General features: G+C 44.4%; 36 protein-coding genes. 8 read left to right on the top strand and 28 right to left on the bottom strand.

All coding sequences use genetic code 11. The features are described from left to right. Positions 1–231: 231 nt before the first annotated feature. Positions 232–1,227 (top strand): hypothetical protein, encoded by a 996-nt coding sequence (locus tag JMW94_RS13105; RefSeq protein WP_201604704.1) that lies wholly within the window; start codon positions 232–234, stop codon positions 1,225–1,227. 79 nt (positions 1,228–1,306) lie between these two features. Here JMW94_RS13105 and ligA read toward each other — a convergent pair whose 3' ends face one another. The 3 genes from ligA to JMW94_RS13090 form a co-directional block, all read right to left on the bottom strand. Continuing rightward, positions 1,307–3,397, bottom strand: a complete 2,091-nt coding sequence (gene ligA / locus JMW94_RS13100) for an NAD-dependent DNA ligase LigA (RefSeq protein ID WP_201604703.1) — start codon at positions 3,395–3,397, stop codon at positions 1,307–1,309. A 293-nt stretch (positions 3,398–3,690) separates the two neighbouring features. Then, positions 3,691–4,719 (bottom strand): cell division protein ZipA C-terminal FtsZ-binding domain-containing protein, encoded by a 1,029-nt coding sequence (locus tag JMW94_RS13095; RefSeq protein ID WP_201604702.1) that lies wholly within the window; start codon positions 4,717–4,719, stop codon positions 3,691–3,693. A 214-nt stretch (positions 4,720–4,933) separates the two neighbouring features. Further along, positions 4,934–8,896, bottom strand: a complete 3,963-nt coding sequence (locus tag JMW94_RS13090) for an AAA family ATPase (protein ID WP_201604701.1) — start codon at positions 8,894–8,896, stop codon at positions 4,934–4,936. 139 nt (positions 8,897–9,035) lie between these two features. On the opposite strand from JMW94_RS13090, the gene JMW94_RS13085 reads away from it, so the two are divergent. Next, the gene (locus JMW94_RS13085) at positions 9,036–9,335 is read left to right on the top strand and encodes a DUF4298 domain-containing protein (protein ID WP_055123439.1); all 300 of its coding nucleotides are present in this window, start codon (positions 9,036–9,038) and stop codon (positions 9,333–9,335) included. On the opposite strand, the gene JMW94_RS13080 is transcribed toward JMW94_RS13085, so the two are convergent. Both JMW94_RS13080 and JMW94_RS13075 read right to left on the bottom strand, forming a co-directional pair. Continuing rightward, positions 9,336–10,277: an STM4504/CBY_0614 family protein gene (locus JMW94_RS13080; protein WP_201604700.1), complete on the bottom strand. Its 942-nt coding sequence runs from the start codon at positions 10,275–10,277 to the stop codon at positions 9,336–9,338. It lies immediately after the preceding gene. A 47-nt stretch (positions 10,278–10,324) separates the two neighbouring features. Next, complete coding sequence (locus JMW94_RS13075) at positions 10,325–11,128, bottom strand: sulfite exporter TauE/SafE family protein (protein WP_201604706.1); 804 nt, start codon at positions 11,126–11,128, stop codon at positions 10,325–10,327. A gap of 195 nt (positions 11,129–11,323) precedes the next feature. On the opposite strand from JMW94_RS13075, the gene JMW94_RS13070 reads away from it, so the two are divergent. Both JMW94_RS13070 and JMW94_RS13065 read left to right on the top strand, forming a co-directional pair. Continuing rightward, positions 11,324–12,283, top strand: coding sequence for a biotin--[acetyl-CoA-carboxylase] ligase (locus JMW94_RS13070; protein ID WP_201604699.1), 960 nt, complete (start codon positions 11,324–11,326; stop codon positions 12,281–12,283). A gap of 37 nt (positions 12,284–12,320) precedes the next feature. Further along, on the top strand, positions 12,321–13,049 hold the full coding sequence (locus tag JMW94_RS13065; protein ID WP_055123442.1) for a pantothenate kinase: 729 nt from the start codon (positions 12,321–12,323) through the stop codon (positions 13,047–13,049). An 83-nt stretch (positions 13,050–13,132) separates the two neighbouring features. Here the strand turns inward: JMW94_RS13065 and JMW94_RS13060 are convergent, their stop codons facing one another. The 13 genes from JMW94_RS13060 to JMW94_RS13000 all read right to left on the bottom strand — a co-directional run bounded on the left by JMW94_RS13060 (position 13,133) and on the right by JMW94_RS13000 (position 29,966). Further along, on the bottom strand, positions 13,133–13,600 hold the full coding sequence (locus JMW94_RS13060) for an energy transducer TonB (RefSeq protein ID WP_060490399.1): 468 nt from the start codon (positions 13,598–13,600) through the stop codon (positions 13,133–13,135). A gap of 169 nt (positions 13,601–13,769) precedes the next feature. Then, positions 13,770–14,957, bottom strand: a complete 1,188-nt coding sequence (locus JMW94_RS13055; protein WP_201604698.1) for an isovaleryl-CoA dehydrogenase — start codon at positions 14,955–14,957, stop codon at positions 13,770–13,772. Between the two features lie 72 nt (positions 14,958–15,029). After that, positions 15,030–15,965, bottom strand: a complete 936-nt coding sequence (locus JMW94_RS13050) for a hydroxymethylglutaryl-CoA lyase (protein WP_201604697.1) — start codon at positions 15,963–15,965, stop codon at positions 15,030–15,032. Between the two features lie 46 nt (positions 15,966–16,011). After that, on the bottom strand, positions 16,012–18,135 hold the full coding sequence (locus JMW94_RS13045) for an acetyl/propionyl/methylcrotonyl-CoA carboxylase subunit alpha (RefSeq protein WP_201604696.1): 2,124 nt from the start codon (positions 18,133–18,135) through the stop codon (positions 16,012–16,014). A 69-nt stretch (positions 18,136–18,204) separates the two neighbouring features. Beyond that, the gene (locus tag JMW94_RS13040) at positions 18,205–19,014 is read right to left on the bottom strand and encodes an enoyl-CoA hydratase/isomerase family protein (protein WP_201604695.1); all 810 of its coding nucleotides are present in this window, start codon (positions 19,012–19,014) and stop codon (positions 18,205–18,207) included. 165 nt (positions 19,015–19,179) lie between these two features. Further along, the gene (locus JMW94_RS13035) at positions 19,180–20,790 is read right to left on the bottom strand and encodes a carboxyl transferase domain-containing protein (RefSeq protein ID WP_201604694.1); all 1,611 of its coding nucleotides are present in this window, start codon (positions 20,788–20,790) and stop codon (positions 19,180–19,182) included. Between the two features lie 113 nt (positions 20,791–20,903). Next, positions 20,904–22,679, bottom strand: a complete 1,776-nt coding sequence (locus JMW94_RS13030; protein ID WP_201604693.1) for an AMP-binding protein — start codon at positions 22,677–22,679, stop codon at positions 20,904–20,906. Positions 22,680–22,956: 277 nt separating this feature from the next. Beyond that, positions 22,957–24,744 (bottom strand): AMP-binding protein, encoded by a 1,788-nt coding sequence (locus JMW94_RS13025; RefSeq protein WP_201604692.1) that lies wholly within the window; start codon positions 24,742–24,744, stop codon positions 22,957–22,959. Between the two features lie 379 nt (positions 24,745–25,123). Beyond that, the gene (locus JMW94_RS13020) at positions 25,124–26,344 is read right to left on the bottom strand and encodes an FAD-dependent oxidoreductase (protein ID WP_227685528.1); all 1,221 of its coding nucleotides are present in this window, start codon (positions 26,342–26,344) and stop codon (positions 25,124–25,126) included. Positions 26,345–26,554: 210 nt separating this feature from the next. Next, on the bottom strand, positions 26,555–27,286 hold the full coding sequence (locus JMW94_RS13015) for an amino acid ABC transporter ATP-binding protein (protein WP_201604705.1): 732 nt from the start codon (positions 27,284–27,286) through the stop codon (positions 26,555–26,557). Between the two features lie 182 nt (positions 27,287–27,468). Then, positions 27,469–28,140: an ABC transporter permease subunit gene (locus JMW94_RS13010; protein WP_060490392.1), complete on the bottom strand. Its 672-nt coding sequence runs from the start codon at positions 28,138–28,140 to the stop codon at positions 27,469–27,471. Then, positions 28,137–28,883: an amino acid ABC transporter permease gene (locus JMW94_RS13005; protein WP_055123453.1), complete on the bottom strand. Its 747-nt coding sequence runs from the start codon at positions 28,881–28,883 to the stop codon at positions 28,137–28,139. Before JMW94_RS13005 ends, JMW94_RS13010 begins: the two co-directional genes overlap by 4 nt. Positions 28,884–28,979: 96 nt before the next feature. Next, positions 28,980–29,966, bottom strand: a complete 987-nt coding sequence (locus JMW94_RS13000) for a glutamate/aspartate ABC transporter substrate-binding protein (RefSeq protein ID WP_201604690.1) — start codon at positions 29,964–29,966, stop codon at positions 28,980–28,982. A gap of 324 nt (positions 29,967–30,290) precedes the next feature. On the opposite strand from JMW94_RS13000, the gene JMW94_RS12995 reads away from it, so the two are divergent. Then, on the top strand, positions 30,291–31,271 hold the full coding sequence (locus JMW94_RS12995; protein WP_201604689.1) for an Hsp33 family molecular chaperone HslO: 981 nt from the start codon (positions 30,291–30,293) through the stop codon (positions 31,269–31,271). Positions 31,272–31,387: 116 nt separating this feature from the next. Here the strand turns inward: JMW94_RS12995 and JMW94_RS12990 are convergent, their stop codons facing one another. The 10 genes from JMW94_RS12990 to JMW94_RS12945 form a co-directional block, all read right to left on the bottom strand. Continuing rightward, positions 31,388–32,857 carry an esterase/lipase family protein gene (locus JMW94_RS12990; protein WP_109590925.1) on the bottom strand — a complete coding sequence of 490 codons (1,470 nt, stop codon included), beginning with the start codon at positions 32,855–32,857 and terminating at the stop codon, positions 31,388–31,390. A 228-nt stretch (positions 32,858–33,085) separates the two neighbouring features. Continuing rightward, a complete protein-coding gene (locus tag JMW94_RS12985) occupies positions 33,086–35,287 on the bottom strand; it encodes a PhoX family protein (protein WP_201604688.1) in 2,202 nt (733 codons plus the stop codon). Positions 35,288–35,536: 249 nt separating this feature from the next. Beyond that, positions 35,537–36,253: a fumarylacetoacetate hydrolase family protein gene (locus JMW94_RS12980; protein WP_201604687.1), complete on the bottom strand. Its 717-nt coding sequence runs from the start codon at positions 36,251–36,253 to the stop codon at positions 35,537–35,539. A gap of 200 nt (positions 36,254–36,453) precedes the next feature. Next, positions 36,454–37,179, bottom strand: coding sequence for an ABC transporter permease (locus JMW94_RS12975; RefSeq protein WP_201604686.1), 726 nt, complete (start codon positions 37,177–37,179; stop codon positions 36,454–36,456). 12 nt (positions 37,180–37,191) lie between these two features. Further along, positions 37,192–37,926: an ABC transporter permease gene (locus tag JMW94_RS12970; RefSeq protein WP_045453595.1), complete on the bottom strand. Its 735-nt coding sequence runs from the start codon at positions 37,924–37,926 to the stop codon at positions 37,192–37,194. Positions 37,927–38,556: 630 nt separating this feature from the next. Beyond that, positions 38,557–39,468, bottom strand: coding sequence for an ABC transporter substrate-binding protein (locus tag JMW94_RS12965; protein WP_201604685.1), 912 nt, complete (start codon positions 39,466–39,468; stop codon positions 38,557–38,559). A 102-nt stretch (positions 39,469–39,570) separates the two neighbouring features. Further along, positions 39,571–40,497 carry a transporter substrate-binding domain-containing protein gene (locus tag JMW94_RS12960; protein WP_201604684.1) on the bottom strand — a complete coding sequence of 309 codons (927 nt, stop codon included), beginning with the start codon at positions 40,495–40,497 and terminating at the stop codon, positions 39,571–39,573. Between the two features lie 32 nt (positions 40,498–40,529). After that, on the bottom strand, positions 40,530–41,330 hold the full coding sequence (locus JMW94_RS12955) for a transporter substrate-binding domain-containing protein (protein WP_173936682.1): 801 nt from the start codon (positions 41,328–41,330) through the stop codon (positions 40,530–40,532). Positions 41,331–41,641: 311 nt separating this feature from the next. Then, positions 41,642–42,439: an ABC transporter ATP-binding protein gene (locus JMW94_RS12950; RefSeq protein WP_045443533.1), complete on the bottom strand. Its 798-nt coding sequence runs from the start codon at positions 42,437–42,439 to the stop codon at positions 41,642–41,644. A 394-nt stretch (positions 42,440–42,833) separates the two neighbouring features. Then, a complete protein-coding gene (locus JMW94_RS12945; RefSeq protein ID WP_201604683.1) occupies positions 42,834–43,157 on the bottom strand; it encodes a hypothetical protein in 324 nt (107 codons plus the stop codon). 449 nt (positions 43,158–43,606) lie between these two features. Here JMW94_RS12945 and JMW94_RS12940 point away from each other — a divergent pair, with 449 nt between their 5' ends. The 3 genes from JMW94_RS12940 (at position 43,607) to JMW94_RS12930 (ending at position 46,230) form a co-directional block, all read left to right on the top strand. Next, entirely contained in the window at positions 43,607–44,908 is a 1,302-nt protein-coding gene (locus tag JMW94_RS12940) for a glutamate-5-semialdehyde dehydrogenase (RefSeq protein WP_201604682.1), read from the top strand. 181 nt (positions 44,909–45,089) lie between these two features. Further along, positions 45,090–45,860 carry a ribonuclease domain-containing protein gene (locus tag JMW94_RS15040; RefSeq protein ID WP_201604681.1) on the top strand — a complete coding sequence of 257 codons (771 nt, stop codon included), beginning with the start codon at positions 45,090–45,092 and terminating at the stop codon, positions 45,858–45,860. A gap of 1 nt (position 45,861) precedes the next feature. Next, positions 45,862–46,230 carry a barstar family protein gene (locus JMW94_RS12930; protein ID WP_201604680.1) on the top strand — a complete coding sequence of 123 codons (369 nt, stop codon included), beginning with the start codon at positions 45,862–45,864 and terminating at the stop codon, positions 46,228–46,230. The last annotated feature ends 191 nt before the right edge of the window (positions 46,231–46,421 follow it).

The following is a 46,421-nucleotide window of genomic DNA, read 5'->3' as shown; positions in this document are numbered from 1 at the left end:
ACTCATGTCTTTGTTTTGGACACTTTTGATCACTTGCGCTCGAAAGTCTGCTGAATAGGTCATGTATTCTTCTGCCGTGTCGCTTATTTTAAAAGTATTGTATCTTATTTATAAAAGACTGACTATAGTTTAAGCCTGGATCATCAGATTAAACTATTTATAAGTATGGCTTCTAGTAAGAAAAACAGCATAAGTATCACCGATATTAAACAAGTACTCAAGAATAAAAATATGGATATTGAAATTGATAATTCATATATAGATAAAATTAAAGGGCATCCCTTAATTTTATATAAGGATGAGAATTTTTATTTTCGATATGATGTTTTCGATATATACTTTAAATCTCTTTTAGTTTCAGAATTATTCAATACTAAAGATTTGCCTGAAATAGAAGAGAACATCTTTAGAATTATTAGTGGTTATTTAAAATTTGATACTAGCTTTGCTAAATCTATTGCAGAAAAAGTAGTGCTTGACGACGACTTAGTGATTTTTTGCTTAGATTTAATAGATAATATAAACAATGAAAGCTTAAATGATAAGAATTTATTTATTTCCGCAATAGTAACTCTTCTACTGACTCTTTTAGAGAAGGGCAATAACCAGTCCAATATTCATACTAGAACTGATATCATTGAAAAAATATTCGAAAGTAATGGATATATACAAGGCTTATGTCTAATTGATATTTTTGGAAACTCTTCTAGCAAGCCAACATTCGATTTCCGCGGTAAAATACTTAAAGACTGTATTTTTATTAATTATGAATATTTCTGGGAATGTACTTTTGATAACTCAACTAGATTTTATGATTCATATTTTAAAGATATTGACCCACGAGACGGCATATCTACGAATATTCCAGAAAAACTTTTTAGCACCAGTTGTGATTTAGTAGAAATCCAACATTTAATCAGTCAGACACGTGAAGATAAAAAAGATCAAAAACAAGATATTTCAACTGACTTAATAAAGGTATTTAAGCTTTTCTATGAACGGGGCAATTTTTACCCTAGAAAACAAGCACAAGTTAGAAAAAAACTATCCGCCGTTAATTTACTTTCTACTCTTATAGAGAAAGGTGTAGTAAAAAATTACAGAGATCCAAAAAAACCAACTATGAAACAATATAAAATAAGTGATGAATATCGAGACGTAATATATTTATTAGACCAAGATACTCCGTCCGTTAAATTTAATAGACTAGTTAAAGATTTGATGTGAAGTTAGCAGTTATTATATATAAACTTTAAAATTAGAGTGAGAGTATAGTAATTACATCACCAAACTCTCACTCTAACTACTATAAATATTCTATCAACGCCAAAAACTCATCCTCACCCACAATCTTAACCCCTAACTTTTCTGCCTTTGCCATTTTTGAGCCAGCCTTATCACCTGCCAGTAGTGCCGTGGTTTTTGCTGAGATGCTTCCTGATACTTTAGCACCGAGCGCCTGTAGTTTCGCTTTGGCCTCATCACGCGCCATGCTATCAAGTGCGCCCGTAATGACCCACGTTTGCCCATCGAGTGGTAGACCTTCTGACGCTACCTGTTCAACCTTATCCCAGTGCACGCCAGCTTCTCGTAATGCCGTGATAACTTCGATATTGTGTGGTGCGCGGAAGAATTTATAAGCGAGTTCAGCGGTGATCGCACCGACGTCAGGCGTTTGCAGTAGCTTATCGATATCAGCAGCCATCAAGCTATCGAGGTCGCCAAATTGCTGCGCCAAATTCTGCGCCGTCGTCTCACCGACACCGCGAATACCCAGCGCATAGATAAAGCGTGCGAGTGTGGTATGCTTACTGGCTTCGATAGCACTGAGAATTTTTTGTACCGATTTTTCGCCCAGTTTCTCAAGCGTAATCAGCTCGTCTTGATGATTGTGCAATTGATAGATATCAGCGACTGTCTTCACCAAGCCATGCTCAAAAAAGCTAATCAACCAACTTGCGCCTAAGCCATCGATATCCATCGCCCGACGCGAGACAAAGTGGATGAGCGCCTCAACCTGCTGTGCGGGACAAAACAACCCACCGGTACAACGCGCCAATGCTTCATCTTTGGGTAATACCACAGGCGAGTCGCATACTGGGCAAGTCGATGGTAATTTAACAGGCTCTAAACCTTCTGGACGCTGGTCTGTCCAAACGCGAGTCACTTTAGGAATCACATCTCCTGCACGGTGGACGCTGACCATATCGCCTGCGCGTACATCCAATCGCTGAATCTCACCAAAGTTATGCAAGGTGACATTGCTGACAGTGACGCCGCCGACTTTCACAGGTTCTAATTTGCCAACAGGCGTAATCGCGCCAGTGCGTCCGACTTGCCATTCGATAGCATGCAAGCGTGTCATGACGGTTTCGGCAGGAAATTTATAAGCAGTCGCCCAGCGTGGCTCACGTGATAAAAAGCCAAGCTGCTGCTGCAACGCCAAGCTATTGACCTTAATCACCATGCCATCAATCTCAAACGGCAGCTCGCCACGTGTTTCCTTCACTGACTCATAATAGGCTTGAGCCTCGCGTGGATTTTGTACCACCTCGACTGCACTGACGGTAAAACCGATGTCCTTTAGCCAAGCGAGCGCTGCTGATTGGGTTTTGATATGCTCAGATAACCCTTGATTGACTGAATAACAGTAAAATGCGAGTGGACGGCTGGCGGCAATGGCAGGGTCAAGCTGACGTAAACTTCCAGCAGCAGCATTGCGTGGATTGGCAAAAGTTTTGTCGCCATTTTCTTCAGCAAGGCGATTCAAACGCTCAAAGCCCGCTTTTGGCATCAGCACTTCACCGCGCACTTCTAATAACGGAATCTCACTTGCAGCAACGAGCCAAAGTGGCAAATTGCGAATGGTTTTGGCATTTTGGGTGATGTCCTCCCCCGTTTGTCCATCACCGCGTGTCACTGCTTGGACAAACTTACCATAAGCGTATTTGAGTGACACCGCCAAGCCATCAAGCTTTAGCTCCATCTCATATTCAGGGTTTTGCTGTGCATCGTTGAGGCGATCATTCACGCGGCGCATAAAGCCATGTAATTCATCATAATCAAAGACATTGCCAAGCGAGAGCATGGGAATATCATGAGTGACTTGGGTAAAAGCCGATAGCGGCATGTCGCCAACTTGGTTAATTGGGCTGTCTGGCTGTACCAAATCCGGATATTGTTCTTCAAGCGCCAATAAAGAGCGGCGCAACTGATCGTATTCGCTGTCTTCTAAAATGGGATTATCAAGCACATAATAGGCATAATTGTGCTGCTTAAGCGCATCGATAAACGTGCGCATCTGGGTAACGATAGCATCATCATTTTTTATAGGATTCGCAGTATTGATGTCTTTATTAATGTCTTTGGAAGTAAGTGGTGAGATAGGGTCAGTCATAGTCGGCGTCTTTTTCTTTACAATTCAAGATGCCGATATGATAACAAGTTTGTAGGATGCTCGGATATAGTCGTTCCTATATAAATTAGATACTGTGTCAGGCTCGCTCAGTCTACTATGTGTAGTACTTTCACTCACCTTCCTTGTATCTAAATTATCTTGAACCGACTCTAACATTTTGCAGAAACTAAAGCCCATTAAAAAAGGCAAATAACGTCAAGCGCTATTTACCTTTTTTAATACTGCTAATATGAATCAGCTTTTATTGATCAACCTGTATTCATACATTAAAACTAACCTTCATAATCGCGAACTTGGTTACGCAATTGCTGCTTGTATTCAGGGGTGATTGGTTCGTTCTCTTCATCGAGCATAATGGCATCCAAATCACTTGCCATCATGTAAGCAATACTCATCATACTATCGAAGCTACGCAGCGCTTGTGGATGCGGCAGCGATAAGAATACTACCACGCCATTATAAGTATTGGTCGCCACGCTATGCGGATCAAAAGGCGCGATACCACTATCGGTGATGCCCATCATGCTAAACCAGAGCATACCCGTACCGTCTTTTTGCTCATAGCGATGGAACATATTCATCGCGCCATAGCGCAGACCATACTTATCAATTAATGCCAATAAGTCACGACCACGGATAATTGCGGCTGGACGGTCGCGATATTGATGCGGCAAGATAGTGATATTAATATTGTCTTTGGCATTGATGAGTGGACCGTTTTGCGCTTCATCCACTGGCTCTGATAAATGCTGATCGAGTATCGGACTGTTATTATCGAAGCTTGGCTCGTCTGCGGTATCAATAGAGGGCATCAAGCTGTCAGTTGCGGACATCAAGCTTGAAAACGCATCCTGCTCTTGCTCGATATGCATCTGCTCAGCGGCTTCTGCAAACTCGCTATTGTCAGCACGCTGCTGCTCGGCTTGCCAGCGCACATAGTCAGCATCATCTATTGTGCCAGTATCGGCTTCAGTATCGCTGTCATTAACATCCGCATGCCCAGCTGTCAGCTGCGTATCAACATGGGTATGAGATTGGGTCAAAGGCTCGTCTTCGACTACCGCATTTAGATAACTGCGATCAGGGGCGATACTTGTTTCGCCAGCGGCTGTATCATCCAAGTCTGGCTGATCGACGATATTGCGTTCATGGCGCGGTATGATAGGAATACCGTTTTTATCATAATTGACCGCTACCGCTTCAGCATTGCTGCGGCGCTTAAAGCTACGAATGACCATAAATAGCCCTGCAAGCATGATAAATGCGGCAATGGCAATCAATATAAACTGAATAGCGGTCATAAGAGATACATCCTAATATATGACAAAAGGGAATACATAAGAGGGAATAAATGGCAATAGTCTAGCATGGCTAATGAATATCGTCACCATATAGTCATCGTTTACCGTGAGGCTGACACACTTGCGTGACGTTGTAATATTGTCACATCATTTCTAACTATACCACTGACAACTGCTACCAGTTATCAATTATTTTTGCCATTTAGCGCTGCTCTTATTCAGAAAGGTAACGTGACGCCTCATCGAGTGAGACGCTGACCAAGGTAGAAATGCCCGCGCTTGGCATGGTCACGCCTTTTAACTCATCGGCAATCTGCATCGTCAATTTATTATGGCTGATAAAGATAAACTGTAAATCGTCTGCTAATTCATGAATGAGACTGGTAAAGCGGACGATGTTCGCGTCATCAAGCGGCGCATCGACCTCATCCAGTACGCAAAATGGCGCGGGATGCTGCTTAAATATCGCAAAAATCAAACTCAATGCAGTAAGCGTCTTTTCACCACCTGAAAGTACAGCGAGGCGGCTATTACGTTTGCCTTTTGGCTGTGCCATCAAGGTTAGCCCTGCCCGCCACTGTTCTGATTTTGGCGCATTAACGGGCATATCATCCGTATTGAGCGTTAAACTGGCTTGCCCGCCACCAAACACTTTGGCAAATAAATTGGCAAGCTCAATATTGACGGCATCGAGCGTCTGCATAAATAGCGTCTTGGTGGTCTCATCAATCGAAGCAATAGCCTCCGTTAACGTCTGCATACTCGCAGCAATATCGGCGGTCTGCTGCGCGAGTGGTTGTAGGCGCTCATTAACCTCTGCCAACTCTGCCACGGCAGCGAGATTGACCGCGCCAATTTTACTTAGCTGCTGCTCAAGTTTGGTACGCTCTGACTCAAGTTCAGCAATTTTATCTGGGCGCACACGGCGATCATGCGCAATAAAATCTGCTAATAAGTTTGAAACGCTCATCACTTGTTGCTGATGCTGTGGGTGCTGCGCTATGTCTGATTGTGCTTTATATTTATGACTCACCTTATAATAAGCATCTAGCGCTTCTTGCGTATGGCTACTAGCATCCTCTAATTTTGCAGCGCTTAGTGCCAGCTCGGTCGAGTGATTGGCAAGCGCATTTTGCTGGGTTTGCAGTGTGTTTTGCAAGGTATCTAGCTCAACCTGCTGCTGATTGTATTCTTGCTTGAGCACCGTTAATGCAGTTTCTCGCCCTGTTAATACAGCCTGCTGCTCATCGCGCGCGTTCTGTGCTGTTTGTAGTAATGCTTGCAGTTCTGGCAATGTATTTTGCTGCTGCTCATGACGCGTCTTTAGATTTTGCTCGCTTTGTAGTGACTTATCAAATTGCGCACTTGCCCGAGTAAGACTGCTAGTGCTGTGTTCTAAACGCATCTCATTTTGTTGAATACGAAGTTGCAAGGCTTGCCAAGCGTCATCATCTGCTTGACGGGTACGACTTAGCTCACTGCGCTCCGCTTGTAATTGCTGAGTTGCCGCACGAGCATCGGCGATTTGTGGCGTTAGCGCTGCTATTTTGCTTTGGATATCTTGCTGCTCATGATTGAGCGATTGTTGTTCTTGCATCAGCTCCTGTTGCTCTTGCTCAAGGGCTGCTTTATCAGCATTGAGGCGTTGGCTGTCCGCTTGCAAACGTTCAGCGTTGGCGCGCTCGGTAGTGAGCTTTTGCTGATATTGATGCTTATCACGAGTTAATTGCTCAGCTTGTGCTCGGGTTTCTTCTAAGCTGACTATCAATGCATCATAGTCACGCTGGTCTTTTGTAATCGCTTTTTTCTGCGCTTCTATTTTGTTCTCAAACTCATCGAGCAAGTCTTCTAACGCTTGTAAACGGCTGCGCTGCTGTAAACGCTGAGTTAAAAATTGACTGTTGCTGTTATTGCTACCATTTTTTCCATCTTGCGCACCAGCAAATTTACTTAGATTAATCGTACCCTGGCGACTGATAAGCCAGCCGTCAGTCGTGAGTAAAATAGCTGACGATGGCAATGCTTTTAAAATCTCAGCAAGCGCTTCTAACGTTTGCTTATTATCTGTCTCAGGCTGTGCAATATATAAATAGCACTGCCGCCAAAGCGCTAAGTTCGGTGCGCTAATCAGCTGTGATAAAGGCAGTACTTTATCAATTAAGTTCTCTGGCAAGACACTGGTAAATGGCGTTGAATCTGTATCATTTGTCTGAGCAGGTAGCCACAAACTATGACCCGTTTCTATTTTGATTGATGGCTTGTCCACTGTATTGGTTTGCGCATTTTGATAAACAAATAAATCTTTTAACTCATGCTCAAGCACCTGCCATAAGCTATTCACTTTCTCAGAGTCATCGCTCACGTTATCAATATTTGGTTGATAAGTTTGGTTAGAAACCAGCACATGGCTATCTAGCCACAATGCCAACACACTATCAAGTAGCTCTGCATGCTGCTGACCTTTCGCGCTTAACTCAATCTGGTCACGCAAGGTGGTAATGGTCAATTGGCTATAGTCGCTAGCTATTTCATTTTCTAAATCACTTTTAACATCAGCAGTTTTTGCATTAGTAAGCTGTTGAGATTTTGCTTTCGGCTTAGGATTCAATATTTGATGCAGGGTATCGTACTCACCCGCCAATACGGCGTGGCGCTTCTCATTCTCGCTTAACTCGCGCTGCTGCGTGTGTAATTGCTGTTGTAAATCCTGCGCTTGCGGTTGTAGCTCAGACAGTCGCTCATCGACGCTGTCTTGTTGGCGTTCAATCTGCTGCAATTGTTTGTTTAGCTCAGCAACTTGCACCGCTAACCTCTGCTGCAAATGATTCGTATCAGAATTATTTTGCAAACCAGCACTTGCAACTGGTGATAGCGACTGCTGTAATTGCTGCCATAAATGCTGCCAATTTTGCTGACGGCGCTGCCATTTTTCATGGTTTTGCTGATAACGTTTTTGTGCTTGGTTATTAATGGCTTGCTGTTGTTCTAGCATGCGCGCATTATCTTGCAAGCGTGATAGCTGATTTTGCGCGTCATGGTAGGCGCGCTGTAATGGTTGCTCGTTGCGTTTATGCGCTTCACGTTTATTCGTTAATTCAATAAGCTTCGGACGCAATCCTTCTAGCACAGTCTGCTGCTCGGCTTGCTCAGCCTTTAGACGATTTATCTCATCGACTGCTTGCTGACTCTGCTGCTCTAAGCTCGTGAGTTGCTGCTCGATAGCGTTTAATTGTGATTTAGCATCACCTAATTGATGCTCTGCTTGTTGATAGCTTAATTGATGCTGATAATGGCTGCTTTGAGCATCGTCTTTGAGCCACTGCTCTTGATTGATATGAGCAGCAAGCTTATCTTGCTTGGCTTTTAGGTTGTCATAGTTGGCTTGTAAAGTTGATACTTCAGTGGCGCTGCGCTCATGCGCTATTTTTTGCTGCTGCTGAGTATGCTTGGCTTGATAGAGCTGTTGAATGGCAAGCTGCTGCTTGATATCAGCAAGCGCTAATGCCAGCTCCTCGTAGCGCTCAGCACTGGCGGCTTGCTTAGACAGACGCTTTTGTTGGCTGACCAGCTCGCTTTGCATATCATGCAGGCGTGCCAAATTATCTTTAGTTTTCCCGAGCTTCTTTTGCGTTTCTTCACGGCGTGCTTGATAGCGCGAGACCCCTGCCGCCTCTTCGATAAACTCACGCAGCTGCATCGGGCTAGACTCAACGATACGCCCAATCATGCCTTGCTCAATCACAGCATAGCTACGTGCGCCAAGTCCCGTACCCAAGAATACATCGACCACATCACGACGACGGCAACGCGTACCATTGATAAAGTAATCTGAGCGACCTTCCTTATTTACCTGACGACGAACGGACAGTTCTTGATACAGATTAAATTCATGGCGAATACCAGTCTGCTCATCTTGCGTATGCTCAAAGGTCAGCTCAACACTGGCGACACTTTTGGCGGATTTATCTTGCGTGCCAGCAAAGATGACATCACTCATCGCGCCGCCACGCAGCTGCTTGGCAGAGGTTTCACCCAGCACCCAACGAATGGCATCAATGACGTTAGATTTGCCACAGCCGTTCGGCCCGACAATGGCGGTGATACCATGACGAAAGGTAAAAGTCGTAGGATTGGCAAAGGATTTAAAGCCTGCCAGCTTGAGAGATTTTAGGCGCATGAAGGATCAGTAAATATGGCGAAAACAGGCGGCTATTCTACCTGAAATTGTGACGGATTTTTAGGGTTTGTGAAGGATGCTATAATAGGGCTGAAAATAATAATCATTCGTCTAAGTATCAAAAAATAAGAGTATAAAAATGCCTAACTATAATCCGCAAGAACTACAGCAAAAATACGAGCAATGGTGCAAACTGCATCGCCAGCAACTCGAAGCGCAGCAGCAGTTTTTGCAAGCTGAAGCATTGCAAAATGAGTTGAAAGATTATTATCTCAATCCGCAATGGATGACAGATCGTGAAACGGATCTGCCAATTGAACATTCAGGTGATGAATACTCTATCTTTAGTGAAGATGCGCTATGGAGTATGCTCAGCGACCATGATGAGCTAGCAAGAAAATGGATGCGTTTGGGGCTGGATGCGATTGATAGGAAATAATCATTTCAAGCTTTCATCTGCTTTGATTAAAAATACAATGGTAGAGGCTGTCATGTGTAGCACATACTGAATAAGGTGTTCAGGAACTTCTATGTCATCATTACCTTTACCATGACCACTCAATTTGTTTCGAGGTGTACCTATACTCGAAGTAAGTATATTGCTTAATGAATTAAATTGATCTGTCCAGAACTTTGGTATCAATTCATTAGCTAAGCAACAATCAATAAGCTTCTTTGAAGCTGCATTTTTATCACATACCCAACTTCTCTTGTGGATTATGATTTTCATGGTACTTTCAAAAGCTTTAAGACAATCTGTTAGTGCTGAATCGTAACGACCATGACGATAATGTTCGTGAGCCTTTAAAAATTCTTCTTGTGCACCTTTATATATTGGATTACTTAGTAACTGTAAAGCTGGCTTAACTGCTTCAGCATGAATAAACTCAGAATCGACTCTAATAATTTGACCATTCTCGTATTGATAACCTACGCCATGCTCACGAAAACGTTGGTTCAATTCATTGATAGATTCATCAACGTTTATAGAAACTTTATACCTATATTCTCTAGCGAAGCTTGAAATAGTTTGCATCATCAACTCTATAACACTTAGAGCTTGTTCAGTATTGTCTTCACTTAAAAAATAGTTAGAAATACTTTCAAAGTAGGTGATATAAATTTCATTATCGCTATCTTCTTCATTTAGTTTAAATACACCTATTTCTTTGCATAGACTCTTGTAGCATTTTTTCAAATGTTCACGATTTAAGCTGCTAGGATTCCAACCACCGCCTGAATAGTCCGCTTTTATTGTTTCATCCCATAAGTGAACCATTTGGACTTTTAATTTATCCGGCAATTCATCGTATTGATAAACATCAAGATATTCGTCCCGTAGCCTTTTCTGTCTTTTATGAAATAACTCAACAATAGCCATTTTAAACCCTCAATTTATTGATTAATAACTACTTTACTGAACCAAAACTAAATCACCCCAAGCCCACTTAACAACAGCTGCCCACCAGCAAATAGAAGTAGCACGCCAAAGGCACGCTTAAGCGTTAGCGCAGGCAACTGGTGCGCAAGCTTGGCACCGACTTTTGCCATCGCAAAGCTAGCGACGGAAATACATAAAAAACCCGTGATATGCACAAAACCTATCGTGCCCTCAGGCAGATTGACCACATCTTGCCCGAACCATGCAAACCCTGCTGCGCCTGCCAATGCAATCGGCAATCCACAAGCGGCAGACGTGCCGACCGACTGCTTCATCGGTAACCCTGCCCAATTCAAAAACGGCACAGTTAAGCTGCCACCGCCAATACCAAAAATAGACGACGCCATGCCAATCCCTGTACCCGCGCCGAACTGTACGCCAGTTGACGGTAGCGGTTTACCCAGCTGCTCTTTATTGGACAAAAACAGCATTTTTAAAGCAACCAATAACGCGCCGACACCGATGATGGCTTGCAATACTTTACCGTCAATCATATCGGCAATACCAGCACCGACCAAACTACCGATGACCAAGCCGAGTGCCATTTTGCGCCACACTTCCCAACGCACGCCGCCACGCTTATTGTGCGCAGTCATTGAGCTGATCGAGGTCACAACGATGGTCGCCAGTGACGTACCAATCGCCAAATGGGTCACCACTTCTGGCGAAAAATCATAAGCAGTAAAAATCCATACCAATGCTGGTACGATAATCATGCCGCCGCCAACGCCAAATAAACCGGCACTGACGCCCGCAAATGCCCCTGCAATCACAAACCACACATATAACATCATCGAATCAGCCTTTTATCACACTTATTTTTATAAAAATTCTTTAGTTTTATAATCACTTACCTATCGCATTTGCTAAATCATAATCCGACCTTTATGCTGTTTATTTGATACTGTCTAATCGTGACAATCTCATGACAATCGCCCAGTATAACAAAGATTATCCACGCTATATTAACCACATCGACGAAACTTATGCCGCCATTTTCCAATTTTTCTGACGACTCATTAGAGCTTCATCATTTACCACAGCTGAACCATCGCCACCTTGTCAGCAGTGCCTCTACCAATAGCGAGCTGATAACAGATGTACAACATGGGACGTTAAATGCTGCGCAGATGCATCTACTGACCGCTGAAACCCAAAGCGCTGGTCGTGGACAGCACGGGCGCTCATGGCAATCACCGCGCGGCAATGTCTATCTGTCGTTATATCATCCTGTTCATCTGCCGATTAGCGGTTTACTGTCGCTGATTATCGGCGTTGAACTGGCAAAAATGCCCGTTATTCAAATATTAAATGAGCAATTACGCGCGCAAGGATTGACGCCAATTGGGGTAAAATGGGCAAATGATTTGGGCTTTTATCAACTGCCATCTGACTCAGTGTCAAATGAGCCTAAACTGGCAGCACAGACCCTACCCTTTAATAAACTTGCGGGAATTTTGATAGAACCTGTTACCCAAACGGGCAAATTGGTCGGCGTGGTGATGGGCGTAGGACTTAATGTCCAAGCCACTCCCAAACTGACGGCGCAAACCTCTGAAGGCATGAGTTATCAGGCGATTAGCCTACAGGATATTTATGAGAGGCTAAAACCAGAGACAGATATTGTGAGCCTACCAAGCCTAAAAATACTTTACCAACAAATGAGTAAAGCCCTGCTAGCCGCGATGACACGCTTTGAGCATCTAGGATTAGAAAAGCCCACTGGTCAAAGCTATAATTTGGACAGCTTTTTAAAACAGTTTGAGTCGATGGATGCACTGGCAGGATTACGCTTGCACGTTACTCAAGAGCATAACGGTAAAACAGATAGCATCACAGGTTATGCTTGTGGTCTTGATACACATGGATGTTTGCAATTGCGTCAAGATAGCGGTAAGATTTCTGCGCTTTTTACCGGACGCATCGACGTTATTGATAAGGCTTAAATCAAAGACCCAATGGGCACGATATAAAGGGATTTTTATGCTCTGGTTAGATCTTGGCAACACCCGCCTAAAATACTGGCTCACCGATGATATCGGACAAATAGTCGCGCATGATGCCAAGCAACATTTGCAAGCGCCTGCCGAACTACTGATGGGTTTGACCGATCGCTTCGAGCGTTATGCGCCTGATTTCATTGGTATCTCATCGGTGCTGGGCGACGATTTGAATGTTAAAGTGTCAGAGACGTTAGGTCGTCTGAATATTCCGTTTGAGTTTGTCCATGTCGATGCCGCGCATGCTTTGATGAAGAGTGCTTATAATGACGAACAGCTCGGCTGTGATCGTTGGCTACAGATGCTGGGCGCCGTAGATAAGAAAAAACGTCAATGCGTGATTGGCTGTGGCACAGCAGTGACCATTGACTTGATTGATCATGCTGAGCATTTGGGCGGTTATATTTTCCCCAGTATTTATCTGCAACGTGAATCACTATTTTCAGGCACTAAGCAAATCACCATATCCAATGGCACCTTTGATAGTGTGGGTCAAGGCATGACCACACAAGATGCGGTACATCGCGGCATACTATTATCAATCGTCGGTGCCATCAATGAGATTAGCCATCGCCATCCCAACTTTGAAGTTATCATGACGGGTGGTGATGCATCTATTATCTCGCAGCACGTCAACCGTCCAGTACGCTTGCGTGATGATTTATTGTTGAACGGTCTGGCACGATATTTTGATCATACCAAGCAGTCGTAATACTCAATAAATGCTTTTACCTTGAAAATAAAAAAAGCAGTACGTGTGAGGCGTACTGCTTTTTTATTATTGTTTAAGCTTTATTAATACTCAAAGACTATTGGGATGGTGACATTACCTACTACTGTCTTACTATCTTTTCTAAATGGTTTAAAAAGAGAACGACGTAGTTCTTTTTCAAATCCACTATCAATTCTATCAGAGCCGCTACTCTTTAATACGGTAATATTGGCGACTTTGCCTTCTTGATTTACCCTTAATAAGAATTCCATTTGAACACGCTTCTTTTTGCAAGGTTCTTCCGGATCGCAATAACCCCCTAAAGCACGAATGTGGCGATTGTTAAAACTTGGCTGACGTAACCACTTCGCATCAGAAGTCGCAAACTGGATGACAGGTTGCGCTGGTGATAAGTCTGCTATTTCAGCATTTGCAATGTGTGCCGAAAATATACTCAGTACTAGCATCGCCTTTGTCAGCGCAGAAATGATAGTTAATCGAAGGCGTATTTTTAAGTGTCTTTTAAGCGCGGTAGTAGTAGTCGGCATCATAAGCAGTATCTGATAAATATGGTGGATAAAAAAGGCTAAGGGTCAGCTTTATTAATCGATTATTGTTAATCAAAAAATAAAACCGCATCTCAGAACAATTGTTTATTCTTTTCTAGCCGTTACCTCGCACAGCCCAAAGCCTTGTTGATCAATCTAACCTGTGTTAACGTTATTTAGTCTCATTAAACAGCTCACGACCGATAAGCATACGACGAATCTCACTAGTGCCCGCACCAATTTCATACAGCTTGGCATCGCGCCAGTAGCGACCAAGTGGATACTCATTGGTATAGCCGTTACCGCCAAATATTTGAATGCCCTCGCCTGCCATCCAAGTGGCTTTTTCGGCACACCATAAAATCACACTAGCACAATCTTTACGTACTTCGCGACTATGACCAGCACCGCGCGCGTCCAACATATCGAGATTTTTCCCAACGGTATATAAAAAGCTGCGACCTGCTTGCAATATCGTATACATGTCTGCGACTTTACCTTGGATAAGCTGGAACTCACCGATGGCTTGACCAAACTGCTTACGATCATGAATATAAGGCACGACATTGTCCATCACCGCTTGCATGATACCGATAGGACCCGCAGCCAATACGGCACGCTCATAATCTAGGCCGCTCATCAATACCTTAACGCCTTCATTGAGACCCCCCAAGATATTTTCGCTTGGTACGGTCACATTGTTAAAGGTCATCTCACCCGTATGGCTACCACGCATGCCAAGTTTATCCAGCTTTTGTGCCGTGCCAAAACCTTCCATGCCTTTTTCAACGATAAAGGCCGTCATGCCTTTCGCGCCTAGCTCTGGATTGGTCTTGGCATAGACCACCATCACATCCGCATCAGGGCCATTGGTGATCCACATTTTGCTACCGTTTAGCACATAACTTCCATCTTTTTCTTCAGCTTTGAGTTTCATACTGACGACGTCTGAGCCAGCGCCTGTCTCACTCATTGCCAATGCACCGATGAACTCACCGCTGACCAGCTTTGGCAAATACTTTTGTTTTTGTGCCTCAGAGCCATTGCGTTTGATTTGGTTGATACATAGGTTTGAGTGCGCACCATAGCTTAGCGCGACCGATGCCGAAGCGCGGCTAATCTCTTCCATCGCGACCATGTGTGCGACGTAGCCCATGTTAGAGCCGCCGTACTCTTCAGGTACGGTAATACCATGTAGACCGATGTCACCCATCTTTTGCCATAGATCCATTGGGAATTCATCGCTGCTATCAATCTCGGCAGCACGTGGGGCGATTTCATTGGTTGCAAACTGCTGTACCATATCGCGTAATGCATCAATATCTTCGCCAAGTTGAAAACTCAATCCAGGTAAACTCATAACTATTCCTTGTGTTTTGATATTCTGATATTTTTAACGTTTAAGTTCTAATTTGTTTTTTAAAGCCAAAATTTAAGACTGGCGTTTATTGATGATGGCACGTGCCACGTTTGAGCCATTTGGACGCTTTAAGAACGCACTGATACGCTCGCCTGCCACGACCAATTTATCCAAATTAATACCTGTGCTGATACCCATGCCGTGTAGCATATATACCACATCTTCAGTCGCGACATTACCTGTTGCGCCTTTAGCATAAGGGCAACCGCCAAGACCAGCGACGGAAGTATCAAACTCACTGACACCCATTTGCAGTGCGGCTAGCGTATTGCTCAATGCTTGACCATAAGTGTCATGAAAATGACCTGATAGCATAGAGATATCAGCATATTCTAATGCGGCTTGTAACGCTCGTTGTACCTTGAGCGGTGTACCAACACCAATCGTATCGGCAATGCCAATCTGCTCAGCACCAATCTCTATCAGACGCTTGGTCACATACGCTACTTGGCTAGGGTCAATCTCGCCTTCATAAGGACAACCAACCGTACAAGAAATCACACCCCGTACTTTGATGCCCTGTGCCTTTGCAGCCGCTGCTACTGGTGCAAAACGCTCAATGCTCTCATCGATACTACAATTGATATTTTTTTGACTAAAAGTCTCACTGGCTGAGCCAAAAATAACGATTTCATCAGGACGGTGCAAAATGGCATTTTCAAAGCCACGCATGTTGGGTACTAGGACTGAGTAGCAAATGTCCGCATGCCGTGTCGGCGCTAGCGCATCAAGTAGTGCGCTGTTATCGCCCATTTGTGGCACCCACTTTGGCGAGACAAAGCTAGTAACTTCCAGCTTTTTGACACCTGCTGCAATCAAATCGTTGATAAGCGTTTGCTTAACATCGGTCGGTACCGTCATTGATTCGTTTTGTAGTCCATCACGAGGACTGACATCAACGATTCTGACATGGCTTGGATATGTATGGTCTGGATACGAATGGCTCATGCTTGTCGTCCTTTTTATTACTTACCTGTTATTGAGGCTATGTCAGCTATTCGCTCTCAGGATTTTCGCCAGTATCAATGCGTAATAATTCGTCACCATCAGCGACCAAATCACCTGCTGCAAATAGCAATTCTGCCACCACACCATCCGTCGGCGCAGTAATGGTATGCTCAATTTTCATGGCTTCGATGACTGCTAATGGCTCGCCTTTTTTCACAGTATCGCCAACCGCCACTTTAAAGGCAACTACTTGACCTGGCATCGGTGATTTTAAACTACCGACCGCTGCGGACTCTTCACCCACATGTGCCATAATATCAACAAGCGTAATCTCATCACGTCCACTATCAGTGAACACATAGACCATCTCGTTATTCAACCAGCTTTGAGCATTGATACGGGCACCATCCAACCATAACGTATGATTATTTTCGTCACTGCTAACATAGCTCACTTGACCTTCATAAACTGTTTCGGTCTGAGCAGCTACGTTAATATTGCTATTATCCTGCGTGTTAGCGATTTCTTTTTCAATAACGAGCGTAAAGCTACTGAGGTTCTCAACGCCTTTTTTACTATCAGAAAAACTTGCATTGTGCCAGTTGCTCATGCGGGCAGTATAAGTACTCTCATCATAAACCAAGCTAAATGAGCGAGTATAATCGCTATAAGCACGGAAACCCGTTGGCTTACTAAACGGATCTGAGCCCTGCGTGGTCGCTTCACTCGCAAGCTGCTGAGTAATGGCAGTCACAACCAGCGTCGATAAGGCTAAAGGCTGCTGATTAAAAATCGCATCACGCTCGTGCTCAATCAATGCCGTATCGAGATTGGCTTTGCTAAAAGATTCTGTATTTAAAATATAGCGTAAAAATGCAGCATTATTCGGTAAACCTACGATACGTGTTTGAGCAAGTGCTCGATCGAGCTTGGCTAAGGCTTGCTCTCGCGTTGGCGCATGAACGATGAGCTTGGCAATCATAGAGTCATAAAATGGGCTAATTACATCACCTTCGCGCACGCCATCATCGATACGCACGCCGGTACCATTTTTATCAATTATAAAGGTGCTGTGTTCAGGTTTTTGATACGTAAACAACGTACCGGTCGCGGGCAAGAAGCTATTGTCAGGGTTTTCGGCACAGATACGCGCCTCAATAGCATGACCGTTGATAGTCAGATCGTCTTGGGTTTTTGGTAATGGTTCGCCTGCCGCGACCAACAGCTGCCACTCAACCAAATCGACACCGGTAATCGCTTCACTGACTGGATGCTCAACCTGCAACCGCGTATTCATCTCCATGAAATAAAAATTCATAGCGTCTTCACGCTGCTCAACGATGAATTCGACTGTGCCTGCGCCGACATAATCGACTGCACGAGCCGCTTCGATAGCCGCTGTCCCCATTGCCTCACGCATCGCAATATCAACACCCGGTGCAGGCGCTTCTTCTAATACTTTTTGATGACGGCGCTGTACGGAACAATCACGCTCAAATAAATGCACATAGTTGCCATGTGTATCACCAAATACTTGGATTTCGATATGGCGCGGTTTTAATGCGTATTTTTCAACCAACACTTTATCATCACCAAAACTGGTAATGGCTTCACGGCGACATGAGTCTAACAGGTCAATAAAGTCGCTGCTTTTTTCAACGATACGCATGCCTTTACCGCCGCCACCTGCACTGGCTTTAATCAATACTGGATAGCCAATATTATCTGCTTGCTGCTGCAAAAATTCTGCATCTTGATTGTCACCATGATAGCCGGGTATCAGTGGCACACCAGCTATCTCCATCAACCGTTTGGATTCAGACTTACCACCCATGGCGCGGATAGCGTCGGCTGAAGGTCCAATAAATACCAGTCCTGCATCCTGACAGGCTTGCGCAAAATCAGCATTTTCGCTCAAAAAACCATAACCCGGATGAATCGCTTGTGCACCAGTTTCAAGCGCTATCGCGATAATCGCATCACCTTTTAGATAGCTGTCTTTTGGTGCCGAACCGCCCAAATAGATCGCTTCATCACAGACAGCCACATGCTTGGCTTCACGATCCGCATCAGAGTAAACAGCGACGGTGCTAACACCCAGACGCTTGGCAGTCGCGGCTACTCGGCAGGCAATTTCACCACGGTTGGCAATTAGAATTTTAGAAAACATAACTATCCCTGTGTGTTATCGTTTTTATTTGAGGTCTTGTCTATTTACACATTTGTCTCTTGTGCATTATTAATCTGCCGTCAACCAATTGGGCTTACGTTTTTGCAAAAATGCTTGCACGCCCTCTTTACCTTGCTCTGATGAGCGGATATCAGCGATGCCTTTTACCGTATCAGCAATCAGCTCATCAGTGATGGGCGCACCAGCGACATCGTGTAATAGCTGCTTGCAAGTTTTGACTGCATCAGGGCTATTTTTGACGATTTTGCTACAGAATGCAGCTACTTCATCAGCCAGCCACTCTTCGCTAACCCGCTCATGGATAAAGCCAAGCTGCCGTGCCTTTTTGGCATCAAATACTTCAGCACTTAAGAAGTAGCGCTGTGATGCTCTAGCACCCAGTGCTCTGATGACATAAGGGCTGATAGTCGCAGGGGCTAAGCCCAAACGCACTTCACTTAGGCAGAAGTTAGCAATTTTGACAGCGATGGCCACATCGCAAACAGCCACTAAACCCATGCCACCTGCATAAACATCACCTTGAATAGCCGCAACTGTTGGCTTCGGACACTCGTAAATATTTTTAAGCATTTGCGCCAATTTATCAGCATCCGCTAGATTCTCTTCATAGCTATAATCCGCCATGGCACGCATCCAATTGAGGTCAGCGCCTGCACAAAACGCCTTGCCAGCTGCTGCTAGCACAATGACACGTACTTCATCATCAGCACCAAGCGTATTGAATGCATCGGTTAGCTCGGCTATCATTTCATCGTTAAAGGCATTACGTATTTCAGGGCGGTTTAATGTCACCGTAGCCACGTGCTGTTCAACATTAACCAGTAGGCTTTTATAATTTTTATCACTATCTTTTTGCATAACTTTCTCTATATTTTTTATGTAAATACTCAAACAAACTCTTGGTCAATCCATAATAATGTTAATACAAGGAAACCAAGTACAAAGACTAAGCGTAGATGTACCAATCATACTTTAAATAAGGTTAACGCCGTAGTCGCTTACTATGAGAAGACCTTAGAAGTCTTACATTCTAAAGACCCCAAATGTCGTCTCTTCAATCGGTGCATTATATGCAGCGCTTAGTCCTAAAGCCAATACATTACGGGTATCGGCAGGATCAATTACGCCGTCATCCCACATGCGTGCGGTAGCATAATACGGATGACCTTGCTCTTCGTACATTTCACGAATCGGTGCTTTAAATGCCGCTTCGTCCTCATCGCTCCACGCTTCACCTTTGCGATCAAAATTATCACGCTTGACCGTTGCCAGTACTGATGCAGCTTGCTCGCCGCCCATGACAGAGATACGGGCATTTGGCCACATCCATAAGAAACGCGGGCTATAAGCACGACCGCACATACCGTAGTTACCAGCTCCGAACGAGCCACCGACGATAACCGTGAACTTTGGCACTTTTGCATTGGCCACTGCCATTACCATTTTGGCGCCATGACGAGCGATCCCTTCGTTCTCGTATTTACGACCCACCATAAAGCCAGTAATGTTCTGCAGGAACACTAATGGAATTTTGCGCTTACAGCACAGCTCGATGAAGTGAGTACCTTTTTGCGCTGACTCACTGAACAAGATACCGTTATTGGCAATAATACCAACAGGCATCCCTTCGATATGAGCAAATCCACAGACCAGCGTCGTACCAAAGCGTGCTTTAAACTCATCAAAGGCACTGTCATCAACGATACGTGCAATGATTTCTCTGATATCAAATGGCTTGCGCTTGTCCGTTGGAATCACGCCGTACAATTCTTTAGCATCATAACGTGGCGGACGCGCTGTGATTTGATTAGGAATATTTTTCGCAGGGCGATTTAGGTGACTGACGATATTACGCGCAATCGATAACGCGTGCGTATCATTCTGCGCTAGATGATCGACCACGCCCGAAAGTCGGGTATGTACATCGCCGCCACCTAAATCTTCTGCCGTGACCTCTTCACCCGTCGCTGCTTTAACCAGTGGTGGACCACCTAAAAAGATAGTGCCTTGTTCTTTGACGATAATAGATTCATCGCTCATGGCAGGCACATAAGCACCGCCAGCCGTACAGCTGCCCATAACCACAGCAATCTGTGGAATACCTGCCGCACTCAGATTGGCTTGGTTAAAGAAGATACGGCCGAAATGTTCTTTATCCGGGAACACATCGTCTTGGTTCGGTAAATTGGCACCACCTGAATCAACCAGATACACACATGGCAGATGGTTTTCTTGCGCAATCTCTTGTGCTCGTAGATGCTTTTTGACCGTCATTGGGTAGTACGTGCCGCCTTTTACCGTGGCATCATTACAGACAATCATACACTCGATGCCATTGATACGGCCAATACCTGCAATCACGCCAGCCGCCGGAATCTCTTCGCCATACATATCATGCGCGGCCATCGGTGCCACTTCTAAAAATGGCGTACCCACATCCAGCAAACGCTCGACACGCTCACGAGGCAAGAGTTTGCCACGGGCTAAATGCTTGGCACGGGCACGCTCTGAACCACCTTGCACGACTTTACGTAAGTGACCATATAAGTCATCGACCACCGCTTGCATTGCGGCACTATTTTGCTGAAATTCAGCGGCGTTTGGACTCAGTTTACTGGTTATGATAGCGCTCATGATATCCCTTTTCTTTAATGCGTAAATGCAAGTGGCTTTTTTATTCTCTGCTTTATTTTAGCTTTTACTTATATATCTTATTCATAAAATAACAGATAAGAGTGGTTAAATTTCTATAAACCCAGCTCTTCTTTCATCTGCTCGATGATTTTATATTTCTGAATTTTTCCAGTAATAGTCATTGGATATTCGGTCACGAAACGATAATAAGTCGGCACTTTATAATGAGCGATATGCTCGCTACAGAACTGGCGAACTTCCTCTTCCGTCAAGCTATCTGCTTCTTTAGGAATAATCCACGCCGCGAGTACTTCACCATACTTTTTATCAGGAATACCGACGATTTGCACATCTCGAATCTTCGGATGACGATAGAGATAGTTTTCGATTTCGACAGGATAGATATTCTCTCCACCACGAATCACCATGTCTTTACTACGACCGACAATTTTGACATAACCATCTTCATCCATCGTTGCCAAATCACCCGTATGCATCCAACCATCTTGGATAGCCGCGCGGGTTTTGAAGCGACTTCCCCAATAGCCTTTCATCACTGAATAACCGCGTGTGAGTAGTTCGCCTGTCTCGCCCAATGCAACAGTCTCACCTGTTTCCGTATTGACGACTTTGACTTCAAGCGCAGGCTGCACTAAACCAACGGTCGATACTTGCTTATCAAGCGGCGTATGTTCATTGGTCTGACAAGATACGGGACTGGTCTCTGTCATGCCATACGCAATGGTGACTTCACTCATGTGCATCTTATCAATGACGCGGCGCATGACTTCAATCGGGCAACTAGAGCCTGCCATGATGCCAGTACGCAAAGTCGATAAATCGAAGTTTTTAAACTCCGGATGGTCAAGCTCAGCGATAAACATCGTTGGCACACCATGCAGACCCGTACACTTCTCTTCTTCCACCGCTTGTAATACCGTCAGTGGCTCAAAGCCATCGTTCGGATAGACAATACAACCGCCATGCGTGAGAATCGCTAAATTACCAAGCACCATACCAAAGCAATGGTAGAGTGGCACCGGAATACACAGTTTATCCTCTTCTGTGAGATTCATAGCCTCACCGATGAAGTAACCGTTGTTAAGAATATTACGATGGCTTAATGTTGCACCTTTTGGCGTACCAGTCGTGCCACTGGTGAACTGTACATTAATGGCATCCTTATTTTTGAGCTGGGCTTGACGCTCGGCAACACGAGGATCGTTGGCATCGCCTTCCGCCATCCATGCAGAGAACTTCTGCATAAAGCCAAAGGTTTCCTCAGATGCTGGCTCATCAATCCAAATGATACGTTCAATCGTCGGAATTTCGACCAAATCAAGCTGGGTATAGTCTTTGTGATAAATCTCAGGACACAGTTCACTGATGAGACTGGCGTAATCGCTGGTTTTAAAATGACGCATGAGCACAAGCGCCGAGCAGCCCAATTTATTCAAGGCATATTGCAGCTCAAAGGTACGATAGGCAGGGTTGATATTGACCAGAATGACACCGACTTTTGCCGTCGCTAATTGCATCAGCAGCCATTCAGCATTGTTATGCGACCAGATACCAATGCGATCACCGATTTCCAGCCCCATTTCAATCATACTACTGGCCAGCTGATTGACTTGCTGTTGGAGTTCTCGGTAGGTCCAGCGGATATTTTGATGGCGAGAAACCAAAGCTTCGCGCTCTGGATATTTGGATACAATCGCATCAAAAAAGTCACCGATAGTCGCTTCAATCAGCGGCACATCAGGACCTTTATCATAGCTCTGGGTAAGCGGTGCATTTGCTGAGCGTGCGCCCATATTAATACTAGGAATGCTATTTAGAATAGTATCAAAATCAATTTTAGTCGCATCAAAATCAGAAGCTTGCGTCATAACGAGTCCTTTCGTTTTACTTTTTATGGTGCTTATTAGTCGCCTATCACCGATTCATTCTTCCTTGAACAGGTATTAACTAGCGTTAGCTACTATACCGTCTTAAATCGAAGACTGTCAATAATAGTAATACAATATGTATCATTTAAAATGATAATATAAGATAAATTCATCAGTCATGATTAAGTGACGAATTTCTTGAATGACTTAAATCAAAAAATCCAGCCTTATCACACATAGAAAAAAGCTGGCTTTTCCAGTGATTAATAGTCTCAAATCACTCCAGACCCAACTCTTCTATCATTTGCTCAACGATTTTGAATTTCTGAATTTTACCAGTGATGGTCATTGGATATTCATCAACGAAACGAAAGTAGGTCGGCACTTTATAATGAGCGATATGGTCACAACAAAACTGCCTTACCTCTTCTTCGCTTAAGCTATTTGGCTCTTTTGTAATAATCCACGCCGCGAGTACCTCACCGTACTTTTTATCAGGAACTCCGACGATTTGTACATCGCGAATCTTCGGATGACGATAGAGATAGTTCTCAACTTCTACTGGATAGATATTTTCGCCGCCGCGAATGACCATGTCCTTGCTACGACCCACCACAGTGATGTAGCCATCTTCGTCCATTACCGCCAAATCACCCGTATGCATCCAGCCATCAGTAATCGCCGCGCGTGTTTTAAAGCGGCTGCCCCAATAGCCTTTCATCACCGCGTAGCCATAAGTGAGTAATTCGCCCGTCTCTCCAATCGGGACGACATCACCCGTTTCAGTGTCGACGATTTTGACCTCAAGCGCGGGCAGCACCATCCCTACGGTAGAGACCCTTTTTTCGAGTGGCGTCTGCGAGCTGGTTTGACAAGAAGCTGGACTGGTCTCGGTCATGCCATAAGCAATCGTCACCTCGCTCATGTGCATTTTATCCATGACGCGGCGCATGACTTCGATGGGACAACTAGAGCCGCCCATAATACCAGTACGTAAGCTGGTCAAGTCAAAACTGTCGAAGTCTGGATGATCCAGCTCTGCGATAAACATCGTCGGTACCCCAAGCAGAGCGGTACATTTTTCCTCTTCCACCGTTTGCAATACGGTGAGCGGATCAAAACCATCGTTGGGATACACCGCGCAGCCACCATGTGTTAATATCGCGAGATTACCGCCCACCATCCCAAAGCAGTGATAAAGTGGTAATGGAATGCATAGCCTATCTTCCTCTGTCAGCCTCATACCTTCGCCAAGGAAATAGCCATTATTCAAGATATTTCGATGCGTTAAAGTAGCGCCTTTTGGTGTACCCGTTGTCCCACTAGTAAACTGCACACTAATAGCATCGGTATTCTTAAGCTGGGCTTGGCGCGCAGCTAAACGAGGGTCGTTTGCATTACCCTCTGCCATCCAAGCGGAGAATTTCTGCATAAAATTGAAATTCTCATCGCTTTCTGAGTCATCAATCCAAATGATACGCTCAATCGTTGGAATCTCCACCAAGTCTAATTGCTGATAGTTCTTATGATAAATCTCAGGACAAAGCTCACGAATCATTTGTGTATAGTCGCTGCTTTTGAAATGACGCATCAATACCAATGCCGAACAGCCCAGCTTATTCAGTGCATATTGCAGCTCAAAGGTACGATAAGCAGGATTAATATTGACGAGGATAACGCCGACTTTCGCGGTTGCCAATTGCATCAGCAGCCATTCAGCATTATTGTGTGACCAGATACCGATGCGATCACCAATCTCAAGTCCCATTTCAATCATGGCACTCGCTAACTGATTAACTTTCTCTTGTAGTTCGCGATACGTCCAACGAGTATTTTGATGGCGAGAAACCAAAGCTTCACGCTCAGGATATTTATTGACAATGGCGTCAAAAAAATCACCGATTGTCACTTCAATCAGCGGCACATCAATACCTTTATCATGGCTTTTGGTGAGTGGCGCATTTGCTGAACGCACGCCTACATTAACTTTGGGGATATTATTGAGAATACTGTTATTAGGCGTGCTTTCATTAATAATGCTGTCAAAATCGGTAATCTGAGTCATCACGAGTCCTTTCGTTTTGCTGTTTAATGTTTGTTATCAGAGCGGTAATAGACTACAAAGGTAAATGTCATATTCTTCCTTGAATATTCTTTGTCACTATAGACTATAACTAAATCAAGCCCTAACCAATATAGCCTCTTAAATGAAAGCCTGTCAATAATATTGATACAGGACGTATCGATTATGATTGATATAAAAAGTTATATAGTCAAAGAAATCTAAACCAGCTACAAGGCAGCCGACCGCTGATTGTACATAATATAGTACCTCTAGGGAGGGTAACACCATAGCGGTTTACTAGTTCTCTGACTATAGATATAGAAAAGCCAGTGCTGCATAAAGATGACAACACTGGCTATGATTTATAATACTTTTACAATTATGTTTTAGGCACTACAGGCGATTTAATCGTTACCGTTGCGCTGACTTCATCACTATCATTTAGCAAGTCCATGACCAATTCTTCATCACTTTCTATCTTGACCTGCCAATTACCAGTCGCTTTTGGCACGCCTGTCACCATGACGGAGATTGCTTTGTTTTTTAGGCGAATCATGGGTGGCTTATGATCGTAGCCATTATGATCTAGACCCAATACATCATCGGCAATGGTAGCAGCCTGCGCACGCAACGGTGCGACGTAACGACACGGTACACCATCGATAGACATACAGTCACCAATCGCATAAATATTGGCTGTACTGGTACGCAAGGTCGGCGCATCAACCACGATCCCAGTGCGACGGTCAAAATCGACACCAGCTGCGGTAGGCAATTTGTCATCGACCGTCAGACCTGTACTGGCAATCACATGATCGACCATAAGCGGTTCAATTGGCTCAGCAGTACTACTGTCTGTCGCTGATGCTAGCGCCTCATAACTGATCTGCAGTTTTCCATCACTGATACGAGTAATAGCAGATACCTGATAACCTCCCAAAAAGTTAATCCCTTGCGAATTGACCGCTTGGGCGATACGAGAAGTTGCTTTTGGTGGTAGCATTTGTGATAGTGGTGCATCGTTTAAATCAATGAGTGTCACTTGATGACCCGCTTTTAATAAGTCTTCTGCAATCTCCGTCCCGACCATACCTGCACCAACGATAGCGACGTGCTGACTGCCAGTTGCTAGCTTTTCTTGCAACTGTCCAAAGCGCTCAATATGATTGACATGCCACACTAGTTCCTCTGGCAAGCTTTTTGGGAAGATAGGATGCGCACCCATCGCTAGTACCAGCTTATCATAGCCAATCGTGGCGTAATTGGTATAAACGGGATCTGAGCGCAGCGCAGAGATAAGCTGCAACTGTTGAGTGGTCGTATCAACATCCGTCACTTGCGTGTTGGCAAGTAGCTTAACATTTGTAGCTTCTGCGGCATCAATGCCCGTTGCTCTGACCAAATCTGCCGCACTTTTCTTTTGGCTAATCGCCATGGTCAGCATTGGCTTGTGATAACGATCGCCACTGTCGGCAGTAATTAAGGTAATCGGAATGTCTTTGTCTTTCGCACGAATGGCATCAATCACATGCCAGCCTGCCAAACCTGCACCAATAATGACGATACCGTTGTTTGATACTTCTGAGTTTTCAGCGCTCATATTAACTCCCATATAGATAAGCAATTATTTTAGTTGTTAGAATATTGACTGCTATTGTATCAGTAAACAGCCATGCACTCATCTACTCACTTATAGACCAATCATATCAACATCACTGTTAAATACATCAAGCTATCACGCACAAAAAAGCGCCTATAAATAGACGCTTAGTATTATCATAGAGCTATATAATAAGAGCTACATAAATGGTTAATGATTCAAAATCTTCGATAAGAAAAGTTGCGCGCGATCACTTTTTGCCCCTTCAAAAAACTCATCCTTACTACAGTTCTCGACAATATGACCTTCGTCCATAAAGATAATACGGTTGGCTACTTGACTAGCAAAGCCCATTTCATGCGTCACACACATCATGGTCATGCCATCACGAGTCAGCTCAACCATGACATCAAGTACTTCTTGAATCATCTCAGGGTCAAGCGCAGAAGTCGGCTCATCAAAAAGCATCGCTACAGGATCCATTGCCAGCGCTCGTGCAATTGCAACACGCTGCTGCTGACCACCCGATAGCTCCGCGGGGTATTTCGCGGCCTGTACCGTTAGTCCAACGCGATCTAAATATGCCATGGCTTTTTGCTTGGCCTCGCTCTCTTTGCGACCCAATACTTTTATTTGCGCCACTGTCAAATTATCAATGATAGTCAAATGCGGAAACAGCTCAAAATGCTGAAAGACCATGCCGACACGGCTGCGTAATTTTGGCAGATTGGTTTTTGCCGCACCAACTGAGATACCATTTACCATGATCCCACCTTCTTGAAAAGGCTCCAGTCCATTGACTGTTTTAATCAAGGTTGACTTACCACTACCTGATGGCCCGCACACGACGACGACATCACCTTTATGTACATGCGCCGTACAATCACTCAATACTTGAAAATTCCCATACCATTTGCTGACATCGGACATTTGAATGACCATCTCATCACTAGCATGACCATTGTTGGTGACCAGTCCGCCAAAGGCATTTAAGTATGTATCAGCTTTGCTCATCACTGGCTCCTAACCACATTGTTTTTAATAATCGTCATTTAAGAAAAGTTAGATCAACTACTCAACCAAAGCCTCAACACTCAAAAAGCGCAAGCCAAGATAAATATCTATCAAAATCGCAAACGCTTTTGCAATTGTTGTACACCCACGGAGGCACTGACACTGATGATGAAATACACCGCACCCGCACCCAAAATGTAAGGCGTCAGCAAGCCCATCAGCTCACCGCGCACATAGGCGGCACGGAAAAAGTCTGTCAAACCAATAGCAAAAACCAACGTCGTATCTTGGAATAAAATAATACACTGCTGCAAGATTAGCGGCAGCATTTTGCGAAAGGCTTGTGGCAAAATAACCAGACGCATGGTCTGCCCATAAGTCATACCCAGCGCTTTGGCGGCATTGACCTGCCCACTACCAATCGATTGAATACCAGCACGCACCACCTCTGAAAAGTAAGCGGCTTCAAACATCATAAAGGCAACCACACAAGAGGCAAAAGCAGCATCAAGTTGTAAGTACTTACCCGCTATCCAAAAATAAATCATCGGTACGGCAAAGTAAAACCACAGTAGCACCAGTAGTAGCGGTACAGAACGAAAATAATTGACGTATAGCTTTGCTGGAATCTCAAGCGCTTTGATACCAGACAAGCGCATCAACGCCAATACCGTTCCTAAGCTAATACCACCAATAATCGCCAAAAACAGCACTTTTAAGGTGGTAATCATGCCGCCCATCAAACCAGGATAGGCTGTTGCCAATTCGGTCATCATGTTCATTTCTGACCTCCTGCAATGAGCCCAGGTACACGCAGTTTGCGCTCAATTAACCCCATAATAGCAATCAACGATAAGTTAAATACTAAATAAATAATCGTCGCGTAGGTATAAATCTCGATGCTGTTTTGGGTGTATTCGCTAATAGTTTTGGTTTGACTAATCAGCTCCATTACCCCCACTAATGAGGCGACGGAGGCGTTTTTGAAGCAGTTGGTCAGCTCAGAGCTGAGCGGTGGTAAAATAATACGAAAGGCCTGCGGTAGCAGCACTTCTTTGTAGACTTGCGGAATACTAAAGCCTAGTGCATAAGCAGCATTGATCTGACCTTCGGGCAACGACTCAATACCTGTACGCACCTGTTCAACGATACGAGCGGCGGTAAATAATCCAAGACCGATACTTGCTGAGAGCATGGCTGACGTGTTGGGCGATAAATCCTTATACCACCATTCTTGTATCGTGGGCGTGAGCCAGCCAGGTGCAATATAAAACCAAAAGAACAACTGGACAAGCAGTGGAATATTACGAAAAAATGTCACATAAGCGGTGCCAATGGCACGAGCGGTCTTATTAGGCAAAGTACGCATAATGCCAAAGATAGTACCTACGACCATAGCAATGGCCCATGCGATACTACCAATCAATAGTAGCCAGCCAAGACCAGTAATCATCCAATGGATATAAAGCTCATTACCGATACCAGTCTGCTCAAAGAGCACACCCCAGTTCCAGCTATAATTCATGGTTGTCTCTCCGAGCAGCGACTGAAAATCCTACGTGTTCAGATTGACATCAACATCAGTCTGAACACGTAAGCAAGCTATGTTGCAGGACAATAATTACTGTGCCGTCGCAACTTTCGGCTGAGCGCTGTCATGCGGACTGGCAATCAAGGCTTTTAAGTTGTCAGACATCTCAAAGTTTAGATTGACGTTCTTTGGTGGGATTGGGTTTAAGAACCACTTGTCATAAATGCTGTTGATTTCCCCTGATTTAAAGACATTCGCTAACGCTTCATCGACCACTGCTTTGAACTCAGGATCATCCTTACGCATCATACAACCATAAATTTCAAACGATTGCGGCGTGCCGACGATGACCCATTCATCAGGATTTTTTGCTTTGGCTTTTTCGCCAGCAAGTAGTACATCATCCATCATAAAGGCATCCGCGCGACCATTTTCTAGCATAAGGAAGCCTTCGCCGTGGTCTTTTGCTGAGATGATATTCATGTCCATTTTGTTGTCATCATTATACTGACGAATATAACGCTCTGAAGTTGTGCCTGCGGTCGTGACTAAGGTCTTACCTTTTAGGTCTTCGAAATCTTGAATACCTGAGTCTTTTTTGGTCAATAGACGCGTACCGATTTCAAAGAAACCGTTGGAGAATGCCACTTGTTTTTGACGCTCTTCGTTGTTGGTGGTCGAACCACATTCAAAGTCGACCGTGCCGTTTTGTACCAAGGGAATACGGGTTTGTGAGGTGATAAGGTTATAACGGACGTTGAGGTCTGGCATGTTTAGCTTTTGCTTAACCGCTTCGACGACTTTCATCTCCAAATCGTGCGCATAACCAATCGGCTGATTTGGGTCGTCAGCGATATAAGAAAATGGAATAGAAGAGTCACGGTGACCGACCACGATAGTACCCGAGTCTTTAATTTTTTGTAGAGTACCGTTGGTAGTGGTTTCTGTCGCTGTTGCATCATCTGCTGGCGCATCAGTGCTGGTTTTGCTACTGTTATTACACCCTGCAAGACCTAGTGCCATAAAAGCAGCGAGAGTTAAAGGTTTAGAGAAAGACCTAGAAGATAGATAGCTCATGAGATACATCCTTTTATCACATTATCACAAGATTGAATGAGTGCTTGGACGACACAGGTCTTATTCATTGACCTTATTGCCACGCATCCATGCGGTTGTTGTTGCTGTTATTTATCACAATGCAACTTAATGTTACTGTACAACAAAATAGCGGGTGTGGGTAAAAAATTTTTAATGAGGCTTATTTTTTAAGGATATCGGGCTTAGTATCACCATAACTATCCAATAAACGCCTTTAATCTGTTAAACAATATCTAACGGGCAATTGATAAATCACGATGAATCCCCATAAAGCTAACAACTTCTTAATACTATAAATGACCTATGACACAAGATACTCAAGTCCCTAATACGGACAGCCAGAACGCTGGCAACCATAGTGACAATGACGTACGCCAACGTTTCTTTATTGAAGATTCGCCAGTGCGCGGTGATGTGGTGCGCCTATCACGCAGCTATGCCAGTACGATAGCCCAAAAGCCTTATCCTGAAGCGATCAAGCGCTTATTGGGTGAGATGCTGACAGCAGCGAGTTTGCTTATCGGCACGGTCAAAATCAATGGTCATCTGTCCATTCAATTGCAATCATCAGACAGCGATAGCTTGCTAAACTGGGCAATGGCAGAATGCAATCAAGACGGTATCATCCGTGCCCTTGCTAGCTGGAAGGGTGAAACTGATGAGCAAGTACAGGCGTGGGAAAATATGACTCATGCCAAAGAGGCATTTGCTGAATTGGGTGCGATGGGTCAAGGCGTGTTGTTTATTAACATTCAGCCTGAAGACGGCGAAGCCTATCAAGGCATCGTCGAGCGCAGCCATGACAATTTGGCAGACTGCTTAGCGCATTACCAAAAGCAATCGGCGCAGATTCCAACCTTGATTAATTTGGCATCTGATGGTCTACAAGCGGGTGGCATGTTGGTACAGATGCTTCCTCGTACTGCTGAAGAAACCTATGAAGTCGAGCAAAACCAAGATGCGGGTATCGACGATGACTTGTGGACACGTCTGAGCGTTTTGACACGGACAGTGAAAGCTGAAGAGTTGACCACGCTTGATGCCAACGAAATCCTTTATCGCTTGTATCATGAAGAAAATGTCGTCGCGCCCGATCCTGTTGCATTATCATTTGGTTGCACCTGCTCACGTGAGAAATGTGAGATGGCCATTGAGCAAATCGGTGAAGCAGAAGTCTTAGATATCATTGATGAGCAAGGCGGTAACTTTGAGATGGATTGCGGCTTTTGTGGCGAGATGTATAGATTTAATAAAGACGATGTGACCACGATATTTTCTGAGTAATTAGGATTTAGTGAAGCTCGCTTAGTAATAGAAAAACCCTCAAGTGTGACGCTTGGGGGTTTTTAACGTCATGGCTTGAAGTTTATGACTAACGATATAACTGGTTTCGAGCACGCTTAATTGGCTACTTCATCCACTTCTGGATAAGAATAGATACGACTATCAAGCCCATACTTTGCATCATGGGCATCGCCTAGCCTATTATCCAACAACCAAGCAATAACTTGCTCATGTACTCTATCGCTGTAGATTAAATTCATGTGATTGACCCCATAAAAAATCGCCTTATGTCCCTCTGGTACTGCTAGCGTATGCTCTTCGGTATATTCGCCGAGCGCTGATTCTACTGAGACCAACCCGTCCCCAAGCAAACTTGTGGTCTTAGATTCATAATGAGTTTCAATCAAAGCTGCCGCCACTAAATAGGTATTCACATGCAGGGGCAAACGCGTGGGATGACGAAACTCTGCTGGCAGCACGCTGCGCCCTTCGGTAGACTTCCAATCAGCATCGCGAATACTGCCGTAACGTAAATCTATAATACCAGCGCTACGCAAGTCGCCCAATTTAGCCAATGATCCTGCAAAAGGCAGCTTAGCGATTTTATCTTGAACAAAATGACCAATCTGCTCCAAGCTTGCGCCATGATGCGGTGAGCCTAAGGTGACAAGATTCCCTACGCGTTTGACCCAGCTAAAGCCTTGCTCTTTACCGTAAAACAACGCACTACGGCTCAACAAACCGCCCATACTATGACCGATTAAATCTATTTGAGTGACGTCTGGATTATTCTCAACCAAATCTTGCAAGACTTTTGCAAAGCTACGTCCGTTGCTAGAAATACGCCGACCCGTATTATAGTTTAAATACAGAACCGTCGCTTTTGGCAAGTGATTGACCAACACTTCACCCAAATTGCCTTCTCCAGATACCTGCCAGCTCAAGTGACTCATACAAAGCCCATGGCACAAGATAATAATACGCCCGGACAGCGCGCCACTTTGTACACGATTGTATTCATCGTATAGCACCATCGATACTGCCAATGGATTGTGATGAGTGATAAGGTGATCGCCCATGACGCCATTTAGAATATTGACCAAGCGACGTAAGTTTTTGGGTAAAGGTTGTATTTTTTTGGGTTTAGAAACAGTGTTATAAAGACGCAGCCCTGAGGCAAGATTATTGCCCACCAATTGCATAGTATAACGCACCGTGCCATAAATCCGCCCCGTGATACCGCGCTGCCAGTGCTCAATATTGCCTTTATTAAACCGCCCTAAAGGACGCAGCAGAATCTCACGATGGATAGCCTCTACAATATCAGTGACCTCCACCACGCCCATCGTTGCCAACTGAGCCAAGCCTTCAAAAAAATCAACCAACGTAATAGGCTGATGCGGTTTGCTATAACTGTTGTCCACCGTCTCGGCGCTCAGCTCATCGACATAGATATATTCGAGTTTCGCCAGCTCTTCATAGACATCGCCCTGAAAACCTTCACCAGTATCCGACTCAATAGCAGTTGGACGCCGAGTGGTGGCAAATAAATCATGAATGGTTTCTAAAGGTTTTGGACTGGTCATAGTGTTAACATATCAAGCAGTTGAAAGGATTTTCCATACTATCCTGTAATTGTCATAAACAGAAGAGAATGATTTAACTATCAAGTATTTTTATTGTCAAAAGAGCATACACTCTTTTAACATCAAAGCTTGCACACTAGCAATTATTATCCAAAACAAAAAATCCCAAGCCATGACTTGGGATTTATGTATTGAGTAAGACACATCGTTACTCATGCAAATGTCTAACTAGACAAACGACTCTGCCAGTATGACATCGCCATCTTCACGCGTAATCATCACGGTCGCTGAGCGCGGCGTACTGCCTCCAGCAATAGCGCCCCAAGTATTACCCGGATGTTGAATATTGATAAATAAGGTTTTAAAGTCAGGAGCCATGGTAATACCTGTGACTTCACAGCCTTCAGGACCGACAAAAAATCGTTTGATATTGTCATTACTAGCAGGCATCCCAACTCGTGTTTGTTGTCCCGCTGAGGTCGTTATGGCTGTCCCATCACTGACTTTACCCGGCAGCGCCGCCAGTAACATACAGCTGCTGGTATCGGTATAAGCGCCATCATCGGTCTGAATCCACAATACGCCACGCGGATCGAAGTACAAACCATCTGGGGAAGACAAATCATTGCTATCATTTAGCTGTGACAAATTTTCTGCGGCCAGATCATAAGGCGTGGCAAACAGATAAATATCCCACTCAAAACTCATGGCCGCATGATCGCCACCTGCTTCTGCCCAGCGAATGATATGACCGTTGTCATTACCTGCCGCTTTTTCACCTGCCTGATAGCTACGCGGATTAGAGGCTGACACAGGTTGGTCTTCACGTACGCCGCGATATTTATTATTGGTCAATGTAACGTACACCTCACCAGTCATAGGGCTAACCGACACCCACTCTGGTCGATCCATTTTGGTGGCGCCGACCACATCTGCTGCGGCACGAGCAAAAACCAGAACCTCATCTTGCCCATTAAAAGGCAATACCGTATTGGAGGCATCCAGTCCATTTTGACTATGGACGAGTGCTTTCCATTCACCGCTGCCATCTTCATTAAAGAGAGCAACATAGAGCGTGCCATCATTCAAATACTTATCACCTGCTTTTAAGCCACCACCGATATCACTATTTGACCATGTGGCTTTGGAGACAAACTTATAAATATATTCGCCGCGAGCATCATCGCCCATATAAAAGACCACCGGTTTGCCTTGTTCAACCGGAGCATAAGCACAGTTTTCATGGGCAAAACGTCCCAGTGCCGTACGTTTTTGCGGCAGAGAATTTTGGTCAAACGGGTCAATTTCAGTGATATAGCCAAAGGTATTAAAGCCATTACGATAATCGTCAGCCGCACTGGTACCGACGGCGGTCATATCCCAGCGCGAAAATTCATCGGCTATCTTGGCATCTTTAGCTTCAGGTGTGTGCCACAGATACTCCCAACCTGGGAAATCCTCTGTTACACCGTAGCGCTCGCGACCATAGTTTTGCCCATCACTTAATTGACTGGCATCTTGCCCACGGGCGAATACCCCTAAAAAGTTCTCTTCGGTGGTCAGATAGGTGCCCCAAGGTGACAAACCTGCACCGCAGTTATTATTGATGCCGCGCGTCTGAAAGCCTGTCGGATCAAACTTAGTCTTGACCAAACCAGAGCCGGCAACGGGCCCTGTCAACTGCGCCGTACTACTACTCGTGAGACGGCGATTATATTTCGAATCAGCCACCATCTCATAGCCCATGCCATCAGCGCGGCGTTTCATCTCGACCACCGCCACTCCATGACAATTAACCTCACGGCGCACATCGCTAGCAAGTCGACGATTTTTAAAGATGGGCGCGGCGTTGTTATCTTGGATCACATGATAGCCAAACGGACTCAGCTCATTACTGTTTACATATTCATGATTCATCACTAGCAGCCCATTCTCTGCCGCTTTAGCATCATAAGCGCCGCCATTCTTACCAAAGAACCACATGCCATCATGGTTATCACCCATGCGCCACTCGAATGACTCTGCCGACTGCTCTCGGTTGTCTTTCCAATCGTCGATACCAGATATCAGCGGCGTACCCAGTGGTAATATCATCTCGGCTTTATAGCCTGCTGCCACGCTCATCGTTTCGGCAGTTGAATGCGCCACTGCCGTAAATTTCAAAGTCTCAGGACGTTTGAGATCGCCCTGTGCAGGGATAGCCGCGTTATTATCAGTATTCTTGATAGGACTGCTGTCATCATCATCGCTACAGCCAACCAAAGGTAATGCCCCAAAAAAAGCCGCCGCCGTCAATCCTGTGCCACCTTTTAGGATACTACGACGATTTAAACGACGACTAATAATGGTTTGAAAATCGATATTGTCAGTCGGATTAGAGTCTTCAACGACTTCATGGGCAAGTGGTTGTTTATTATTCAATAATGTCATTATCAGTCACCTTGCTATTAGGCTGGATTGGCGGAGAGTTGGGCGCGGCTTTACAATTATCACCACAAAAATACGAATTACGCCTAAGTCTACCGAGAGTTTATGACAGAACGTTGAAACATAGATGACATTCTCATGACAGCACTTTGTGAGCACCTCATAAAACGAAAAAATCCCAAGCGTTAACTTGGGATTTGATGATAGCGTCGCTGCATTTGACGACTGATAAAATAGTACTGCTATAAAAACTTATTGAACCTGCGCCTGCCATTCATGGGCACCGAGCTTCAATTTTAACGCATCACCTGCTTGTAATATGCCAACGCCGCTCGGCGTACCAGTCATAACCACGTCACCTGCTTGTAAGCTAAAGGCATGACTAATCTCTGCCAGTAATTCATAAACTGGAAATAACATCAAGGCACTATCGCCATTTTGCTTAAGCTCATCATTAATATAAAGCTGATATTCGACATGGCTAAAATCACTAAACGCTTGCGGATCAATCCAATCAGCAAGTACACAGGCACCATCGAAACACTTAGCACGCTCCCATGGATGACCTTTTTCTTTGAGCTTACTTTGCAAGTCACGTAAGGTCAAATCCAGCCCCAAAGTCACGCCACCTATCGCTTGCTGTGCTTGTTCAAGCGTGGCTGCCGATAAGTCTGCTGCTAATTGCACACACAGCTCAGCTTCATAATGGGTCTCACCATATATTGCTGGATTGGGACGGACGATATCATGACGCACACTGACCACTGACGATGCTGGTTTCATAAATAAGATGGGTGATTTTGGTATCTCATTGCCAAGCTCGCGGGCGTGTTCTGCATAGTTACGGCCGACACAGACCACTTTGCCGATGGATGCACGTACGCTATCGTTAACCATTGCGATGCTCGCGTCATCATTGACACTGGCAGCAATCGCATTGATTAAAGACATATGGGGTGATTGGCTCATACTAGGCACTCACAGCAGATTATTGATAGGTTGGTCATACATACTGCACTATCTGTCGTTATTTTTCTAGGGCTTATCTTCATTTTAAAAATAGCCATAAAAATGAGATAAATGGCAGTTAAACAAAATAATAGCGGGTTAATATTAAGATATTAACCCGCTATTTCATTGATTTTTTAGCATTATTTTGAGCCAAACCATTAAGGTATGGTGTTGGTCATTACATCAGGCGGTACATAGCTTGTGTGGCGGTTCATTCTTTTTTCAAACAACCTAAAGCTAAACAGAATCACCCATGATAATAGAAGGTAAATAATACCAGCAGCAAAGAACAGCTCCATCAAGGTATAAGTTCGCGCACTAATGGTTCGAGCGACACCCGTGATATCCATCAAAGCGATGGTTGACGCAAGCGCACTGCCTTTTAGCATAAAGATCACTTCATTGCTATAAGCTGGAATGACAATACCAAAGGCACGGGGTAAGGTAATACGCGTAAGCTTCTGCCATTTCGACATACCGATAGCGTCAGCTGCTTCGAGCTCACCAACAGGAATAGTCTGAATCGCACCGCGAATGATTTCTGCCAAATAAGCACTGGTATTCATGGTAAAGGCAATGATGGCACACCAATACGCTTGACTGAGCACAGGTTCCCATAAGAACGAATTCCGTATAGCCTCAAACTGTCCTAGACCATAATAAATCAAAAATATCTGTACCAGCAGCGGCGTGCCACGGAAGAAAAAGATATAAGAAAAGGGTAGTATCTGCACCAGCCAGTTTTTTGACAAGCGCAACTGGGCTAAAACCAAACCAAAAAATAGACCGATAATACCCGAGATAACCACCAGCTGTACGGTCAATACTGCCCCGTCTAATAAATCAGGAATACTATCAAAAATAACCTGCCAATTCCAATCCATAGTATCTCTCCTCTATCCTATGGTCGATTGACGGTGGGTTGACTGACGGCTCAGCTTTTTAGCGTAGCGTGCCGCTGGATTGGCGCGCCATTCGAGCCACATCATAAAACCAGTAATCAACATGGTTAAACCCAGATAAATAATCGCCGCTGCCATATAAAAAGTAAATGGCTGCTGCGTTGATTGGGCGGCACGTGACGCCTGATACATGATGTCTTTGAGGCCCACAACTGATACCAATGCAGTATCTTTGAGCAACACCAAAAACAAATTGCCCAATCCTGGCAACGCAATCTGCCAAACTTGTGGCAAGGTAATGCGATAAAACGTCTGAAAAGGACGCATACCAATCGCTTGCGCCGCCTCCTTTTGCCCTATCGGAATCTCTTGGATCGACATGCGAAAAATTTCAGTCGCATAAGCGCCAAACGCGATAGACAACGCCATCACGCCACCCCAAAAGGCACTGATCTCAACATATTCGTTATAGCCGAATTTTTTGAGAATCGTCATCAGCAGCATAGAGCCACCGTAATAGATAAACAGTACCAATAGCAACTCTGGAATACCGCGCATTGTCGCCGTATATACAGTCGCAATTTTACGCAGCAGCCAGACATTGGACAGCTTAGCTGTGGCACCGAGCAGCCCTAAAGCCATGCCGATGACTAAACTGGTCATGGCAAGCTTGATGGTGACGGTAGCGCCGCTCAGTAGTAGCGCGCCAAATCCTTGTAAATCAAACACAATTATCCACTCAGTCTCTTTATATTAGCAATTTGCAAAATATGAGTTAAAAGAATCAGCATCAATCGCTGAGCGCTGCTGATAAGCGTATTTTATACCAAATAGACCTTGGTGCTTTGCGTCATAGATGGACGTCAAATCAATACAATTATTGCAGCGGAAATTGACACAGTAGAAATGAGCGCTGATTTTATCATATTCGCTGCCAGCTATGTTAATACTCACACGTAAAAGCAGTGCTTAAATAGACGCTTATCTTCTTAAAAACACATCAGATTAGTCATATTTTTACAAACCGAACAGTCAATATCACAAGACCAAACTATTTTTTATAAAAAACAAAAAAAGGATATCGCTATTGAAGCAATACCCTTCCTATGAAATGGAATTCAAATTAACCTAGGGCGTGTCCTCAATTCAACCGATAGCAATCTAAATGAGCTAAAAATGGTTAAATCTTGCCAAACATCGTCAAATAGCTAGGTAATATCTCGATATTATCTGCACTATTTTCCTTGTTTGACTGCAATTTACCTCATTTTTATCACCATTTTTAAAATGAGGACACGCCCTAGTAAAAATCACCATTCTCACGGTTACGATGCAACAGTGCTAAACATATTTTAAGACTTATTCAGCAGGTTTTTCTGTCGGCTCAGTAGTGACCGTTGAGCTTGACGCTGGAATCGCAAAATATTTTTGATTGATTTTATCGTAAGTGCCATCCGCTTTAATATTAACCAATGACTTATTAATTTTTGCTTGCAATGCATCGCCTGGACGCACCGCGATGGCAAAATTATCGTTTATGTCAATCTCTTGACCTTTGAGCGCATACTGACTGCCTGAGGTGGAGCCAAGCCATTCTAGCGCTGGCAGCTTATCAGACACCATCGCATCAACACGATTCGAACCCAAATCCAAAAATGCATTACTTAGCGTGTCATAAAGCTTCATATCAGCATTCGGATAAACCTTTTCTAACCACTGCGAAGAAATGGTCGAGCGCTGAGCGGCAATAGAGTGCGCATTGATATCATCGCTATTACTAGGATCGAAGCTGCTGTCTTTTTTGGCCAAAAACACTAAGGTATTGCTAAAGTACGGCTCTGTAAAGCTGACTTGTTGCTCACGCTCAGGCGTCACCGACATGGCGGCCACAATCGCATCATACTTACCCGCTTTTAGACCGGGGATAATACCGTCCCAATCTTGCGCTGTGATTTCACATGTTACCTTCATATCGGCACAGATAGCGTTGGCAATATCAACATCAAAACCACCAAGGGTGCCATCCGCATTGGTATAATTAAAGGGAGCATAAGCGCCTTCGGTACCAATACGCAACACATCACCCGTCGCTGCGGTCTCAGCGGCGTCTGGGCTGACATCATCATTTGCATCATTTTGACCATTGCTACACCCTGCTAAGGTTAAAAGCGCCGCCATCGCAAGCAAGGGCGCTGAAAAACGTCGCGCTTTGATGCCATTGATAACGGATGCGTTCGCGATTGCACGGTGTTGGTCAAAATGGTTATTCATGATCATCCTTGGGGTTTGTGAGTAAAATAACACTCATCTCTATGAGTGAATATCGCCATACGTGACAGCCATATCAGCCGAGCACAGAGATGAGCTATGATATTAGTTAGTCGCCGCTTCAGCTGATTCTTCTTTCACTTCAACAGCATCATCACCTTCAACCACCATCACTTCTTTTACGTCGGTGGTTGCCAAGGCTTTTTGCGCAGCAGCAGTAGAGCTGGTGCCAAAATAGCTGCCTGTGATTTGGTCATAAGTACCGTTTTCTTTTAATTCAGCCAACGCTTTATTGAACTTAGCGACCAATGGATCGCCTTTACGAAGCGCGATACCCATGGCATCTTCATCGGTGCTGATTTCTTGTCCTTTCACTTCATAGTCTGTGCCAGCATCCGTTTTGAGCCAATCGATGCCAGTGACTTTATCGGACATCATTGCCCGTACGCGACCTGAAGTCAGATCCAGATACGCATTATCTTGGGTATCATAAAGCTTGATATCAGCATCTGCATGTTCATCCTGCAAGTACTGTGAAGCGACGGTTGAGCGCTGTGAGGCAATGGGCTGACCTTTTAATGCATCGACGCGAATGTCATCACCTTTTTTACCAATCAAGATAATGCCTGTGTGAAAGTACGGGTCAGTGAATTCAACCACTTCTTTACGCTCAGGCGTGATCGACATACCTGCGATAATTGCATCGAATTTTTGGGCATTTAGACCAGGAATGAGACCATCCCAATCTTGTGAGATGACTTCACATTTTGCTTTCATTTGTGCACACAGAGCGTCGACCAGCTCAATCTCATAACCAATTAACTTGCCATCAGCATCGGTATAACTGAACGGCTTATAGCTTGATTCGGTGGCAATTTTTATGTTCATAGGTGCATCGGCTGTGGTGTCAGCTGCCGCACCATCTTCAGGCGTGGCGCTATTATTACAACCAGCCAGCATAAGCATCGCGGCACTTAATGGCGCAAGCCAAAGCGCCTTAGTTTTTAATGATGATGTCATTGATATTGTCATGTTTGCTATTCCTTCATTTTTCAATCAGAAGATTATTGACCAAAGTTCGCTTGCTCAAGACGTGCCAGCTCACCGTTACTACGGATTTCGCTGAGTGCTTTATTAAAGTCGTCTCTGAGTGCGTCACCTTTACGAACAGCAATGGCAATATTGTCGTCATTGTCAATTTCGTCACCAACGATACCAAAGCCTTCAGGGTTATCTGCCAACCATGATTTGGCAGAGACTTTTTCCGCCAATACTGCATCGCTACGACCAGACTTTAGATCCAGATAAGCATTGTCATAATTGTCATACAACTGCACAGTATTGCCGTCTTTGCCTTCATAGTTATCTTGTAAATAAGCGCCAGGCGTGGTTGAACGTTGACCACCAAGTGTCAAGTTTTTGATCGCCATAGGATCAAAACTGCCTTTGGTATCGGTCAGCCAAACCATCGTATTGGCAAAGTAAGGCTCGGTAAAGTCGACTTTTTCTTGACGCTCAGGTGTAATAGACATACCCGCAATCACTGCATCATATTTTTGTGCTAAAAGACCCGGAATAATGCCATCCCAATCTTGAGCGACGATTTCACATTTGGCTTGCATCTGTTTACACAAGGCATTGGCAACGTCAATATCGTAGCCTGCCAAGCTGCCATCAGCATTGGTGTAGTTAAAAGGAGGATAAGCACCTTCGGTCGCGATACGAATGGTCTTGCCAGCCGTTTCTGCTGCAGTGGCGTCAGTGTTGCTATCAGTAGTTTCATTAGCCGGTTGACTACAGGCGCTCAGCATCAATGCGGCGGTAACGGTCATCGATGACCACAATAGGCGAGAATTCGACATCATACATTCCTTAAATTCTGATGGGTTTTTAATGTAGGGTTCTGATATTTTGTTCTCTGACGTCCCTGCCAGACAAGCAATATAGATAGCAGAATACACAAGCAGCCGTCATTATCGACCACCTGTAAACCTTTTGATAATACCTGAGTAAAATATCAAAAACAAACGTTTTACATACCGACTGTTATTAACGAGTAATAAACGGTCAACGCTGCTTACTAAGCAGTAATTTTACGCTTAAAATAAAATGACGATAGGGTGGTAAGAATATTACCACCCTATTTTTGCATATAAAACGGATACTAAATACGAGGCTAGTTCTGACGATGCGATGCCATAAAGTCTTTGACACGCTCAGAGGTAGGATTATCAAAAACTTGCTCAGGCGTGCCAATCTCTTCAATCACGCCTTGATGCAAGAACACCACTTTGCTTGATACTTCTCTCGCAAAACGCATCTCATGGGTGACGATAAGCATAGTACGCCCCTCTTCTGCCAACTCACGCATGACAGCGAGCACTTCATTGACCAGCTCTGGATCTAAAGCTGAGGTTGGCTCATCGAATAGCAGCACTTGTGGCTGCATGGCAAGCGCACGGGCAATAGCGACACGCTGACGCTGACCACCAGATAAATTCGCTGGATAGGCGTCTTTTTTATCAAGCAAACCGACTTTATCAAGCAGCTTTTCAGCATCGCTAATGGCTTGATCTTTTTTAATCTTTAAAACCTGCGTTGGTCCTTCGATGATGTTTTGCAAAATCGTTTTGTGCGGCCACAAGTTAAAGTTTTGGAAGACAAAACCCACGCGCGCGCGCAAGTTTTCCAATTGCTTAATATCGACCGCTTGCAGCTCACCTGACTTAGCAGGCTTGAGCATCAGCTCATCATTACCGATAATAATACGACCTTGATTGGGTTTTTCGAGCAAATTAATGCAGCGCAGCAAGGTAGATTTACCTGAGCCTGATGAGCCCAAAATAGAGATGACATCACCGTCATATGCGGTAAGGGACACCCCTTTTAGTACTGCCAATGAGCCATAGCTTTTATGGACGTCTTGTAAATCTAAGGCGATAGGCCGAGTCGGATCTTTTGCAATATCAAGCATGGTTCAGCAGACTTCCAATAAATATGAGTGAAAACACGAATAAAAATGAATAAAAAATAGCGGCATAGGCAGCATAAATAGTATCAGCATCAATCATAGCATTATTGTGATAAGGCAATGATTCGTGACACAAATAGAAAAAATGTCACATTGTCTCTTATTACACAGCAAAAAGGCAAATCCTGTATTGAACCAGATGCTCAATCAACGCTGAATCAGTGGCAAATAAATATTAATAAGCCACCAAATAGCTAACACAAAAAAGCCCAGACTGTATTTACAGCGCTGAGCCTTATTTTATCACTTTCGTGTACTGGGCGTAGTTTTATCTGATTATCTAGTTTTATTCGCTTATATCATCAACTAATGATAATCAGTTAATCAAAGTAGCGATTTAGTACGTTGAGACATGTTCTTCGCTCTCAGTGCCGTCCAGCACTTCGGAGTCATCTGCTGTTGCCACCGCCACATCATCATTACTACCCACTGCCATACCATCATCGGCGCTAGCAACTGCAATATCATCGCCATCGCCTGCTGTCGCAACACCAGTAGCTTCATCCTCTACCGCTGTTTGTGCATCAACGGCTGGAGCAGTTTCCATAGGGGCTTCTTCTTTCTTACCGCAAGCGCCCAATGTCAATGCCGCGGCAACCAAACCAACTGTCAGCAAGCTTTTACGCGTGGTGTTGTCGATAGTGTCATTTCTAATAGCCATTTTTATTCTCCATCATTATTTCATTTATTGAATTGTATTTGACGAGCAGCCATTCGTACATGAATGTCTGCCCTTTAATTGCTTTATGATGCACCGTTAAGCTCTACTATACGTATAATTAATGCTAGCTACCTTAGTAGTTACAACGCAGTTCTGTTAAAACCACGTAACCGAAATCTTGCGTTTTTGCTTTCTCTAAAACGATATTTGTATCATTGAATTGCAAGGACTCAGTAATGGTAAAGTCAGTAAAATGACGCGACGACAATGCTCATAAACGCTATGTAAAGCAGGCACTGTTCACAAAATCATCTTTACTATCGCCTCAATCTCCTCTATGTTAAATAGCATAATACCTCACAGGTATCTAAATCATCTTTTTGCCACATTTTCGCCTTTTTGGGCGCTTTCATTTGCTTAAAACATTTATAACATAAGGAAAATAATTTATGAGTCAATCGAATACCACAGACGTTACTGCGTATATGCAAGCTGTCGGCAAACAGGCACGAGCTGCTTCTCGTGTGCTGGCTGCGGCAAACACTGGTGACAAAAACTCAGCATTAATGGCGATTCATGATGTGTTAAAAGAGGCCAAATCAGATATTTTGGCCGCCAATAAAATCGATATGGATAATGGACAAAACAACGATTTAGAGGCAGCCTTACTGGATCGCTTAGCGCTAAATGATGCCCGCTTTGACGGCATGCTCCAAGGATTAAAAGACGTCGCTTCATTACCAGATCCCATCGGCGAAGTCACTGACATGACCTATCAGCCATCAGGGATTCATTTGGGTAAAATGCGGGTGCCGCTCGGCGTGGTCGGCATGATTTATGAGTCGCGCCCTAACGTGACCTTAGAAGCGGCTTCATTGGCGCTAAAATCAGGCAACGCTATTATCTTGCGCGGCGGCTCTGAAGCGTTTGAATCCAATCAAGCGATTGCCAAGTGTATCTTGGAAGGACTACAAAAAGTCGGGCTGTCTGAGCACAGTGTGCAAGTATTACAAACGACAGATCGTGCTGCTGTCGGCGAGCTGATCACCATGACAGACTATGTTGATGTCATTGTCCCACGCGGTGGCAAAGGATTGATTGAGCGTATCAGCCGCGATGCTCGCGTTCCTGTCATCAAGCATTTAGATGGCAACTGCCATACCTTTATCGATAGTGATGCGAATGCCGAAATCGCCATCAAGGTCAGCGTCAATGCAAAAACCCATCGCTACGGTACGTGTAATACTATGGAGACGCTATTGATCGACGAATCAGTCGCGGGTGCGCTATTGCCAAAGATTGCCGAAGCCATCATCGCCGCTGATGATGCGATGCAATTGCGCCTTGATGACAAGTCGCAAGCCATCTTAAATGACAATGCTAAGCTTGCTGGTCATCTGTCTGCAGCCACTGCTGAGGATTGGGATACCGAATATTTAGCGCCTATCTTAGCGGTAAAAGTTTTGTCAGGTATTGACGAAGCCATTGAACATATCAACACTCATGGCAGCCATCATACCGACGTTATCATCACCGACAACTATACCAAGTCGCAACGTTTTATCCGTGAAGTCGACTCAGCGAGCGTCATGATTAACGCCTCTAGCCGTTTTGCTGATGGCTTTGAGTATGGATTGGGTGCTGAGATTGGCATCTCGACCGATAAAATCCACGCTCGTGGCCCAGTAGGACTTGAAGGTCTCACCTCACAGAAATGGATCGTTTATGGTCATGGTGAGACTCGCGCCTAACGTCTTATCGCTTAGCCTATCATCCACTCTCTCATTTAACGTATAATCCACAAAAAAACGCCAGCTCAATTGCTGGCGTTTTTTAGTAGTGTCAAATATGTTATATATGCGGTATTAAAACCATATGTATGGTAGAAATCATGCGGCACGATAATAAAACAGGCGATAGGAAAGTGGGCTTATGCAGAGTGGTAAAATCAAGCACTGGAATTCAGATAAAGGCTATGGCTTTATCGATGTAGACAACCAAAGTGAAGACGTGTTTTTCCATGTGAGTAAAGTGCGATTATCACAGCCGATAACCATTGGTCAAAGCGTCTATTTTAATAGTGAGCGTAATGATAAAAACCAACTACGAGCCACTGAAGTCACTTCCAATGAATTGAGTATTTTAGCCACTCCAGACTCAAATATAACCAATCACCATTCAAATACTAACAGCCGACACAACTCTATTGATAATAACAAAAACCCGCGACACACTACCCGTGACAATCGCCATAGTCAGCGTGGCAATCAAAACAAAAGAAGCTTAGGCTCTACCCTATTTAGTGTGATTGCCCTTATTGCCGTTGCTGTTTACTTTTTTGGTGATTTGTCGTCTGGGTTTTTGACCGATAGTATTGACCCAACGACGGTATCACAAACCTCATCAGAGGCACAGCCAGCAAAGACAAGCGGCGTCACGGGCGATGCTCAGATAGACAATACCATTGCCCTTATACAACGAGGCGGGCCATTTCCTTATCCTCATAAAGATGGCACGACATTTTATAATCGTGAGGGCAGATTGCCCACGCAGTCACAAGGCTACTACCGCGAATATACCGTGCCGACCCCTGGCGTGTCACATCGCGGTGCACGGCGTATCGTCACAGGTGGTCATCCGCCGACCGTATATTACTTAACCGTTGATCACTATGATAGCTTTCGCAGACTGGACGTAAAATAATATGAGTAAAGCCATCCACTATATTAATCTGGGTTTTGACCAAGATATTAACCAAAAAACTACAGCACTAAATGCTAGCATGCCCGCTCAGACTGTTAACATACCGGTAGACGAGATACTCAATAAAGCCACATTATTAACAAACTTAGCCAATGCCTGTGATTTTCCCAGCTATTTTTCACATAACTGGGATAGCGCATGGGACTGTTTAACGGACAGCGAAGTGACTCACCTGATGCTGGATCTAACAGCGGTGAAAAAAATAAACACCGAAGATTTTAATGTTTTCAAAAGCATCATTGAAGATGCCTACAGAGATTTTGGCAAGCCGCAATTATGGGTTATTATGCCGTCCGTGGATGATGCCTAGTCGCCAAACACCACACAAACCTGAATTCGAGATAAAACCATATTTATCCCGAATTCAGGTTAATTTATTTTTCTCTGCACACGACAAAAAAATCATCCCCACCCGATTTTCATAGGTTTAGGGGTTAAAAAGCTAACTAACTGTCGAAATACAGTCTTATCATTGTTAAAGAACACCAAGTGAAGGCCCTC

Source organism: Psychrobacter immobilis (assembly GCF_904846185.1).
GTDB classification, from domain to species: domain Bacteria; phylum Pseudomonadota; class Gammaproteobacteria; order Pseudomonadales; family Moraxellaceae; genus Psychrobacter; species Psychrobacter immobilis_B.
This window is presented reverse-complemented; position numbering and strand designations above follow the sequence as displayed.

Coding starts and splice junctions, on each gene's coding strand:
- JMW94_RS13105 (WP_201604704.1), top strand. CDS start 232: ATGGATATTGAAATTGATAATTCATATATAGATAAAATTAAAGGGCAT.
- ligA (WP_201604703.1), bottom strand. CDS start 3,397: ATGACTGACCCTATCTCACCACTTACTTCCAAAGACATTAATAAAGAC.
- JMW94_RS13095 (WP_201604702.1), bottom strand. CDS start 4,719: ATGACCGCTATTCAGTTTATATTGATTGCCATTGCCGCATTTATCATG.
- JMW94_RS13090 (WP_201604701.1), bottom strand. CDS start 8,896: ATGCGCCTAAAATCTCTCAAGCTGGCAGGCTTTAAATCCTTTGCCAAT.
- JMW94_RS13085 (WP_055123439.1), top strand. CDS start 9,036: ATGCCTAACTATAATCCGCAAGAACTACAGCAAAAATACGAGCAATGG.
- JMW94_RS13080 (WP_201604700.1), bottom strand. CDS start 10,277: ATGGCTATTGTTGAGTTATTTCATAAAAGACAGAAAAGGCTACGGGAC.
- JMW94_RS13075 (WP_201604706.1), bottom strand. CDS start 11,128: ATGTTATATGTGTGGTTTGTGATTGCAGGGGCATTTGCGGGCGTCAGT.
- JMW94_RS13070 (WP_201604699.1), top strand. CDS start 11,324: ATGCCGCCATTTTCCAATTTTTCTGACGACTCATTAGAGCTTCATCAT.
- JMW94_RS13065 (WP_055123442.1), top strand. CDS start 12,321: ATGCTCTGGTTAGATCTTGGCAACACCCGCCTAAAATACTGGCTCACC.
- JMW94_RS13060 (WP_060490399.1), bottom strand. CDS start 13,600: ATGATGCCGACTACTACTACCGCGCTTAAAAGACACTTAAAAATACGC.
- JMW94_RS13055 (WP_201604698.1), bottom strand. CDS start 14,957: ATGAGTTTACCTGGATTGAGTTTTCAACTTGGCGAAGATATTGATGCA.
- JMW94_RS13050 (WP_201604697.1), bottom strand. CDS start 15,965: ATGAGCCATTCGTATCCAGACCATACATATCCAAGCCATGTCAGAATC.
- JMW94_RS13045 (WP_201604696.1), bottom strand. CDS start 18,135: ATGTTTTCTAAAATTCTAATTGCCAACCGTGGTGAAATTGCCTGCCGA.
- JMW94_RS13040 (WP_201604695.1), bottom strand. CDS start 19,014: ATGCAAAAAGATAGTGATAAAAATTATAAAAGCCTACTGGTTAATGTT.
- JMW94_RS13035 (WP_201604694.1), bottom strand. CDS start 20,790: ATGAGCGCTATCATAACCAGTAAACTGAGTCCAAACGCCGCTGAATTT.
- JMW94_RS13030 (WP_201604693.1), bottom strand. CDS start 22,679: ATGACGCAAGCTTCTGATTTTGATGCGACTAAAATTGATTTTGATACT.
- JMW94_RS13025 (WP_201604692.1), bottom strand. CDS start 24,744: ATGACTCAGATTACCGATTTTGACAGCATTATTAATGAAAGCACGCCT.
- JMW94_RS13020 (WP_227685528.1), bottom strand. CDS start 26,344: ATGAGCGCTGAAAACTCAGAAGTATCAAACAACGGTATCGTCATTATT.
- JMW94_RS13015 (WP_201604705.1), bottom strand. CDS start 27,286: ATGGTCATTCAAATGTCCGATGTCAGCAAATGGTATGGGAATTTTCAA.
- JMW94_RS13010 (WP_060490392.1), bottom strand. CDS start 28,140: ATGAACATGATGACCGAATTGGCAACAGCCTATCCTGGTTTGATGGGC.
- JMW94_RS13005 (WP_055123453.1), bottom strand. CDS start 28,883: ATGAATTATAGCTGGAACTGGGGTGTGCTCTTTGAGCAGACTGGTATC.
- JMW94_RS13000 (WP_201604690.1), bottom strand. CDS start 29,966: ATGAGCTATCTATCTTCTAGGTCTTTCTCTAAACCTTTAACTCTCGCT.
- JMW94_RS12995 (WP_201604689.1), top strand. CDS start 30,291: ATGACACAAGATACTCAAGTCCCTAATACGGACAGCCAGAACGCTGGC.
- JMW94_RS12990 (WP_109590925.1), bottom strand. CDS start 32,857: ATGACCAGTCCAAAACCTTTAGAAACCATTCATGATTTATTTGCCACC.
- JMW94_RS12985 (WP_201604688.1), bottom strand. CDS start 35,287: ATGACATTATTGAATAATAAACAACCACTTGCCCATGAAGTCGTTGAA.
- JMW94_RS12980 (WP_201604687.1), bottom strand. CDS start 36,253: ATGAGCCAATCACCCCATATGTCTTTAATCAATGCGATTGCTGCCAGT.
- JMW94_RS12975 (WP_201604686.1), bottom strand. CDS start 37,179: ATGGATTGGAATTGGCAGGTTATTTTTGATAGTATTCCTGATTTATTA.
- JMW94_RS12965 (WP_201604685.1), bottom strand. CDS start 39,468: ATGAATAACCATTTTGACCAACACCGTGCAATCGCGAACGCATCCGTT.
- JMW94_RS12960 (WP_201604684.1), bottom strand. CDS start 40,497: ATGACAATATCAATGACATCATCATTAAAAACTAAGGCGCTTTGGCTT.
- JMW94_RS12955 (WP_173936682.1), bottom strand. CDS start 41,330: ATGATGTCGAATTCTCGCCTATTGTGGTCATCGATGACCGTTACCGCC.
- JMW94_RS12950 (WP_045443533.1), bottom strand. CDS start 42,439: ATGCTTGATATTGCAAAAGATCCGACTCGGCCTATCGCCTTAGATTTA.
- JMW94_RS12945 (WP_201604683.1), bottom strand. CDS start 43,157: ATGGCTATTAGAAATGACACTATCGACAACACCACGCGTAAAAGCTTG.
- JMW94_RS12940 (WP_201604682.1), top strand. CDS start 43,607: ATGAGTCAATCGAATACCACAGACGTTACTGCGTATATGCAAGCTGTC.
- JMW94_RS15040 (WP_201604681.1), top strand. CDS start 45,090: ATGCAGAGTGGTAAAATCAAGCACTGGAATTCAGATAAAGGCTATGGC.
- JMW94_RS12930 (WP_201604680.1), top strand. CDS start 45,862: ATGAGTAAAGCCATCCACTATATTAATCTGGGTTTTGACCAAGATATT.